The sequence below is a fragment of the Nocardioides sp. genome (assembly GCF_050246775.1).
In the GTDB taxonomy this organism is placed as follows: Bacteria; Actinomycetota; Actinomycetes; order Propionibacteriales; family Nocardioidaceae; genus Nocardioides.
The window spans coordinates 55,249-112,747 of sequence record NZ_JBFWVK010000005.1 but is presented as its reverse complement, the minus strand read 5'-3'; the positions used below and the strand labels follow the sequence as shown (position 1 = coordinate 112,747).

Sequence of the window (57,499 nt, the reverse complement as noted above, 5' to 3'; positions counted from 1 at the left end):
TGGCCTCCTGCGCTACGGCATCCCCGAGTTCAAGATGGAGAAGAAGCATCTCGACCGGCGGATCGACCAGATGCGTCGCGAGGGCACCGTGTTCCGCGCGGGGATCGACGTCGGCAACGAGTTGACCGGCGACCAGCTCCGGGAGCGCTACGACGCCGTCATCCTGGCGATGGGCGCCACCGCGGCCCGGGACCTCCCGGTCCCCGGCCGGGAGCTCGTCGGCATCCACCAGGCCATGGAGTTCCTGCCGCAGTCGAACCGGGCCTCCCTCGGGGAGGAGGTCACCGACCAGATCACCGCGGCCGGCAAGAACGTGGTGATCATCGGTGGCGGCGACACGGGTGCCGACTGCCTGGGCACCTCGATTCGTCAGGGCGCCGCCACGATCACGCAGCTGGAGATCCTGCCGCTGCCCCCCGAGGCGCGTCCCGAGACGCAGCCGTGGCCGACGTACCCGATGACCTACCGGGTCTCCTCGGCCCACGAGGAGGGCGGCGACCGGGTCTACTCGGTGTCGACCAAGGAGTTCCTCGGCGACGAGTCCGGCCACGTCCGGGCGCTCAGCCTGACCGAGGTGGTCTTCGAGGGCGGGAAGTTCGTGGAGGTCGAAGGGTCGACACGCGAGATCCCCGCCGAGCTCGTGCTGTTCGCGATGGGCTTCGTCGGACCGGAGCGGCCCGGACTGATCGAGCAGCTCGCGGTGGAGCTCGATGAGCGCGGCAACGTCAAGCGCGACCTGCACTATGCCTCGTCGGTCGAGGGCGTCTTCGTGGCCGGTGACGCGGGCCGTGGGCAGTCCCTGATCGTGTGGGCGATCGCGGAGGGACGGGCCGCTGCGGCGGCCGTGGACGAGTTCCTCACTGGTTCCACCACGTTGCCCTCGCCGATCCCGCCGACCGCTCGCCCCTTGATGGTGTGACCTCGTGGAACGCATGACACGCGGCGCTTCCGATGAATTCTTTGGATCGATCCAGACCGGCAGGGCCAACCCGCCGGTAGCCCAGTAGGGTCGTCGTTGTGCGAAGAGCAAAGATCGTGTGCACCCTTGGTCCCGCAGTCGGCACGTCCGCGAAGATTCGCGAACTCGTCGAGGCCGGCATGGACGTGGCACGCCTCAACATGAGTCATGGCGGATACGCCGATCACGAGAAGATGTACAGCATGGTCCGGGAGGCGGCTGACGCCACCGGCCACGGGGTGGGTATCTTCGCCGACCTCCAAGGTCCGAAGATCCGGTTGGAGACCTTCGCTGACGGCCCGGTCAAGCTGAAGAAGGGCGCCACCTTCACCATCACGACCCGGACCGTCCCCGGCGACGTCGACATCTGCGGGACGACGTACAAGGGTCTGCCCGGCGACGTCTCACCAGGCGACCCCATCCTGATCGACGATGGAAAGGTCCGGTTGAAGGTCCTCGAGGTCTCCGACACCGAGGTGCTGACCGAGGTCGTCACGGCAGGCAAGATCAGCAACAACAAGGGCATCAACCTGCCCGGGGTCGCGGTCTCGGTCCCGGCCCTGTCGGAGAAGGACATCGAGGACCTGCGCTGGGCCATCAGGATCGGTGTGGACTTCATCGCGCTGTCGTTCGTGCGCTCCGCGACGGATGTCGAGGACGTGCACCGGGTGATGGACGAGGAAGGCTTCAGGCTTCCGGTCATCGCCAAGATCGAGAAGCCCCAGGCCATCGAGAACCTTGACGGCATCGTCGATGCGTTCGACGGGATCATGGTGGCCCGCGGCGACCTCGGCGTGGAATGCCCCCTCGAGGACGTGCCGTTCCTGCAGAAGAGCGTCATCGAGAAGGCCAGGCGCAACGCCAAGCCCGTCATCGTGGCCACCCAGATGCTGGAGTCCATGATCTCGGCGCCGGCTCCCACACGCGCCGAGGCGACCGACGTGGCCAATGCGCTGCTCGATGGCGCCGACGCCGTGATGCTGTCCGGCGAGACGAGCGTGGGGGAGTACGCCATCGAGGCCGTCCAGACGATGGCGAGGATCCTGGAGTCCACCGAGGACCACGGGCTCGCCCGGATGGCGGCCATCGACTGGAACCCCCACACCACCGGTGGGGTGGTGGCCAAGGCCGCCGCCGAGGTGGCTGAGCGGGTCGGGGCGCGCTACCTCGTCGCGTTCACACAGAGTGGTGACTCGGCGCGCCGCCTGTCGCGCTACCGCGGCCAGATCCCGATCCTTGCCTTCACGCCCGAAGCCTCCACGCGCTCGCAGCTGTCCATGACCTGGGGCGTCGAGACCTTCAAGACCGTGGAGGTCGAGCACACCGACGAGATGGTGCGGCAGGTCGACGAGCAGCTGCTCGAGATCGGCCGAGTCGATGAGGGCGATCTGGTCGTGATCATCGCCGGAGCGCCCCCGGGGATCCCGGGATCCACGAATGCCCTGCGCATCCACAAGATGGGTGACGCGATCAACGAGGTCGCACCGGCCTACCGCAGCACTCGCTGACCCGGTCCTGGGGAGGGCTTCACACAGCTGCGTGGGGCACCGGTCCGAGCGACGGGTGCCCCACGCAGTGCTCATCGCTTGAGCCCGATGAGCTGGTCGAGAGTGGCCACGGCTGCACGGGTGGACACGGAGATGGTCTTCCAGTTGGACTGGCGCCAGGCGATGCCCGCTGCGTCCAATGCTGCGCAGCACAGGAGCTGGATGTCGCGGGAGTTGTTCGTGAACTGCCAGCGCGGGTAGTCATAGCGCCTGCGCTGGCCGCCCACCACCCTGGTCGCCCAGTTGCGCACCCGCGACCCGTCGGAGTGGAACAACCCGCGCAGGAGGTCTGCGGGGTGCTCGGCCACGATCTCCTGCTGCCAGTCCTCGAGCACGATCGGCCTCTCGTGCTTGCGACCCGGGCCGTGTTGGGGGAACAGGCAGGGCCAGTGCTTCCAGTTCGAGTGCACGACCGTCACGCCTGGAGCCGGCACCTCGAAGACTTTCCGCCCGGGGTTCACGCCACGAATGAGGCCGACCACGTCAGAGACGACGTTGGGGAAACGGACATCACAGGAGACCCGGAAGGTCACATGCGGGCCGGCGACGGAAACGCAGCCGTCTCCTAGGTAGTAGCCCAACAGTGCCGCGTATTCCTTCGCAGGCAGGTCAGCGTCGTCGCACCGGGCGCATGAACGCAGGATCGGCTGCCCGCACGCCTGCCATGCTCGCAACGTCGACCGGCTGACCTCCAAGGATCTGGCCACGTCGGTGAGACTTCGCCCCTCGTGGAGGAGCATGAGCGCGGTCTCACGGACCTTGGAGCTGTGCACTGCCCGAGTGTCGCGGAAGGCGCCGACACCGGCGCCACCTGTGCCCCGGGTGGGATTCGAACCCACACTAGATGGTGTTTGAGACCATTTCCTCTGCCGTTGGGATACCGGGGCTGAGCAGCGACCAAGGTACCGGATCACACCGCGCGATTCGCCATCACCCACCCCGTGAGGCCGTGACCAACGCCCGGACCTCCGCGGTCGCCTGCAGTCGCGGCAGGGTCGAGCGAGAGGAGGTCGCGGCGTACCTCGCGGACCACGCACATCCCGCGGCGGGCGCGCCGATGAGCGTGAAAGTCTGGATCGCCCACAGCGGCTGACGGGCCGAGGTGATGGGGCACTAGCCTTGTCCGCGTGAACGAAGTCGCCAGCCGCCGAGTGGTCATCGCCGAAGACGAAGCCCTGATCCGGATGGATCTGGCGGAGATGCTGGTCGAGGAGGGGTACGACGTCGTGGGCCAGGCCGGCGACGGCGAGAAGGCCATCGCCCTCGCCGAGTCCGAGCGGCCCGACCTGGTCATCCTGGATGTCAAGATGCCCAAGCTCGACGGCATCTCGGCTGCCGAGCGCATCGCTTCGCAGCGGATCGCCCCCGTGGTCATCCTGACGGCCTTCAGCCAGCGCGACCTGGTGGAGCGCGCCCGGGATGCCGGCGCGATGGCCTACTTGGTCAAGCCCTTCACCAAGGCGGACCTGGTCCCGGCGATCGAGATGGCGGTCAGCCGTTTCGCGGAGATCAGTGCCCTGGAGAAGGAGGTGGCCGATCTGGCCGAGAGCCTGGCGGCTCGCAAGGTCGTGGATCGGGCCAAGGGGATCCTGCAGAAGGAGCTCGAACTCAGCGAGCCCGACTCGTTCCGCTGGATCCAGAAGACGGCGATGGACCTGCGTCTGTCCATGCGCCAGGTGGCCGAAGGCATCGTCGAGCACGGGGTCGACAAGCGCTGAACCGCGTGTAGGACGCAAGAAATCACGTCACAAGTTGGCAACGACGGAAGAACTCCGGCGGCTGTGCGGTCCCAGAGCCTCGTACTGGTGCTACTTTGCACCAACCCTGACCCAGCGGCGTGCCACGCCCGGGCCCATGTACAACGGAGGACAGATGTTCGGTTCCAAGAAGTCCCTGCCTGCTCTCGCTGTGCTCGCCACGGCGAGTCTTGTGCTTTCTGCCTGTGGCAGCACCGACGACAATGACCCCGCGGCAAGCGGCGGCGACGAGTGCGGCAACTACAACGTCGCCTTCCTCGGCGCCCTGACCGGCGATGCCGGTGCGCTCGGTCTCAACATGACCGGCGGCATCAAGCTCGCCCTGGACGAGTACAACAAGGACCACTCGGACTGCGAGGTCGGCCTGAAGGAGTTCGACTCCCAGGGCAGCCCTGACAAGGCCCCCGCGCTCGCCACCCAGATCATCGGCGACGACTCGATCATCGGCCTCGTCGGCCCGGGCTTCTCGGGTGAGTCCCTGGCTACCGGCAAGACGTTCTTCGAGGCTGGCCTGCCCTCGGTCTCCCCGTCGGCCACGAACGTGACCATCACCGAGCAGGGCTGGACCACCTGGCACCGGGTCATCGGCAACGATGCGGCCCAGGGCGCGGCTGGCGCCAAGTACCTGACCGAGACCGCCGGCGCCACGAAGGTCTTCGTGGTCGACGACGCCCAGGACTACAGCAAGGGCCTGGCCGACGTGGTCAAGGGTGCCCTCGGTGACGCGCTCGTCGGTGACGACCAGATCCAGGTCGGCCAGACCGACATGTCGGCCGTGGTGACCAAGGTCAAGAGCTCCGGCGCGGACGCGGTCTACTACGGCGGCTACTACGCCGAGGCGGGTCTGCTGGTCAAGCAGCTGCGCCAGGCCGGCTTCAAGGGCACGTTCATGTCGGGCGACGGATCCCAGGACCCGGCGTTCGTCAAGGCTGCTGGAGCCCAGGCTGCCAACGGCGCGATCCTGACGGCTCCGGCGGGTCCGGCTCCGGCTGACTTCAACGAGAAGTACAGCGCCGTCAACAGTGCCGACGCGGGTCTCTACTCGACCCAGGCCTACGACGCGACCAACATTTTCCTGGCCGCGCTCGAGGACGGCAAGACCAGCCACGAGGACGTCAACACGTTCGTCGGTGCCTACACCGCCGAAGGTGCCAGCGGCCCGGTCGCGTTCGACGACAAGGGTGACATCACCTCGTCGACGATCTACGCCTACCTCGTCTCGGACGGCGTCATGGACGTGGCCAACCCCACGCCCATCAAGTGACGGTTCGTCTCCACCGCTGAACTGATGGACGGCTGCGGCCGGGGCTACTAGCCTCGGCCGCAGCCGACTGGCCTGGGTAGGAGAAGGACGACCGTGGACTTTGCGTTCCTGTTCAACAACATCATCGAGCTGACCATCACCGGTCTGGCTCTCGGTGCCATCTACGCCTTGGTGGCTCTCGGCTACACGATGGTCTATGGCGTCCTGCAGTTGATCAACTTCGCCCATTCAGAAGTCTTCATGTACGGCACGTTCGCCGTCGCGTGGATGGTCTTCTTCCTGCACGGCTCGGACTCTGTCAGCCAGGGTCTCGGCAAAGCCTTCCCGCTGCTGCTCGCGGCGCTGGTGGCCGCGATGGTGATGTCGGCGGCCATCGCACTGTTGTTGGAACGGGTGGCCTACCGCCCCTTGATCAAGCGCGGCGCGCCGAAACTGATCATCCTGATCTCGGCGATCGGTGCCTCCTTCTCCCTGGCCGAGATCATGGGGTTGCGCGACCAGATCAGCGGCTGGATCGGCCTCGAGGACAACCTCGACGTCTACGTCGGCAAGGCCCGCGACGTCTACTCGCTCCCGGTGACCATCCAGCCCCACGACCTCTTCCCGATCGGGAACTACACGGTCCGCGACATCGATGTCCTGGTCATCGGAGCGGCTCTGGCCATGATGCTCGGACTCGACATGTTCGTGCGTCGCACGCGCTTCGGCCGTGGCATCCGCGCCGTCGCTCAGGACTCCGAGTCTGCCGCTCTGATGGGTGTCAACTCCAGTCGGGTCATCCAGCTCACGTTCCTGATCGGCGGCCTGATGGCCGGAGCCGCCGCGACCCTCTACATGATCCGGATCGGCTCCACTCGGCAGAACGCCGGCTTCATCCTTGGTGTCAAGGCCTTCACGGCCGCGGTGCTGGGAGGCATCGGCAACCTGCGAGGGGCGTTGGTGGGCGGTCTGCTCCTCGGGGTCGTGGAGAACTACGGTTCGGCCGTCTTCGGCAGCCAGTGGAAGGACGTGGTGGCCTTCGTGCTGCTGATCCTGATCCTGCTGGTCAAACCATCCGGACTCTTCGGTGAAGCACTCGGAAAGGCCCGCGCATGAGCACCGCAACCGGCGTCGGTCCCCTGCAGCGTCTCGGTCGGTGGTGGGACGGAGTGGTGGACCGCTACAACGCCCTTCCCAGAGCGATGAAGCTGGTCTTCGTCGTCGCCTTCGCCCTCTTCTTCTACGCGCTCCCGCTGCTGCGGCCCCCCATCCTGACCACCAACCAGATCGACTTCGGCGGCGTGCTCTTCGGCGCCGCGGCCTTCGCCCTGGTCGCGGTTGGACTCAACATCGTGATCGGGTACGCCGGCCTGCTCGACCTCGGCTACGTCGGCTTCTACGCCGTCGGTGCCTACACGACCGCCGTCCTCACCTCGTACCACGCCTCCTGGCCCTTCTTCCTGGCCCTGCCGGTCGCCATCGCGGTGACGATGGTCGCCGGCGTCATCCTCGGCGCTCCGACGCTTCGGGTGCGCGGTGACTACCTGGCCATCGTGACCCTGGGCTTCGGCGAGATCATCAGGCTCATCGTCACCAACGTCCAGTGGCTGGGCGCCGCCCGCGGCATCAAGGACATCCCGCACCCCAACAGCATCGGCCCGAACCCCGAGGGCCCGTTCGCCGAGCGGGGGCTCTTCCAGATCCCGCACATCGCCTGGGACGGCATCGTGCCTCTCATCGACAGTGGCCGCGAGACCAGCTTCCTCATCTTCGGTGCCACGGATGCGATTCCCTACTACTGGCTGGTGCTGACATTCCTCATCCTGGTGCTGATCGGTGACCGGCTGGTGCACTCGAGCCGGATCGGCCGCGCCTGGGAGGCCACCCGAGAGGACGAGGACGCCGCTGAGCTGATGGGCGTGCCGACCTTCAAGTACAAGCTGATGGCGTTCGCCCTCGGTGCCGCCATCGGTGGTCTGTCGGGTTCGCTGTTCGCCAGCAGCCAGGGCGGTTACATCAACCCGCAGAGCTTCCCGCTGCTCCTGTCGATGCTGTTCGTTGCCGCGGTGGTCGTCGGTGGCTCGGGCAACCGGTGGGGAGCGGTCTTCGGTGGTGTCCTGGTGGCCTACCTGCCCGAACGGTTCCGCGCTGTGAGCGACTACCGCCTGCTGATGTTCGGGCTCGCGCTGATGGTGCTCGCGATCTGGCGTCCGCAGGGCCTGATTCCGCCTCGGCGAGTGCGGCGCGCCAAACAGGCGGAGGAGCAGATCGAAGCACTCGAGGAAGGCGAACTTGAGGAGACCCCCCATGTCTGACGCCAAAGCAGTGCTCGAGATCGACGATGTCACGCTGCAGTTCGGTGGGCTCACCGCGCTCGACCATGTCAGCTTCGAGATCCGTGAGGGCGAGATCCTCGGCCTGATCGGTCCCAACGGCGCCGGCAAGACCACCTGCTTCAACGTGATGACGGGGGTCTACCAGGCGACGTCGGGTGAGGTCCGCTTCAACGGGACGGTCCTCGGCGGGCTGAAGCGCAACAAGATCACCAAGCTCGGGATCGCCCGCACCTTCCAGAACATCAGGCTCTTCAAGTCGATGACGGTGCTCGAGAACGTCATGGTCGGCTCCGACGCGCACAGCAAGGTCGGCTTCTTCGACGCACTGTTCCGCACCCCGCGGCACCGTCGCACCGAGCAGGCCTCGCTGGAGAAGGCCAAGGAGCTGCTCGACATCGTCGGGATCAAGGCCAGGCACGACGAGGTGGCCTCGAACCTGTCCTATGGAGACCAGCGACGCCTGGAGATCGCCCGGGCCATGGCGACCGGGCCCAAGCTGTTGTGCCTCGACGAGCCGGCTGCCGGGTTCAACCCCGCCGAGAAGCAGAACCTGATGGCGCTGATCCGCAAGGTCCGCGACCAGGGTTTCACCGTGCTGCTCATCGAGCACGACATGAGGCTCGTCATGGGCGTCACCGACCGGATCGTCGTGCTGGAGTTCGGTCGCAAGATCGCCGAGGGTGCACCAGCCGAGATCCGGGACAATCCCGCGGTCATCGCCGCCTACTTGGGAGTGGACGAAGAAGATGCTTCTTGAGGTCGAGGGCCTGTGCGTCAACTACGGCCACATCGAAGCCATCCGTGACATCACCTTCGGGGTGGAGGAAGGCACGATCACCACGCTGATCGGGGCCAACGGTGCGGGCAAGACGACGACCCTGAAGACCATCTCGGGGTTGCGCAAGGTGCGTTCGGGACGGATCGTGCTCGACGGCAAGGACATCACCCACGTCCCGGCGCACGAGCGGGTCACGTTGGGGCTGAGCCAGTCCCCGGAGGGCCGGGGAGTCTTTCCCGGGATGACGGTGCGCGAGAACCTCGACATGGGTGCCTACGCCCGCAAGGACCGCAAGTCGGCGGCGATGGCCGCCGACCTGGAGCGGGTCCTGACCCTCTTCCCACGGCTCCGCGAGCGGATCGGGCAGGTGGCCGGCACGATGTCGGGCGGTGAGCAGCAGATGCTTGCCATCGGACGTGCCTTGATGGCGCGTCCCCGGGTGGTGCTGCTCGATGAGCCGTCGATGGGCCTGGCGCCGAAGCTGATCCAGCAGATCTTCAGCATCATCGGCGAGATCAACGAGCAGGGCACCACCGTGCTGTTGGTCGAGCAGAATGCCGCTCAGGCGCTCAAGCGTGCCGATCATGCCCACATCCTGGAGACCGGCGAGATCATCCGGTCCGGCACCGGGGCCGAGCTTGCCGGCGACGACTCGGTCAAGGCGGCGTACTTGGGTGGGGACGTCTGAGCGCTCCCAGGACGCCTTCTGGCCAGGGTTCTCCCCAGAAGGCGTGAATTTGCCTGGGTGCCGATGACACCGGCCAACCGCAGCGCGTATGGTCCTCCCTGAGCGGCCGTACAGTCGGCGGCTCGCGCTGACGGGGGTCAGGAACGCTCTTCTCAGGACAGGGATGGTCGCATGAACAGATCCCCCGTGCAGCTGCGGTCCGTGGTGGAGGACGACGCCTCGCAACTCGCCGAACTCTGGGCAGACATCCTGCGTCGCGCTGACGCGCTCGACCAGGTCGAGGACATCCGTCGCCTGATCAAGCAGGTGCAGGCGGACCCGGACGAGCGGATCGTGGTCGCCGAGTACGACGGCCAACTCGCCGGTGCCATCTTCCTGCGCCTGGCGACCATCACTCCGATCAACCTCGAGCCGGTGGTCCAGGCCGTGTCGCCACATGTGTTCCCGCAGTTCCGTCGCCATGGCGTCGGCCGGGCGCTGATGGATGCGGCTGTCTGCTACGCGGAGGAACTCGGGATCGGACACGTGGCGTCGGGTTCGGTCAGCACCTCGCGCGACGGCAACCGATTCCTGGCACGACTCGGCCTGGGGCCCCAGGTGATCCTGCGGGTGGCACCCACGCATGCGGTGCGGGCCAAGCTCATGGCGCAACGCCCCTCCGCCCGTGGCAGTCGTCAACTCGACCGGGTGCTGGCCAGCCGGCGGGTCCTGCGTCGCGAGCGCGCCACCGGCTGACCCAGGGCCGTCAGGCGGAGGTCAGGTTCTGCAGTCGAACCTGGCCGCGAGAGACCAATCGACCATCCGCGTCGTGGGTCTCGACGATCCACACCTGCTGGGAACGTCCCCGGTGCAGGGGGGTGGCTGTCGAGGTCAGGGTGCCTTCGGTGACGGCGCGGAAGAAGTCGGTGTTGTTGTTGACGCCGACCACCTGCCCGCGCTCCCCGAACCAGATGGCTCCACCGATGCTCGCCAGGGTCTCGACCACGGAGCAGTGCACCCCTCCGTGCACGATGCCGTAGGGCTGGTGGAGCTTGGGGTCGGCCTCCCAGGTCGCGCTCACCCCGTCCCCGTCGGCCGAGGTGAGTTCGAGGCCGAGGAACTCGGCGAAGGGCCCGGTCATGTTCATGAAGTCACTGATGTCCACCCCCGGATTCTCGCCCATCCATGAACGTCTACAAAACCTTGGCAACATCGCAACAAGAGTGTAGAACGTAAAGGACGACCGAATCAGCCACGTCGACCATCCCGTCGACGACCTGGGAGCCCCGCGATGAGCCTGACCCCTGACGCGACACCGGAGACCCGAACAGGGCGAGCGCCAAGCCCCACGGGCCCGCTGAGCACGATCGACTACTCCGAACGGATCCCGAACAACGTCAACCTCGCCGGAGACCGGCGCCTGCAACGGGCCCTCGAGGGCTGGCAGCCGAAGTTCCTCGACTGGTGGCGCACCCTGGGGCCGTCGATTCCCACGAAGGACGTCTACCTGCGCACGGCCATCGCGGTGGGCCGCGACGGCTGGGCGCACTTCGACCACGTGCCGATGGAGGAGTACCGCTGGGGCATCTTCCTGGCCGAGCAGGACCCCGACCGCACGGTGAGCTTCGGAAAGCACAAGGGGGAGCCGGTGTGGCAGGAGGTGCCGGGGGAGCATCGCGCGGACCTGATGCGCCTGATCGTCATCCAGGGCGACACCGAGCCCGCGTCGGTCGAGCAGCAGCGGGTGCTCGGCAACACCGCACCGAGCATCTACGACATGCGCAACCTCTTCCAGGTCAACGTCGAGGAGGGTCGGCACCTGTGGGCGATGGTCTACCTGCTGCACGCCTACTTCGGCCGCGAAGGGCGCGAGGAGGCCGAGCAGCTGCTCAAGCGCAACTCAGGTGACCTCGACTCGCCCCGCATCCTCGGAGCCTTCAACGAGGAGACGACTGACTGGCTGCAGTTCTTCATGTTCACCTACTTCACCGATCGCGACGGGAAATACCAGCTGGGCACGCTCAAGGAGTCGGCCTTCGACCCGTTGGCTCGCACGTGCGAGTTCATGCTCAAGGAGGAGGCCCACCACATGTTCGTGGGGACCACAGGGGTCCAGCGTGTCGTCGAGCGCACGGCCGAGCTCATGAAGGAGCACGGCACGGCCGACGTGCTCGAGCACGGTGGGATCTCGCTGAGCCTCATCCAGAAGTACCTCAACTTCCAGTTCTCGGTCTCGATGGACCTGTTCGGCTCCGAGCAGTCCACCAACGCCGGCAACTACTACTCCTCCGGGCTCAAGGGTCGTTGGCAGGAGACGCGGCGCAAGGACGACCATGTCCTGCTCGAGGACACCCGCGAGATGACCTTCGTGGAGGACGGAGAGCTGCGCACGCGCACCGTGCCGATGCTCGGCGCGCTCAACCTCGACCTGCGTGACGAGTACGTCGCGGACTGCGCCAACGGAGTACGTCGCTGGAACCAGGCGCTGGAGGACGCCGGGCTCCAGGAGCGACTGATCCTGCCTCACGAGGGATTCAACCGCCGGGTGGGTGTGTATGCCAAGCACCACCTGAGCCCCGAAGGGGTGGTGCTCGACGAGGCGAGCTGGGCTGCGGGCGTCGGCGATTGGTTGCCGTCGCAGGAGGATCGCCGTGCCGTGGCCGCCCTCATGGTGCCCGAGTACGAGTACGGCAAGTTCGCGGGCTGGATCGCGCCCCCGCAGGCTGGGATCAACGAGCAGCCGGTGGAGTTCGACTACGTGCACCTCGCCGAGGAGGGGCTGGGCTGAGGCGTGCGAGGGAGCCTCAGGGCTTGGCGCCTGCGGCGGAGTCCAGTCGTTCCCATTCGGCCTGGGCGTCGCGGTGCCACGCTGAGTGCAACTCGTGGAACAGGTCGGCGGCCCGGATCCCTGGCCAGTTCTGGTCCAACAGCTCACCGGGCAGATCAGGATCCAGGAAGGGGAAGCGCCGCCACTCCTGCACCATCTCGACCTGGTTGACGAAAGGGCTTGCGCCCGCCGTACGCCGCGCACCGAAGTCCTCCAGGAACGCGAGGTAGCGTTCCTCGACATCGGCCAGGTCCCAGGCCTCGGCCAGGAGCCGGTCCTCGTCGCCTGAGCCGCTGGTGGGTCCGACCCACGCGAAGGCATGCTCGGCAAGGCCCAGCTCCTGGAGCACGGCGTCGACGTCGTCGTTCTTCGTGGTGTCGGGCGTGATCCACAGGCCGGAGGTCGGTGAGCCGAGCCCGAGCCAGGTCAACCGGGTGCGCAGTCGGTGGCGCAGTTGCCGCTGGGTCTCGGGGATCGGGACCGACAGCACCAGCCAGCGACCATCCCAGGGATGCCGCTCGCGCAGGAAGCCGTAGATCCGGCTGGTGCCTGCGTCGAGCAGGCTGGCCCCCTGGGGTGTGAGTGCCCACAGGACCCGGCGACCGTGCCGGCTGGAGGTCAAGAGGCCCTCGGTCGCGGTGCGGGTCAGTGCCTGGCGCGCCGACTTCTCCTCGACGCCGAGCGCGCCAAGGGCGTCGAGGAGGGTGGCAGTCCACACTGTCTCGTGTCTCGGGTGCACGAACTCGCCCAGAACCGTCAACAGCAGCGACCGGGCGCTCGCCGAGCCGACCTCGCGGCGGCGGGAGGTGGACGGTGCCAGCGGGCTCACGGGGACTCCTTCGTGGTGGGTGCTCAGTGTCCCAGACGGGTGGCCCGGGGAGGGTGCCGCGACGCGATGGAGATGATCTACGACACTCTCTTGACGTATTTCAAGGCAAGCGTAGAGTGATATGAGCGCAGCAGACCCTGAGGAGTGGCCGGCCGATGACCGTTGTGGACACCTCCGCGCCCGCCTCGGGCGATCCCGGCGCGACCACGCGGGTGGATTTCGACACCGATCCCGAGAACTACCGGCACTGGACGTTGGCGGTTGAGGGTGACATCGCCACGCTGACCCTGACGGTCGACGAGCACGGGGGTCTCGTCGAGGGCTACGACCTCAAGATGAATTCCTACGACCTCGGCGTGGACATCGAGCTGTACGACGCCGTGCAGCGGCTGCGCTTCGAGCACCCGGAGGTGAGGGCCGTCGTGTTGACCGGCGGACTGGAGCGGATGTTCTGCGCCGGTGCCAACATCCGCATGCTCGCCCAGTCCTCACACGCGTGGAAGGTGAACTTCTGCAAGTTCACCAACGAGACCCGAAACGCCATCGAGGACGCCCGGCCGAGCTCAGGCCAGACCTGGATCGCGGCCCTCAACGGCACCGCGGCCGGCGGTGGCTACGAGCTCGCCCTGGCCTGCGACGAGATCGTGCTGATCGACGACGGATCCTCAACTGTGTCGCTGCCCGAGGTGTCGCTGCTCGGCGTCCTGCCGGGAACAGGGGGACTGACCCGGGTCGTCGACAAGCGTCACGTACGCCGAGACCGCGCCGACCTCTTCGCCACGAGACCGGAGGGCTACCGAGGAGCCACTGCACTCGACTGGGGCCTGGTGGATGCGACAGTGCCCCGCAACGCCTTCGCAGACGAGATCGATCGGCGCTGCCGGGCGGCGGTTGCGGACTCGGCCCGGACCGGTGGCCCGGGCATTCGCCTCGACCGTCTCGAGCGCAGCGAGCGCGACGGCGTCGTGGGCTACCAGTTCGTGACTGCCGCCATCGACCGCTCGGCCCGTCGCGTCGACATCACCGTGGCCGGGCCGGATCACCCGCCTCCCGCCGACGCAGCAGGGATTCTCGAGGAGGGTGTCGACTACTGGCCGCTGGCGGTCGCCAGGGCGCTGGACGACCTCGTGCTCAGGCTGCGCACCAACGAGCCCGACCTCGGCACGTGGGTCTTTCGAACCGTCGGTCGGCTCGATCACGTGCTTGCCCATGACCGGCAGTTGGATGAGCTCGGCGCGCACTGGTTCGTGCACGAGACGACGCAGTACCTCAAACGCACCCTCAAGCGGCTCGACGTCACCAGCCGTAGCCTCATCGCGGTCCTCGAGCCGGGCAGCTGCTGGGGCGGTCTGCTCCTGGAACTGGCACTGGCCGCAGACCGCACCTACATGCTGGCCGGGGTCTACGAGGACATCGACCCGGGAGCCGAGCCCGCCGTACTCGTGCTCACCGAGTCCAACCTCGGTCGCTTCCCCATGGGCAACGGGCTGTCCCGGTTGCAGTCACGGTTCTGGGGTCACGAGGACGACCTCGCGGCAGCGACCGCCCAGAGGGACGTCCCCCTGTCGGCGGCACGGGCCGAGGAACTCGGGTTGGTGACGCTCGCTCTCGACGACCTCGACTTCGCCGAGGAGGTGCGCATCGTCCTCGAGGAGCGGGCCTCCCTGTCACCGGACGCGCTCACCGGGATGGAGGCCAATCACCGGTTCGTGGGCCCCGAGACCCTCGAGACGAAGATCTTCGGGCGACTGACGGCCTGGCAGAACTGGATCTTCCTGCGCCCCAACGCCTCCGGCCCGGACGGGGCGCTGAGTCGCTACGGGACCGGACAGCGCGGCAGCTACGACTACGGGCGGGTGTGATGATGGCCGACCTGTTCAACGCCGCCGAGTATCTCGTGAGCCGACACCGCCATGCCGGCTCCGGCAACCGCACCGCGGTCCTCGCCTCCGAGACCCTGACGTACGCCGAGCTGGACGAACGCGTGGCGATCATCGCCAGCGGTCTGCGCAGCCTCGGGCTGCACCGTGACGACCGGGTGCTGATGGTGATGTCCGACGAGATCCCGATGCTCACCGGCATCCTGGGCGCCTTCCGGGCCGGTTTCGTGGCGGTGCCGGTCTCCACGATGCTCACCGGAGCGGAGCTGGGCGCGATCATGGCCGATTCCGGCGCCAGGGTGGTGCTGGCCACGGCGGAGTTCCTCACGACTGTCGGCGAGGCTGTCGCGTTGGCCCCGGAGGTCGACGTGGTCGTGGTCGCCGGCGCAGGCACGATCGAGGTGCCGCCTCGGGTGACGACCTATACCTGGGAGGACCTGGTCAACCGCGGCCATCGTGGGGACGACGTCCTGCTCGGCGTCGCGCCCACCGTGGACGATTCCTGGGCACTGTGGCTCTACACGTCCGGGACCACCGGCACACCCAAGGCGGCCATGCATCGGCACGCCAACATCCGTCACGTCTGTGAGACCTACGGCGCGCAGGTGCTGGGCATCGATGCTGACGACATCACGTTCTCGGTGGCCAAGCTGTTCTTCGCCTACGGCATCGGCAACAGCCTCTTCTTTCCACTCTCGGTCGGGGCGGCCACCGTCCTGGAACCCCGCCGACCCACACCGGAGGTGGTGCGCGAGCAGCTTCTCCGGCACCGCCCCAGCCTGTTCTTCGCGGTTCCGACGTTCTACGCGGCCCTCCTCGGCAGCGAGGTCGCCGACGACACGTTCGCCTCGGTTCGGCTGGCCGCGTCCGCAGGTGAACCGCTGCCGGCTCCGTTGCAGCGCCGGTTCACGGATCGATTCGGCGTGGAGATCCTCGACGGCCTCGGGTCCACCGAGGCGCTGCACATCTTCCTGTCCAACCGACCAGGCGACATCCGCCCCGGCACCACGGGGGTGCCGGTGCCGGGCTACGACATCGAGGTGCGTGATGCCCTGGGGCACCCGGTCGCTGACGGCGAGCCGGGCGCGCTGTACGTCCGGGGAGCCTCCATCGCGCTGGGGTACTGGCATCGCACCGATGCCACCCGGCAGGTCTTCCAGGGGGAGTGGCTGAGCACCGGCGACACCTATGTGCGCGACGCCGAGGGCTACTACGTCTGCCTCGGACGCAACAGCGACATGCTCAAGGCCGGGGGGATCTGGGTGTCACCGGCGGAGGTGGAGAGTCGACTGCTGGAACATCCCTCGGTGCGACAGGCCGCGGTCGTCGGAGTCCCGGATGCCGATGGGATCGAGAAGCCGGTCGCCGTCGTCGTGGCGGAGGCGGGTGTGCTCGAGGAAGACCTGGTCGCATGGTGCCGAGCCGGACTGGCCCATTTCAAGGCGCCGCGACGAGTGCTCTTCATGGCTGATCTGCCCAAGACCGCCACTGGCAAGCTGCAACGGTTCAAGGTCCGCACGTGGGTGGCCGAGGACCCGTTCGGAGAGCCCGCCCCGACGCGCACCGCGCGGGCCTGACAGGAGAGCACCTGATGCCCTACGTCATCGCGAGTCCCTGCATCGACACCATGGACCGGTCCTGTGTCGAGGAGTGTCCGGTGGACTGCATCTACGAGGGGGAGCGCAAGCTCTACATCAACCCCAAGGAGTGCATCGACTGCGGTGCCTGCGAACCCGTCTGCCCGGTGGAGGCCATCAGCCAGGACCGTCGGGTGGCCGAGGGTGACGAGGCTTTCGTGGAGGACAACCTGACCTTCTTCGCCGTCGTACTGCCGGGGCGCGAAGCGCCGCTGGGCGCTCCGGGCGGTGCCGCCAAGACCGGGGGGATCGGCGTGGACACCCCGCTCGTGGCGGCGCGATGAGCAGGGCATGAGAGAGGGAGACTGAGACATGCTCGACGGACATCTCCTCATCGACGCCCACGTGCACGTCCCGGTCCTCGGCTCGCTCAAGCCGGCCTGGCTCGACTGGGCGCGCGACTTCGGCCCCCCTGGAATCCTGCAGGACCTCTGGGATGCCGACGGCGTGCCGCGGCCGGACCGGTTGGATGCGCTGTTCGCGGAGCAGGGCGTCGACCACGCGCTCCTGTTCTGCGAGTACAGCCCGCGCGCCACGGGCTACCAGCGCTTCGAGGACCTGCTGCCGATCGTGGAGCACAACCCGGTGCGGTTCCGTCCCGTCGCGAACGTCAATCCACACCTGCACTTCCCGATCGCAGCGGAAGTACGCCGTCAGCTCGACCTGGGAGCCGCCGCACTGAAGCTGCACCCGGTGCACGGTGGGTTCCGATGCGACGACCGTGCGCTCTACCCGGCCTACCAGGTGCTGGTGGAGCGCCACGTGCCGTTGGTGGTCCATTGCGGCACGAGCAGCTTTCCGGGCTCGATGAACGAGCTGGCCGATCCGGCGAACCTGTTGCCCGTGGTGCGGGACTTCCCGACCTTGGACGTGGTGCTGGCCCACGGGGGGCGCGGGTGGTGGTACGACGCCGCCGCGTTCATGGCGCTGTCCCACGACACCGTGTGGATCGAGCTGTCCGGACTGCCCCCGAAGCGACTGGGGGAGTACTACCGCAACTTCGACCTCGGGCGGCTGGCTCGACGGTGGATCTTCGCCACCGACTGGCCCGGTGTCCCGGGCACTGCGCGCAACGCCCGCGACGTGGTCGGGTTGGGGCTGAGTGACACGGTGGCCGCCGAGGTGTTGGGCGGCAACGCGTTGGGGATCTATGCGGGACTCACTCCCGGAGGGACGCTGTGAACGGATCGGGGGGCCCGCGGGCCCGGCCGGCCGCCGAGCTGACCGACGAGGAGCTCGCCAACCAGGGCAAGCAGCTGCATGACAGTCGCAACTGGATGTTCCTGCACGGCAGTGCGGCCCAGTTCGCGACTCACACCGCGCGGATGCTGGAGCTCGAGGAGGAGTACCTGCGCCGGTTCCCGAAACGGACCTGGCAGGGCTCGGGTGGCGCAGCCGAGGCGGAGCTCGAACCGGTCGCCGATCCCGTGGTCGAGGTGCTGCGGCAGGTCGCGCAGGCGCCCGGTGGTCGCCTCCACAAGCTGGAGGTGCACCAGGCTGCTCGGGTTGCCGGGCTGGAGCGCGGTGAGCTCGCCCGGCTCTACACCGGTGATCCGAAGCTGCTGCGCACCGAGGGTCCCGACCGGGTGATCACGCCGGCCGGGTTGCGACGGCTCGGCGGCTGAGCGGACTGTCCACGCCCCCGGATAGAGTCGTCGGGTGACTGTTCCGACTGCTGCCGATCGACCGCCGCGCCTGCTCCTCCTCGACGGGCACTCACTGGCCTATCGGGCGTTCTTCGCGCTGCCGGTCGAGAACTTCTCGACCAGCACCGGACAGCACACCAATGCCGTCTACGGCTTCACCTCGATGCTCATCAACGTGCTCCGAGACGAGCAACCGACCCATGTCGGGGTCGCCTTCGACAAGTCGCGTCAGACGTTCCGGCTGGCCGAATACTCCGAGTACAAGGCCAAGCGCAACAAGACGCCCGTCGAGTTCAGCAGTCAGCTCCCCCTGATCCAGGAGGTGCTCAACGCACTGCGGATCCGCCACCTGGAGAAGGAGGGCTTCGAGGCAGACGACATCATCGCCACCTTGTCGACGCAGGCCGTGGCGGCCGGTTTCGACGTCCTGATCCTGACGGGTGATCGTGACTCGTTGCAGCTGGTCACCGAACAGTCCACCGTGCTCTACCCGATGCGCGGGGTCTCCGACCTGGCCCGGATGACGCCGAGTGCCGTGGAGACGAAGTACGGCGTCCCCCCGCACCGCTACCCGGAGCTGGCCGCTCTGGTCGGTGAGGACTCCGACAACCTGCCCGGCGTCCCCGGCGTGGGTCCCAAGACCGCAGCCAAGTGGATCGCGACCTACGACGGCCTGGACAACGTGATCGCCCATGCGGACCAGATCGGCGGGAAGGCGGGCGACAACCTGCGCGAGCACCTCGGCGACGTGATCCGCAACCGCCACCTCAACGCGCTGGTCTGTGACCTGCCGCTCGATGCCACTCCGACCGACCTGGTCCTGCAGCCCTGGGACCGTCACGAGGTGCACACCCTGTTCGACGGCCTGGAGTTCCGGGTGCTGCGTGATCGGCTCTTCGAGACGCTCGAGTCGGAGGAGGAGGTGGACGGCTCCGGATTCGACCTCACCGCCACCCAGCTCGGCACCGGCGAGGTGACGGCCTGGCTCGACGAGCACGCGCGCACCGGCCGGGTCGGGGTGGAGGTCCGAGGCACTTGGCGCGCCGGCACCGGCGAGGTGCGCTCGGTGGCCCTGGCTGCCGCCGACGGCAACGCTGCGTGGTTCGACGCTGCCGAGGTGTCACCGCAGGACGACGCCTCCATGGCCGCCTGGTTCGCCGATCCCGACGCGGCCAAGGTCATGCACGACGCGAAGGGGCCGATGCTGGCTCTGGCGGCACGGGGGTGGCAGCTGAAGGGCCTGGTCAGCGACACGGCCCTGGCTGCCTATCTCGTGCGGCCCGACCAGCGTTCCTACGACCTGGCCGACCTCACCGTCCGCTACCTCAAGCGTGAACTCAAGCAGGAGGCCGCGGACGAGGGTCAGTTGGCGTTCGACTCCATCGACGACAACGCCGCAGCCGACACCGCGATGCTCCACGCACGTGCCGTCCTCGACCTCGCCGAGGTGCTCGACGCCCAGGTCGAGGAACACGGTGGCAGTCGACTCCTCGCCGAGGTCGAGCTCCCGCTGGTGCGATGCCTGGCCCGGATGGAGCAGACCGGCATCGCTGTCGACCTCGACCACCTGGAGGGCCTCGAGTCGCACTTCGCCGCCGAGGTGAAGACAGCGGCCGACGAGGCCTTCAGCGTGATCGGCAAGGAGATCAACCTCGGTTCGCCCAAGCAGCTGCAGGTGGTGCTCTTCGACGAGCTCTCCATGCCCAAGACCAAGCGCACCAAGACCGGCTACACCACCGATGCCGATGCCCTGCAGCAGCTCTTCGAGAAGACCGAGCACCCGTTCCTGCTGCACCTGCTCCGCCACCGCGACGTGAGCCGGCTGCGACAGACGGTGGAAGGGCTGCTCAAGACCGTGGCCTCCGACGGTCGCATCCACACCACCTTCAACCAGCTCATCGCTGCCACCGGGCGACTGTCGAGCACCGACCCCAACCTGCAGAACATCCCGGTGCGCACCGAGGAGGGGCGACGGATCCGTGAGGCCTTCGTGGTCGGCCCGGGTTACGACTGCCTGCTGACCGCCGACTACAGCCAGATCGAGATGCGCATCATGGCGCACCTCTCCGAGGACGCCCTGTTGATCGAGGCCTTCCGGTCCGGCCAGGACTTCCACTCGATCACGGCCGCGCGGGTGTTCTCCGTGGACGCCGCCGACGTCACGGTCGAGATGCGCGCCAAGATCAAGGCGATGAACTACGGCCTGGCCTATGGCCTGTCGTCGTTCGGTTTGGGCCAGCAGCTGCGCATCCACCCGTCCGAGGCGCAGGGCCTGATGGACGAGTACTTCGAGACCTTCGGCGGCATCAGGGACTACCTCGCCGGTGTCGTCGACGAGGCGCGCAGATCCGGCTTCACCGAGACCATCATGGGTCGTCGGCGCTATCTCCCCGACCTGACCAGCGACAACCGCCAGCGTCGGGAGATGGCCGAGCGGATGGCTCTCAACGCCCCCATCCAAGGGTCGGCCGCCGACCTGATCAAGGTGGCGATGCTCGATGTCGAGCAGGCGATCCACGACGCGGGGCTGTCCTCCCGGATGCTGTTGCAGGTGCACGACGAGCTGGTCTTCGAGGTGGCACCGGGCGAGCAGGAGGCGCTCACGGCCCTGGTGCGCGAGGGGATGGGCGGCGCAGCAGCCCTCACCGTGCCATTGGATGTCTCGGTCGGCACCGGTCGGAGCTGGCACGAGGCCGCTCACTGACCGAAGCCGGGCACCTCGTCGGGCATCTCGGCGGCGGCCGGCTCGGCGACCAGGTAGAGGCTGATCCCGATGAGCAGGGCGAACAGGGTCAGGTCGACCGCGAGCACCAACGCCAGGAGTCCACTCAACGTGGACACGGTCGTGTAGCCCACCCCCACCAACACCGCCAGCGCCAGCCACACCAGGTAGACCGAACGTTGCCCCTGCCTGGCCAGCACCGCGTAGACCAGCAGCTGAAGCATCGAGAGCAACGTGCCGATCACGGCGAAGATCCAGAGCCGTCCCGAGATCTCGCCGTAGTCGTCGCCGCCGACGAAGACCAGGGCCAGCTCGGGCAGCAACCACGCCCCGAGGGTGCTGACCACCCCGAGCAGGGCGACCAGGGTCAGGCTTCGGGTCAGGGCCCGGCGCCGCTCACTGGCCGTCGACATGGCTGGGAACGCCACGACCACGACGAACTGAGGCAGGAACAGGACGGCCTTGACCAGGATGAGGCCCCCCGCGTAGAGCCCCGCGTCGTGGTCGTCGAGGACGTTGCGGGCCACGATCACGTCGACGTTGGACAGCGCGAAGAACGCGAACAGCGCCTGGGAGTTCTGGATGGTCTCGCGGATCACCGGGCCGGTCGCGTGTCGCTCGTGCAGTCGGCCCTCGGGCCGGATCCCCCGCAGTGCCCAGAATCCCACCGCCAAGGGGGCGAACGCCCCCAGGGCAACAGCCGTCATGGCGCTCGCCTCAGTGGGGGAGAAGAGCATCAGGGCGAGACCGAGGAACAGGCGTGGCACCCCGGCGGCGATGTACATCGCCGACAGCGCACCCCAACGCCGCTCACCCTGCAACACCCCGGCCTGGCCACCCATGACTGTCACCGGCACGGCCGTCAGGGCGATCAGGGCCGCGGTCGGCAGGCTCTCGAGCCGCAGGATCAGGTTGAGCAGCGGACTGAGCGCCAGCAGGATCAGCCCCAGTCCCACAGCCGAGCGGTAGGTGACCCGCAGGATGCTGGACTCGATCTGGTCGACATGCTCCGGGTCGGCGGAGATCCGCCGCGCCGCCGTCGCCTGGAGGCCGAGCTGGAGCACCGAGATCACCAGGAGGGTCGCCATCAGACCGGCCAGGGCGCCGTACGAACGGGGACCGAGGATGCGGGCCGCAAGCATCGTGAAGCCGTAGGTCGCGACGTTCATGACGCCCATGGCGACCGCGATCCCGGCTCCGCTGCGCAGCAGGCCACGCACGTCGGATCGAGGAGTCACAGCGCAGAGCCTAGACTCTCGCCGGTGAGAGTCCTGCTTGCGCTGCTGCGCACCGCGCGCCCCAAGCAGTGGACGAAGAATCTCCTCGTCATGGCGGTCCCGCTCGCCGCTGGCCAACTCTTCGAAGCCGGCGTCCTGGGCCCCACCCTCATCGCGTTCCTGGCGTTCTGCGCCGTCGCGTCGTCGGTCTACGCCGTGAACGACTGCGCGGACCGCGAGTCCGACCGGCTGCACCCGGTCAAGCGCCACCGACCGATCGCCGCAGGGGAGCTCACCGTGCCGTCGGCGCTGGTCGGCGCCGCGACCTTGCTGGTGGTCGGCCTCCTGCTGGGGTGGCTTGCCGACTCGATGCTCGCCGTACTGCTGGCCGCCTACGCCGCCCTGCAGGTCGCGTACGCGCTGTGGCTCAAGCACGAACCAGTCATCGATCTCGCGATCGTGACGGCTGGATTCCTGATGCGAGCCGTGGCCGGTGGACTTGCTGCCGGTCTGCCGATCTCCCAGTGGTTCCTCCTCGTGGCCGGCTTCGGTTCGCTGTTCATCGTCAGCGGCAAGCGCTACTCCGAGCTGCACACGTTGGGCGACGAGGCGGGAACCCGTCGCTCGCTGGTGCGCTACACCGACACCTACCTGCGTTTCGCTTGGAGCATCGCCGCCTCGGCCACCGTCATGTCCTACAGCCTCTGGGCCTTCGAGATGGCCCCCGCCACCGGGGTGCCGTGGCACACGATCTCCATCGCGCCCTTCGTGCTGGGCCTGCTGCGCTACGCCGTCGACATCGACGCGGGAGCGGCTGCCGAACCGGAGGACATCGTGTGGGGAGACCGGTTCCTCCAAGGGATCGGCCTGGTGTGGCTGTTGACCCTGAGCCTGGGGGTGCTCAGTGCCTGAGCGCCAGGACCCGACGTTGCTCACCGGATGGGGTGGCACTGCTCCCACCGCCGCCCATCTGACCCGAGCAACCTCGCACGACGTGGCCGAGGTGGTGCGCAGCGCCGGGTCCAGGGGGCTGATCGCCCGTGGCCTCGGGCGCTCCTACGGCGATGCGGCGCAGAACGCCGGGGGAGCGGTCCTCGCTCCGCTGCCGGAACTCATCGACCTCGATCCCGGCTCCGGGGTGGTGCGGGTCTCGGCCGGGACCAGCTTCCATCACCTGATGGAGCGCCTGATCCCGTGGGGCTTCTTCGTTCCGGTGACCCCGGGCACCCGCTACGTGAGCGTGGGCGGTGCTGTGGCTGCCGACGTGCACGGCAAGAACCACCACCGGGTCGGCAGTCTGGGCAACCACGTCGTCGACCTCGACCTGGTCACCGCAGATGGCCAGGTACAGACCGTCGGACCCGACTCGCAGCCTGACCTGTTCTGGGCCACGGTCGGCGGGATGGGGCTGACCGGGGTGATCACCGAGGTGCGACTCCGCGTGCTGCCGGTCGGTTCGGGTCACATGGTGGTGCGCACCGAGCGGCTGCCGGATCTTGCCGCGGTGATGAGCAGGATGAGGGAGGCGGACCGGGAGTCGACGTACTCGGTGGCCTGGATCGACACGCTGGCCACCGGTCCCCGTCTGGGGCGCTCGGTCCTGACCACCGGGGAGCATGCCGGACCTGAGGATCTCGAGGGCAGAGCCCTGCGCCATCGGTGGACGGTGCCGGGGGAACCTCGCGTCGGCGTACCGTCGTTCGTCCCCGCCGGGCTCATCGCGCGCCCGACGGTGCGCGCGTTCAACGAGCTGTGGTTCCGCAAGGCTCCGCGTGATCGACGCGGCGAGGTCCAGCCGATCTCGGCCTTCTTCCACCCCTTGGACGGCGTGGCCTCGTGGAACCGCCTGTACGGCGACCCGGGCTTCGTCCAGTACCAGTTCGTGATCCCCGACGGCTCACACTCCCTGATGCCCGATCTGCTCGCCCGGATCGCCCGGGCCGGGCACCCCTCGTTCCTCGCGGTGCTGAAGCGCTTCGGACCTGGCAACGCGGGTCTCCTGTCCTTCCCGATCGAGGGCTGGACCCTCGCCCTCGACCTGCCGACCAGCCCTGGGCTGCGGGCGCTGTTGCACGACCTCGACCGCGAGGTCGTCGCGGCCGGCGGCAGGGTCTACCTGGCCAAGGACTCCCGTATGTCGGCCCCCACCCTGGCTGCGATGTATCCACGGCTCGAGGAGTTCCGGCGGATCCGCGCTCGCCTCGACCCCACGGGCGTGTTCCAATCAGACCTGTCGCGTCGGTTGTCGCTGTGATGTTGCGGTCCACTCAAGGAGAAACGTGATCAACTCTCTCGGTCAGCCCCAGACGGTGCTGGTCCTCGGTGGGACCAGCGACATCGCCCTGGCCACTGTCAGGTCATGGGCGGCCACGTGTCGCCCGCAGGTCACCTTGGCGGCTCGTCCGAGCCCACGCCGCGACGCCGCGGTCGCCGAGCTCGAGTCGCTGGGCCTCGACGTCGTGGCTGTGGACTTCGACGCCGAGGACACCGACAGCCATCGCGCGCTCATCGAGCAGGTGGCCGCGCGCGCCGACATCGATGTCGCGCTCGTCGCCTTCGGGGTCCTCGGCGACGAGGAGGAGGCCTGGCAGGAGCATGCCTCGGCAGTGCGTCACGCCCGCGTCAACTATGTGGGTGCGGTGAGTGTCGGCGTCGTCCTCGGCGAGGTGATGAAGCGCCAAGGACACGGCAGCATCGTGGCCATCTCCTCGGTGGCCGGTGAGCGCGTGCGCCGCTCCAACTTCGTCTACGGCAGCGGCAAGGCCGGCATGGACGGCTTCTACCTCGGCCTGGGCGAAGCACTGCGGGGAAGCGGTGTCCACGTGGCTGTCGTGCGCCCGGGTTTCGTGCACACCAAGATGACCGCAGGTCGCGAACCCGCTCCCTTGTCGGTCACCCCCGAGCAGGTGGCCGAGGCGATCATCGACGCCGTCACCGAGCGCCGTGACCTCGTGTGGGTGCCGCGCCCCATGCGCGCCGTGATGTCCGGGCTGCGGCACGTGCCGCGTCCGTTGTTCCGGCGCCTGCCCCTGTGAACCTCGGCAGGGTGTCGCCCCGGCTGCCGGCGCTGCTGCCGGTCCTCTGGGCCGCCGTCCTGCCCCTGCTCCTGCTCGGTCCCGCCCTCGGCATCGGCTACGTCCTTTCCTTCGACATGGTGTGGGTGCCGGACCTGGCACTGCGCTCGGACTTCCTCGGTCTCGGCACGGCCCTTCCGCGCGCGGTGCCCTCAGACGCCGTGATCGCGGTGCTCGACGAGGTGGTGCCGGGCATGGTGCTGCAGAAGCTCGTCCTGTACGGCGCGTTGCTGATCGCTGGTCTCGGCTGTGCGCGGCTCGTCGGGGACTCGACCCTCGCCCGCCTCGTCGCGGTCAGCCTGGCGATCTGGAACCCGTTCGTGGTGGAACGGCTGTGGATCGGGCACTGGCCGGTGCTGCTCGGCTATGCCACGGTGCCGTGGCTGGTCCTGGCCGGACGCCGCATCCGACGCGAGGGCTCCATCCCGCCCTCGGTGTGGCTCCTGCTGCCGCTGGGCAGTCTCAGCGCCAGCGCGGCGCTGGTCTCGGCGCTGACGCTGGCGGTCTCCGCCTCAGGACGCCTGGGACCGGAGGTGGATCACAGCCGCGCGCGCCTGGTGCACCTCCGGCTCGCGGTGGGCTGCGCGGCGGTGAACGCGCCCTGGGTGGTGGCCGGCCTCCTGCACGCCGACGATGCGCTCTCCGCGGGCGGGTTCGACGTGTTCGCGCTGAGTCGCGAGGGCTCGCTACCGGCGCCGCTGGCGGCTCTGGGCCTGGGCGGCATCTGGAACAGTGACGTGGTGCCGTCCTCTCGCGAGGGTGGGCTGGCCTGGGTTGGGCTGGTGATCGTGCTCGTCTTGGCCGTGGTCGGCGCCCGATCCTGGTGGCAGCGCGCCGGTGACCCACGTCTGATCTGGCTGTGGGGTGTCGGCTACCTGCTTGCCCTGGTCACCTGGGCCAGCCCGGAGACCGCGTCGTGGGTCGGTGCCCACGTCCCGGGCGGGGGGTTGCTTCGCGACGGCACCCGGTCGCTTGCGCTGTGCATCCCCTTGCTCGTCTGCCTGACGGCCTCCGGGGCCGACCTGGTGCACCGACGTGCCCGCGCCGGTGCACCGCGCGCAGCGATGGCCCTCGCGTGCGTCCTGCTTCCGGTTGCCACGATGACGGACGCCGCCTGGGGGATCGGTGGCAACCTGCGAGCCAGCCAGTTCCCCGATTCCTACTCCGCCGCCCGTGCCGCGGTGGGCGACCCGGCCGAGGACCTGTTGGTGCTGCCCTTCAGCAGCTATCGCGCGCCGACCTGGAACGGGGGTCGCAAGGTGCTGGATCCCCTGGGGCGCTACCTGCGGCCGAACTACGTCGTCAACGACGAGCTGTCGATCTCGGGGGTCGTGGTGCCTGGCGAGGACCCCCGGGTGCCGCGCGTGCACGCGGCGCTGGCTCAGGACACACCGGCCAGCCGGGCTGCTGCGCTGGGGCAGCTGGGCATCCGGTTCGTCGCGCGAGAGCTCGATGCCCCCGGCGTCGCGGACCCGGCGTACGACGCAGCTGTCGCCGGCACCCCGGTCTATGCCGGCGCTGATCTGGCGGTCGTGGAGATCACGGCAGACGTGCACCCGCGCGAGGTCACCATGGCGACCCGATGGTGGATGTCCGTGGCCTGGGCCGGGTTCATCGGCGGCTTGGCATGGGGCTTGGTAAAGGTTGGGAAACGCGCGGTTCAGCGATGGTTACTGGCGAGGAAACAAGTGCTAGAGTCACCGGCTGAGAGCTAGGGGAGGAATCACATCGTGGGAACCATTCTGGGCACGATCGGCAGTCTGCTGGTCGGTGGCGTCGTTGCCGGCGTCACTGTCGTCGGTCTCGTGTCGTCGTCGGTGAACTCCAGTTCCGACAGCCCCGGTGACATCACCGCCCCGCCCTCGTCCCAGATCGACTACGGCAACTGATCCTCGTCGGTCACCTCGTCCTGACTGGACACCCACTCGCCTCTGATCGCTGAGGTCATGACGTGGGCGAAAGCCGCCTGTGAGTGTTCCCAGGTGAAGCGCCCGCTGTGCTCCCGTGCTCCGGCAGCCAGCTTCGTGCGTACCTCCTCGTCGGTGAGGATCGTGCGCAGGGCCTCCACGAACTCCGGCAGGGTGTCGACGAGCAGACCAGAGCGCTCGTCGTCGATGGACTCCCGGGTCCCGCCTGCCGAGCGATAGGCGACGGTCGGGGTGCCGTGCATGGCTGCCTCGCCGACCACGAGCCCCCATCCCTCCTTGATCGAGGGCAGGGCCATCACCCAGGAGCGCTCGTAGATCTCCTGCTTGCGCAGCTCGTCGACGTGTCCGGTGAATTCGATGACGTCCTGGGCGTCGCGCTCGGCGACGAACTCCTTGAGCTGGGGCTCCCACCAGCCGCTGCCGACCACGGTGAGCCGCAGCTCCCGAAGGTCACGGCGCAGCTCGAGGGTCGCGTCGATCGCGTGCTCCAGCTGCTTGTGGGGCACCAGTCGCCCGACCGCGCAGATGCTGGGATGGGTCGACTTGGTGGTGGCCACGGGCACGAGCTGGTCGGTGCCGTTGTGCACGACCGCGACGTGGGTGGCATCGACCCCGAGCTCGGCCAGCTCGGAGCGGGTGGCCTGGGAGACTGCGACGTACTGGCACCGGCGATACAGCCAGGGCGCCACCGTGCGCTCGATCCACCAGCCCACCGTGCCGGTCAGGCCGGGGTAGACCACCGGCCACTGCTCGCGGTGCACATGGTGGACCAGGACGACGACAGGGCGCCGGGGTGACCAGGCGGGTGAAGAACGGCAGCCCGTTCTGGACGTCGACGACCGCGTCCACGTGACCGAACCGACGGCCCAGCAGCATCAGCATGCCGCGGACGTAGACCGACAGCTTCGATCCACGGCGCACGTAGCGCACCCCGTTGATCGTCTCCTGCGGAGCGGCTCCGGCGTGTGCGGCGCAGAAGATGGTGACGCGACAACCGCGGGCCACGAGTCCGTCGGCCATCTTCTCCAGGTACCTCTCGGCGCCACCGCCCTCAGGGTTCAGGGTGTCGCGCCAGCTGAACAGGGCCACGTGCCGGCCAGCGAGAGCGGAGGTGTCGGGAGAGGTCACGCCGGGAGGGTAGTCGCAACCGCGGCCAACCGCACAGTCGAGGCTACTCTCGGGTAGGGTCGGCGGGTGCCGAGCCAGTCCAGTGTCCCTCCTCGCCGGTGGGCGCCGACCCTGCGACGCTCGATCCGGCTCTTCGGGGACTTCCGTCACGAGCAGGACGACCCCCGGCGCTTCTACTCCGCACTGGCCCACGACTCCATCGGGCAACTGTCCGGCTACCACGACCTCGAGGGATCGCTCGTGCTCGATGTCGGCGGGGGGCCGGGCTACTTCCGCGATGCGTTCCGGGCCGCAGGAGCCGACTACGTGGCGCTGGACGCCGATGTCGGCGAGCTCTCCGGGCTGGGCTCGATCGCGCAGGGCACGGTCATCGGGGACGGGATGAACCTGCCGTTCCGCGACGCCTCGGTGGACGTCTGCTACTCCTCCAACGTGCTCGAGCACGTCCCCGACCCCTGGCGGATGGCCGACGAGATGATGCGCGTGACCCGCCCCGGGGGCATCGCGTTCATCTCCTACACGGTCTGGTACGGCCCCTGGGGCGGCCATGAGACGTCGCCGTGGCACTTCGTCGGGGGGCTTCGGGCCCGCCGCCGCTACCAGCGCACCCACGGCCACGAGCCGAAGAACAAGTTCGGGGAGTCCCTCTTCGCTGTCACCGTGGGCAGTGGGTTGGCCTGGGCACGGCAGCAGGGCCACGGCGAGGTGCTCGCGACGATCCCGCGCTACAACCCACGCTGGAGCTATCTGCTGACCCGCATCCCGGTGCTGCGTGAGCTGGCCACCTGGAACCTCGTGATCGTGGTGCGCAAGCGTTGAGCGTGCCGTCCTCCCCGCCTCCCGCACCGCGCCGTCCACTGGCGACCTCACCCCTGCGCATGTGGGGCTACGTGGCGATCCTCGCGGCCCTATCCTTCGCCCAGTCCCCGGGTCGGGTCGTGCCGGACACCAAGTTCGACCTCGTCTCGGCCCCGGGCCGGTTCCTGGCTGGTGCCACCCACATGTGGGATCCGGGCCAGGCGTTCGGGCAGCTGCAGAACCAGGCCTACGGCTACCTGTGGCCGATGGGTCCCTTCTTCCTCGCCGGCCACTCTGCCCACGTCCCGGACTGGGTGGTGCAGCGGCTGTGGTGGGTGCTGCTGCTGTGCCTGGCCTTCTTCGGGGTCATCGCGCTGTGCCGCGAGCTGAGGCTGGGCAAGCCCTGGACCCAGGTCGTGGCGGCGTTCGCGTTCGTGCTCGCCCCCCGGATGACCTCCCTGCTCGGTGAGACCTCGGTCGAGCTCTGGCCCACAGCCCTCGCCCCCTGGGTGCTGCTGCCCCTGGTACGCGGGTCGCGGGTCGGGTCGGTACGCCGTGCTGCGGCACTGTCTGCGCTGGCGGTGACCTGCTGCGGCGGCGTCAACGCCACCGCCGTCTCCGCGGTCCTCCCGCTGGGAGTGGTGTGGATCCTGACCCGGGCACCCGGCCCCCGCAAGTGGCCGCTCTTCGGCTGGTGGACCCTGTTCACGACGCTGGGGTCGCTGTGGTGGTTGATCCCGCTGGTCCAGCTCGGCCGCTACAGCCCACCGTTCCTTGACTACATCGAGAACTCCTACCTGACCTCCGCCCCCACCGGCCTGCTCAACTCCCTGCTCGGCACCTCCGACTGGGTCGCCTACCTGGCACCTGCCAGCTTCCCTGCCGGCGCCACGCTGGTGTCGACCTCCTTCCTGCTCCTCGACGCCGCGGCACTGGCGGCACTCGGGCTCGTGGGACTGGCGATGCGTGACCATCCCGAGCGACGGTTCCTGGTGCTGGGACTGCTGAGCGGATTGATGCTGGTTGGCCTGGGGTATGCGGGCACGCTGCACGGATGGTTCGGCGGGGAACGCCAAGGTTGGCTCGACGAGCTGCTGTCTCCGCTTCGCAACACGCACAAGTACGACGCGGTGCTGCGCCTGGTGCTGAGCCTCGGACTGGTCCACCTCCTGGCCCGGCCGCCCGTGGCCGACCAGGTGGGCCGGTGGCGACCGGCACTGGTGCTGCGCGGGGCCGCTCTTCTCGCCGTACTGGGACTGGCCAGTCCGTGGCTGCAGGGAGCCGTGGCGGCCCCGGGCGGCTTCGCCGCCGTCCCCGACTACTGGAAGCAGGCGGCCCGCTACCTCGACGACGAGGGACGCGGCACCGCCGTCGAGGTGCCGGCCGCCGCCTTCGGTGACTACACCTGGGGCAGCACGCACGACGATGTACTCCAGGGCTACGCGCGTTCCAACTGGGCTGTGCGCAATGTGATCCCCTTGGCCGAGCCGGGCAACGTGGTGTGGCTCGACGCGCTCACCGAGAGGCTGGAGAGCGGGCGCCCGAGTGATGAGCTGGCACCGATGCTGAGGGCGGCCGGGGTGGACCTGGTGGTGGTGCGCAACGACCTCGAGCGACTCACCACGGGTGCTCCGGACCCGGCCTACCTGCACAGTGCCCTGGTCAGCTCACCCGGGCTCGAGCTGGCAGCGAGCTTCGGGCCGACCGTGGGGGAGGTCCAGGGCGGCGTGGTCGACGACGGCACCCGGTTCGTGATCAACGGGGGACTGAGCCAGCCGGTCGCCTCGGTGGAGATCTACCGGGTCGAGGCAGCCACCGGTGCTGCATCGCTGCTGCCGGAGGCGCCCTCGCGGATCGGCGCTCCGGGGGCGGCCTCGGAGGACTCCGGCCCCTGGGTGCTCACCCCGGACCTGTCACCCGACCAAGTCGGACGGGTGGTGCTCACCGACGAGCTGCGCCGACGTGAGGTGGCCTTCCAAGCCGTGCGTTCGAACGCCTCATCCACCCAACCGGCCGGCAGCCTTCCGCGACGGCCGGGCCCCGAGCAGTTCCACCGCTTCCTCGACGACCAGGAGCGATGGCAGAGCACGGAGGCCTGGACGGGCATCGCGGCGGTGAGCGCCAGCTCGTCCCAGGCGTACGCCGACGCCGAGCCGCCGCTGGAACGGGGCAACCACCCGGGTGCTGCGCTGGACCGTGACCCGCGGACCGAGTGGAGCACCGCCCGCAACACCCTGCCCGACTCGCAGTGGTGGCAGGTCGACCTGCTTCAGCCCACCGCACTGACCCGGGTCAGCGTGACGATGGGTCGCGACTCCATCGCCGTCCCGTCGCTGAGGCTCTCATCAGGCGACCAGGCGCAGGTGGTCGCCGCTCCCGCGCCGGGACAGCGGCGCACCTATCGCCTCGACTTCTCCTCCGTCAGCGCCCTGCGGATCACCGCGGTGGACGCCGGACGTTCCGCGGACACCTCGTGGTCGCTCGCTGAGGTTCACCTGGACGGGGTGGCGGCCCAACGCTGGGTCGACCTCCCCGCACCACCGGCCACGTCGGTGGTCCAGCGCATCGAACTGCGGCGGGATCCGGAGAAGTCGGCGTGTCCCAGCGTGGAGGGCACCGTCGTGTGCCGTCCGTTCCTGGGCAGCCACGGCGACGATGGCGACGTGGTGGCGCGACGCTTCGCAGTGACCGCCGGCGGGGACTACCGCGTCGCTGCGACCGTGTCGCTGCGCCGGGGGGCTCGGCTCGCGGCGGCACTCGCCGAGAACCGCGGGGTGCGGGTGCTGGCCTCGACGGCACGCCCGGCCGATGTCGCGGTCCGGCCCCAGGCCATGACTGACGGTGATCTGGGCACGACGTGGATCGCCGCCGGTGAGGATCCGCCGACGATCGATCTGCGCTGGCGCCAGGCACAGCGGCTCGACAGTCTCGACTTCCGGCTGGGCGTGCATGCGGCTGCCAGCGCACCGTCCCGGGTCACGGTGTCGGCCGGCGACCGCGAGGTCACCCGCACCGTCGACGACACCGGGCGCGTCGAACTTCCCGGCTGGCGCACCCGCGAGGCGAGGATCGTGATCGACGACGTGGACGAGGCGGTGACCCAGGATGGCGGCACCGTGACGGGACTTCCGGCCGGGGTCTCGGAGTTGCGCATCAACGGAGCCACGCTTGACGACTCCTGGAACCCTCAGCGGTTCCCGTGTGGGACGGGCCCCCAGGTCACCATCGGCGACGAGTCGTTCCAGACCCGGGTGTCCGCGTCGGTGTCGACACTGATCCGGGGGAGCGAGGTGCCACTGGAGCTGTGCGCGCCTGTCGACGACGTGATGCTCGCCGAAGGCGGGAGCTCCGTCCTGGCGCTGCCGTCCCCGTTGTTCCGGGTGGAGCGAGTGACGCTGGAGCTCACCGGGGGCTCGCCGGCTGCTGTGGCACCGGTCGGCAGCTCCCTCGACCTCGAGGTGGACAGGTCCGGGTCCCCGCGGGGGCTCGACCTCCCGGCCACGGAGGGCGACTCCACCCTGGTTCTGGCCCAGAACTTCAACGCCGGCTGGCAGGCGACCCTCGACGGGACACCGCTCGTGGCCCAGCGGGTGGACGGTTGGCAACAGGGCTGGCAGGTCCCCGGCGGCAGTGCCGGCCGGGTCGAGTTCCGCTATGCCCCCGAGCGCGGCTACGTCACGGGACTGGGGATCGGTGGGGCCGGGGTCCTGCTGGTCCTGGCGCTGGGCCTGCTGGTCCGGCGACGTACTCCCGACCCGCGCCCGAGTCTGAGGGCAGCCTGGGCCGGCTGGGGCGACGTGGCGATCGCGGTCGTGGGGGCGGGTCTGCTGACCGGGTGGTTCGGCGCCGGGGCGGTGATCGTGGTGACCCTCGCCCTGCGCCGGCTGCGCAGCGTCGATCTGGACTCCCTGGCGCTCGCCGCCGGCGGACTGGTGATGCTGGCCGCCGTGCCCCGGGTGGTGCCGTCGGTGCTGAACTCGGTGGACTCCGATGCCACCGGGTACGCCGTTCAGATGTTGTGTGCGCTGGCCCTCGCACTGGTGCTGTTCGTGCCTGAGCCGAACGGGCCGCGATCCTTCAGTCTGAGGAAGCGTCGCTCGAAGCCGTAGAACGACGCGGTGGCCAGGATCCCGGTCACCGCCGCCACCAGGACCAGCACGAAGCCGAACTGCCCGGTGAAGATCTCGATGTCGAGCACCCGCATGCCGTTGATCAGCACGAACATGTGGATGGCGAAGACTCCGAAGGAGATCTCGCCCAGCCCGAACGGGATCGGGCTGGCCAGGAAGCCGCGCACCCGGCCTTCGAGCGCGGGACCGAAGACCAGGGGGAGAACGAAGAACGTCCCGGCGACGGCGTACAGCACGCACTTGAGACCGCTCTCCAGTGCGGTCGAGGCGATGAGGGTGCGCGGGCCGGCGACCGGGGTGCAGGCGACTGCGAACACGGCGGCCGCCAGGATCCAACACCCGGTGAGGTCCGCGCCCCAGCGATCGAGTCGGCTCTGTCGCGGCCGGACCACGTGGTCGGCGCTGACGGCCGCGAACAGCATTCCGATGCAGAACCAGGGCAGGAAGCCGAACAGCCACTGCGACTGGTGGTGCGTCACGTCCGAGACGGTGGCGGCCCACGACTGCCAGGCGACGCCAGCGACTGCGAGAGCGGCGAGCCAGGCCATGATCCGGCGCAGGCGGAACTCTCGTCCGGTGGCTGCGACGAGGAGGGGCAGGACCACGTAGAAGGCGACCTCCACGCACAGGCTCCACATCTGCGTGAGGCTGCTCGAGGGAAGGCTGGGGCGATAGACCTGGGTCAGGGTGAGGTCGGTGATCCAGCGGCCGGGGCCCGCGCCGTCGTTCGCCGGATCGAGGAGCAGCGCCGCGCTCACCACGACCCAGTAGAGGGGCAGGATCCTGAGGGCGCGCTTCCAGTAGTAGGTACGCACCGGTGGGAACCGCAGGCCCTGAGCGCGGGCCAGGTAGAGGGGGCGGCTGAGGAGGAAGCCGCTCAGGATGAAGAACAGGGTGACGCCGAAGTCGAGTCTCGACAACACCGCCCCCGTCCAGCCCTGGGCGACCTGGCCGGTGTTGAAGGCGACGTGCGTCATCAACACCATGATGGCCCCCGCCGCACGGACCGCGTTGAGGGTGGGGAAGGTGCGGTGGCTGGTCATCGCCGACTGCCCGCTCACGAGGTCGCCGCCGGGAGCGGGCTCGGCAGGCCCAGTTCGAGCTCGCTCACGCACATGGTCGTGCCCTCGGCCACGCCGGAGAACTGGATCGAGTCGAAGTCTCCATCGGCGCGGAAGAACAGGCTGTGCAGGCCCTGCCGCACCTCCGTCTCATGGTGACTGTCACCGGCTGTCACCTCGAGCGGCGAGGTCGTGTCCGCGACGTACGCCGCCCGCACCCACCACCCGCCGCCGATCACGGGGCCGTCGAGCGGGATGTCGACCTGGCCGTTCCTGACCGGCCAGGGACAGCCACGGGCGCGTGGGTCGTCTGCTCGACGTACGGGGTTGATGACCATGGGCCGGATCTCGCCGTTGTCGGCGATCATGTAGATCGTGTCGGTGGTGATCTTCGGGTAGTAGGTGTCGTCCTCGAACATCCGCAGCACGTGGCTGTTGGAGTTCTCCGGGTAGGCGAAGGCCCACATCAGGAAGCCCGGTACCCCCACGTCCACGAGCGGCACGGGCTCGTCGCGTTCGGCGAGCTGCTTGGCCAGCGTGGTGAAGTATGTCTTCGACTCGAGCGCGGACTGCCAGTGGTTGATGTAGACGCTCGAGGAGTAGACGGCCAGCACGCACACCGCCACCACGGCGCCCGCGGTGCGCTTCCAGTGGTCCAGGAAGTTGCTCGGCGCGGCCACCTCGACGAGCTCCTCGGCGTCGCGCAGCGGCAGGATCGCCAGGCCGAGAGCGATGGCGGTGATCGCCGCCAGCTCGGTCTGGTAGCGATAGTCGAGGGCGATGACCGGGCCGACGAAGGAGGCCCGGGCACCGGTGACCAGGACGATGTCGGCGGTCAGGAACGCCGCGACGAGGATCCAGGCACGCTTCGAACGCAGCCGCGTCTTGCTCAGCTCATAGGCCAGGACCCCCAGGATCCCGACGGCCACCAGCGTGACGATCTGCGTGGGCGAAGGGACCGCGAAGAGGTCGGTCGTGTACTCCCAGCTCAGCGGACCGCCCAGGATGCCGGTCGAGAAGGCATAGCCCGCCATGTTGGTGAGCACCGGCATGAGGGACTGCTCGTTGGTCCGGTTGGGGTCGTAGTTCAGGCCGAACTTCACGTAGAGGGCCAGGTAGCCGACCGCCACCGTCGAGTACAGGATGACCCCGGTGCGGTAGCGCGCGAGGATGGTCGTGAGGCGTTGGACGATGTCCCCGGTGGCGAAGTAGGCCAGGGCGAGGAAGGCGAAGAGGATGAAGATGAGGAGCGTCTTCTCGTAGAACGCCAGTGATGCCACGGTGACGGTCATGCTCGCCACGGCCCAGCCCAGGCGCCTGCTGCGCAAGTAGTTCAGGTGTGCCCATCCTCCCCAGAAGATGGCCGCGAGGAAGGGCAACTGGTTGATGCCTGCGGCCCACCAGATGAAGGCTGGCAGGGAGATCACGCTGGCCAGGAAGATGGCCAGAGGCGCGAGGATCGCGGGACGACGTCCGAACGCCGACACCAAGAAGACCAGCGCACCGACGCTGGCCAGTGCCTGGAGCAGCAACAGTTCCGTGGCCGGCAGGGTGAAGTTGAGCGGATCGACCTGCGTGTTCAACCAGGTGAGGAAGAAGCCGGCCGGCATGAGGTGCCCGGCGTAGTCGGTGCTCATCGACTCCGACAGCGGTTGGTTCATCACCCGTGACATGAAGGAGAAGTCGTCGAACTGGAACCAGGAGCCGTAGATCGCCCAGGCGCGGAAGCCGAGCTGCGCCACGATCATGGCGACTCCAGCAACGATCACCCTGACCCCGGGGTCGCGAAGCCGCTGGGTGGTGTTCGCGAGCCGTGTCTGCACGCCCGGACTATATGTCACCGCGCGTCGTTCCCCACTGCTCCCCGAAGCCGTCGGGTCACAGGACACGCCCGAGTCCTACTGGTAAGTAGGAAACGAGACTACTGGTGCGTAACTATTGGGTGTGACGGACTGCACAGGGGCGTCAGATCCTGTTAGTCTTCGGCGACTCATCTACTTCTGGAGGGCTTCATCGTGCGCAAATGGGCTGGCTTGGTCCTGGTTTTTCTCGGCGCATTTCTGCTCATCGCCGGCATCGTCGCGAAGGTCTGGGGCCCCGGCCTGGCTGAGCGCACCCCGCTCAACGTCAACACCTTCACCTACCTGACCGGCACCGCCGACAAGCTCAACTCCGGCACCGGCGAGGTGGAGACCGACCTTCCGGTGAAGTACCTCAGCGTCACCCGCGCCGACCCGAACATCTCCGACGGGGACTACGTCGCGTTCGTGAACACCAAGTGCGTCAACATCGACCAGGACGACCCTCCGGCCTGTCTGGATGAGAACGACGACCGTCTCATCACCAACACCGTCGACACCTTCGCCACCGATCGCCACACGGCGATGGCGACCGACAAGTCCCAGTACCTCGCCAAGGACGCCGTTCCTCATGAGGGCCTGGTCAACAAGTGGCCCTTCAACACCGAGAAGAAGACCTACCCCTACTGGAACGGCATTCTCGGCACCACGGTCGACGCAGAGTACGTCGGCACCAAGGACTACGACGGTCTGGAGACCTACGAGTTCTCCACCGAGGTCGCGGAGACCCCGGCCGAGGTGCTCGACGGCGTGCAGGGCATCTACAGCACCAACGAGACCATCTGGGTCGACCCGCGCACGGGCTCGATCATCGACCAGGAGGGTGGCCAGGTGCTCAAGCTGGAGACCGGGGACCTGATCCTCGACATCAACGTCGCCTACACCGATGACACGGTGGCCACCAACGTCGAGGACGCCAAGGCCAACCGCAAGACGCTGACGATCCTGCTCGACGTGCTGCCGCCGGTGGGCGTCATCCTCGGACTCCTCATGCTGGTCGCCGGTGGGCTGATGATCCGTCGCTCGCACCGCTCCGGAGACCACGCCGCCGACGACACCGTCAGCCTCGCAAAGGTCTGATCAACGCGGCTCAGGCCAGGTCGGCGACATAGATCGCCGTGCCTGGCGTGAGCACGCCGCGGATGTGTGACCACCCGCCCCAGATGCGTTCGTGGCCGGCCGGCCACTGAGGTTCGGCGATGTCCTTCAGCACGAAGCCGCAGGCGGCCAGGATCCGGACCCAGTCGCCGATCGTGCGGTGGTGCTCCACGTAGGCGACCCGGTTGCTGGCGTCATCGATCTCGACGTACGGCGTGCGGTCCCAGTAGGACTGGCTGGCCAGGAGGCCGGCCTCGCTCGGGTCGTCGGGGAACATCCACCGAGTCGGGTGCGTGATCGAGAAGGCGAAGCGCCCGCCGCTGACCAGCACGCGGGCGACCTCGGCGACCGCGACCTCGATGTCACTGACGAACTGCAGGGCTCCGAAGGAGGAGAAGACGACGTCGAAGGAATCCTCGGCGAAGGGCAGGTCGGTGGCGGTGCCGTTGACGGACGGGACGCGCAGGCCGCTCTCCTCGTCGATGCGACGGGCGTGCTGCAGCTGGCGGAACGAGAGGTCGAGGCCGACGGCCCAGGCTCCTTGGGACATGAGCCACCGTGAGCACTGGTTCGCCCCCGAGCCGACCTCGAGCACCCGCTTGCCGGACACGTCGCCCAGCAGACCGAGCTGTTCCTCGCCGAGACCCTCAGGACCCCAGACGAAGCCCACGTCCCCGAGGAAGTTGCCGTGGGTGGACTGGTACTCGTCGGCGTAGGCATCCCAGTCACGCTGATTGGCCACCCGCGACTCGCGTTCGTCGACGGGCCGGCGCTCGACCCGGACGGGAGGGTGCGGTTCCACGCACCGACCCTACTGGCCAGACAGCCCCACGGGCACAATGGCGCCGTGGAGCTGCCGATGGACCTGATCCCGCTCGAGGGGGGTTTCAGTGGCGAGACCTTCGTGACCGGGGCACCCGGAGAGCAGGTGGTGGTCCGGATCCACGCTGGACGTTCTCGGGCCCGCGGGCCGGCCGCGGTCGACATCGACGCAGCAGTGCTGCGGTTGATGCGCGGGATCGTTCCGGTGCCTCAGGTCCTGGAGGTACGGCGCCCGACCGGTGAGCTACCCGGACTTCTTGTCACAGAGTTCCTGGCCGGAGAGCGTGCCGACCACCTGCTCCCCATGCTGGACCGCGAGTCGCTCGCTCAGGTCGGGGCCAACCTCGGCGCCTTGGTCGATCGGCTGACCCATGTCCCCACGCTGAGGGCCGGTCCGTTCGTCGACGAGACGCTGCGCATCGGCGATGACCTGGGTCCCGATGGCCTCCCCGGGTGGGTGGAGGCGCAGCTTCCGGCTCTGAGCACCTGGAACGCCTCGCTACGCACGCGGCTGATCCGGCTGGCCGAGAGCGCGCAGGACCTGCTCGACACCGTCGACCGGACCTGCCTGGTGCACGGTGACCTCAACCTGAAGAATCTGCTGATCGATCCGGCCACCCTCCAGGTGACGGGCGTTCTCGACTGGGAGTTCGCACGCAGCGGCTCGCCGTACTCCGATCTCGGCAACCTGCTGCGCTTCGAACGCGACGAGGACTTCGTGGCCGGAGTCCTGCGCGGTCTCGGCTCGGCGGAGAGCCGCTCCGACCTCCTCGACCTGGGCCGGGCGGCGGACCTGGTGGCCTTGGTCGACCTCGCGGTCCGCGACCACGACCCCGAGGGGCGCAACCCGGTGACCTCCGCGGCCCAGGCGCTGTTGCTGGACCTGGCGAGCCACGGGTTGCCGACGGGCTGCCTCGATTGATCAGTCGAGGCGTGCCGCCACGGTGAACAGCGTGGCAGCGGCCGCGCAGGCCACGGTGCGGGCGTGGTTCCAGGTCGTCCAGTCGCGCAGGTAGTCACGCCACAGGACGCCGGCTTGTGCAGCGGCGGGATCGAGCGCCGCAAGCGCATCGTTGTGCGGCACGTGGTAGGTGACGGTGAGGGCGATCGCCACCAGGTAGCAGGCCGAGCCGGCGAGCTGCCACGGCGCCGTGGGTTCGTCGAGGTGGCGGATCGCCGACACCCCGAGCACGACGCACGCTCCCGCGGTGCCGAAGAGCACGGTCATGAACACCGGGTTGGGTGCGCCGCGGTTGATCTGCTGCATGGCTGTCAGGCCCTGTCGGTCGGGCAGCCGTCCCAGGCTGCTCATGACGAAGGTCGAGAAGGCGAGGAAGACACCACCGGCCAGGCCGGACCCGACGGCGCAGACGAGGGTGAGATGGCGGCGCAGGACGTCGAGCATGAGGTCTCCTGATCAGTGGGGACCTTCAGTACAACCTGCCGCAGCGAGACGCTCCATGGTCTGAACGCTCCTATACATGTGTGATCGTCTAGCATGCCGGCATGGATGCCGTGAGCAGCTTCCTCGACGGCCCCCGCGCCCAGGGCGCGTTCGTGCTGCGCGCCGTGCTCGAACCGCCGTTCTCGCTGATCATCGAGGACGAAGCTCCGTTGACCGTGATCGTGGTGCTCACGGGCAGCGCGTTCATCGGTGCCCCGTCGGAGGGCCATCAGCTGGAGATCGGTGACGTGGCCATCGCCCGAGGGCCGGATCACTACCTGTTCGCCGACCGTCCAGGCACACCTCCCCAGTTGCGTATCCTCCCGGGTCAGGCGTGCGTCTCCCTGACCGGGGAGAGCATGGCGGAGGTGATGGGGCTCGGGGTCCGCACCTGGGGCAACCGGGCGGACGCCTCGACGGTGGTCCTGATCGGGACCTATGCAGGGCGCAGTGAGGTCGGGCGGCGACTCACCGCTGCGCTGCCTGCCCTGGCGGTGCTCAGGGCAGGGGAGTGGGACAGCCCCGTCCTCGGTCTGCTGGCCGCCGAGGCGACCCGGGACCAACCGGGCCAGCAGACGGTGCTCGACCGCCTCCTGGACCTGGTGGTCGTCGACGCCGTGCGGGCATGGTTCGACAGCGCCACGACTACCGCGCCCGGGTGGTACGCCGCAGCCGCGGATCCGGTGGTCGGCGCGGCGCTGCGACTGCTCCACGATGACCCGGCACACGCCTGGACGGTCGAGGAGCTGGCCAGGGAGGTGGGCGTCTCCCGAGCGTCGTTCGCACGGAGGTTCAGCGACGCGTTGGGTGAGCCCCCGATGACCTACCTCACCGCGTGGCGTCTCGCGCTGGCCGCTGATCTGCTGCTCGACGCCGAGGCCACGGTGGGCCGAGTGGCACGCCAGGTGGGCTACGGCAGCAGCTTCGCCCTCAGCGTCGCGTTCAAGCGGGCGTATGGTCGAAGTCCGCGCGAGCACCGCGCCGCCCGCCGTACCGCCTGACCCCGGTTGGACGGCGAGAAGTCCCGCGGCGTAGTCTTACGGTTGCGCCAGAAGTCTGCCTGCGTCCCGGACGGAGCGGATTCTCGCTCGCTATCACTGTGACTTCCACAGATCCACTGTCATCGGTAGTGAAAACGGCTTTTGCCGCGCGCCCGCACGACGACTCACCATCCAAGGAATTCTTTCCCCTATGACGAGCACCATCTCTACTCTTCCCGATTACGACGCGCCCCAGGTTGCAGTCAACGACATCGGTTCCGAAGAGGACTTCCTCGCCGCGATTGACGCGACCATCAAGTACTTCAACGACGGCGACATCGTCGAAGGCACCATCGTGAAGGTCGACCGTGACGAGGTCCTCCTCGACATCGGTTACAAGACCGAAGGTGTCATCCCCTCCCGTGAGCTCTCGATCAAGCACGACGTCGACCCCTCCGAGGTCGTTTCCGTGGGTGACAAGGTCGAGGCCCTGGTTCTCCAGAAGGAGGACAAGGAAGGCCGGCTGATCCTGTCCAAGAAGCGCGCCCAGTACGAGCGCGCCTGGGGCACCATCGAGCAGGTCAAGGAAGAGGACGGCGTCGTCGAGGGCACCGTCATCGAGGTCGTCAAGGGCGGTCTCATCATCGACATCGGTCTGTGCGGCTTCCTGCCTGCCTCGCTGGTGGAGATGCGTCGCGTCCGCGACCTGCAGCCCTACGTCGGCCAGGTCCTCGAGGCGAAGATCATCGAGCTCGACAAGAACCGGAACAACGTGGTCCTCTCGCGCCGTGCCTGGCTCGAGCAGACCCAGTCCGAGGTTCGCCACGGCTTCCTGACCCAGCTCCAGAAGGGCCAGATCCGCAAGGGTGTCGTGTCCTCGATCGTCAACTTCGGTGCATTCGTCGACCTCGGTGGGGTCGACGGCCTGGTGCACGTCTCGGAGCTGTCCTGGAAGCACATCGACCACCCCTCCGAGGTCGTCACGGTCGGCGACGAGGTCACTGTTGAGGTGCTCGACGTCGACATGGAGCGCGAGCGCGTGTCGCTGTCGCTCAAGGCGACGCAGGAGGACCCGTGGCAGCACTTCGCCCGGACCCACCAGATCGGTCAGATCGTGCCGGGCAAGGTCACCAAGCTGGTGCCCTTCGGCTCGTTCGTCCGGGTCGAGGAGGGCATCGAGGGCCTGGTGCACATCTCCGAGCTCGCCGAGCGTCACGTCGAGATCCCGGAGCAGGTCGTCCAGGTCAACGACGACGTCATGGTCAAGATCATCGACATCGACCTCGAGCGTCGTCGGATCTCGCTGTCGCTCAAGCAGGCCAACGAGACCGCCGCGGCTTCGGACTCCGAGGAGTTCGACCCCACGCTCTACGGCATGACGGCGTCCTACGACGAGCAGGGCAACTACATCTACCCCGAGGGCTTCGACCCGGAGACCGGTGAGTGGCTCGAAGGCTACGACGACCAGCGCGCCGTGTGGGAGGACCAGTACGCCAAGGCCCACACCCGCTGGGAGGCCCACGTCAAGCAGCAGGCCGAGGCCGCCAAGGCAGAGGTCGAGGCCAGCGAGGCCACGTCCTACTCCAGTGGTGCAGGCGCGAGCACGGACGGCGACGAGGCGGTGGCCGACGAGACGACCAGCGGCTCGCTGGCCTCCGACGAGGCGCTGCAGGCGCTGCGTGAGAAGCTCACCGGCGGCGGTGCCTGACCGCCACGTTCCACGTTCGACGGCCCGGCAGGGGAACCTGCCGGGCCGTCGGCATTTGGCTGTCGACGGGATCAGATGCTTGTAGAGTCGAAGCATGTCCTTCTCGGGAAGGCGACGACCTTCGGTCGCGCTGCTGGGGCGCGCTCTCGCCCTGATGTTGCTGACCACGGCCCTCGTGACGTGTGATCGCCCGGATGCCTCAGCGGAGGATCCGGCCAGGATCCTGATCGTCGGTGACTCCGTTACCCAGGGATCGGCCGGGGACTGGACCTGGCGCTACCGGCTGTGGCAGCACCTCCGGCGCCAGGGCGTGGCGGTGGATCTCGTGGGGCCGCGCCAGGATCTCTGGGACAATCTTGGGAACGTGCCGGGTTCCATTGACTACCTCGACCCGGAGTTCGACACCGACCACGCCGCTCGGTGGGGGATGTCCTTCGCGGATCAGGACGATGCCATCGGCGAGCTCATCCAGCGCTATCAGCCGGACGTCGTGGTCGAACTGCTCGGCCTCAATGACCTGGTCTGGCAGGGAGTGGGCGCGGAGGGTCTGCACGATCGCGTCGAGACCTTCGTCGCCCAGGCCAGGGCAGCGGACCCGGGGGTCGACCTGGTCGTCAGCCGGATCCCGCAGACTTGGCTAAAGGACGTGCCGGCTTCCAACGAGCGGCTCTCCGATCTGCCCCGAGAGCTCAGCACGGCCGAGTCGCGTGTGGTGGTCTCCTATGCGGATGAGGGTTTCGCCGAGAGTGCCGACACGTGGGACGCGGCTCATCCAGCTGCTCCGGGGGAGATCAAGATCGCTGCCTCGGTCGCCGATGCGCTGGCGTCGTTGGGGATCGGAGCGCCGTACCCCCGCCCGCTGCCGCTGGTGCCCCGCGGGCCGCGGTGGGCCCCCGCGTTGACCGCGAGGCCCGGCGACGGGCAGGTGCAGTTGTCGTGGGTCGGGTCGCCCGGCTCCGACCATGAGTACGTGTGGTTGCGTGATGTGAGCGCTGGAGCCCAGTGGCGGCGCCTGCCCTTCCCGGTGCCGGGTCGCACCTGGGTGGTCACGGCACTGCGCAACGGCCACGACTATGCCTTCAGACTTCAGCCGGTGAAGGGCTATCACGCGGCCGCAGCAGACATTCGCTCGAACGTGGTGCGGACGTCGCCACGGGCGCCGCGTCCCGGCCCGGTTCGGGGACTGGTGGTCCGGCCTGCCCGCACCTCGCTGACACTGACGTGGCGGGCGCCCCGGCTGGCCACTCGGAACCAGGTGCGGTGGTGGCCGCGAGGGCACCCTGCGCAAGCTAGACGGCGACTGGTCAGGGGTCCTGCCCTCAGGATCGGTTCGTTGATCGAAGGGCGTCGATACGTGATTGCCGTGGCGGGGCTCAACGACACGACACCCGGCCCGGTCCGTCGGGTCGTGGCGACCCCGCGCAGGCGTTAGCCGCGGGGGGTGAGCCGGTAGGGGAGGCGCACGCCCAGCTCGTCACGGCACTGGTTCCGCCGGGCGGTGAACTGGTCGTGTCGCGCGAAGGAGACGAGCGCGGCGAACGCGACGGCGAGTAGGAGGAGGGCGAGGAAAGTAGTCATGGCAGTAATTCTCCGCTCGCTGCTTTCCTGCCACGAGTGGCAGGAAAGTCAGGGTGCATCGATTTTCTGCCAAGACTGTGGCAGGCTGGGCACATGTTGACCAACGTCGCCGCTCTCGTGTGGGACGGCGTGGCACCCTTCGAGCTCGGCGTGGTGTGCGAGGCCTTCGGGATCGACCGCTCCGACGAGGACCTGCCGGTGATGGACTTCGCCGTGGCCGGAGTGGCGCCGGGTCCGGTCGAGACCTCGGTCGGGTTCACGATCGACGTCCACCACGGACTGGACCGGGTGGCGCAGGCCGACCTGGTCGCCGTACCAGCCATGAAGCGTGGGGAACCGGCGCCACCGGCCGCCCTCGAGGCCTTGAACGCTGCCGTCGAGCGCGGGGCCCGCGTGTTGTCGGTCTGCTCGGGTGCGTTCGCACTGGGGGAGGCCGGCCTGTTGGACGGGCGCGAGTGCACGACCCATTGGCGCTACACCGACGAGCTGGCCCGGCGTTTCCCCCTGGCCCGGGTCGTTCCCGAGGTGCTCTACGTCGACACCGGCCTGGTGATCACGAGCGCGGGGTCGGCTGCGGGCCTCGACGCCGCCCTGCACCTGTGGCGCCTGGAGTACGGCGCTGCCGCCGCCAGCAAGGTGGCCCGGCGGATGGTGGTGCCTCCCCAGCGATCCGGGGGGCAGGCGCAATACATCGCCCGGCCTGTCACCGACTGCTCGGCCGAGACACTGGGGCCGTTGCTGACGTGGATCACCGAGCACCTGTCCGAGGACCTGTCCGTGGAGACGCTCGCGAAGCGCTCCCACATGTCGGCGCGCACGTTCGCCCGGCGCTTCCGTGCTGAGACCGGCGTGACCCCGCATTCGTGGGTGACCAGCCAGCGGGTCCTGGTGGCCGAGGAGCTCTTGGAGCGCACTCAGCACTCCGTGGACTGGATCGCGGCCGAGGTCGGCTTCGGCAACGCAGCCGGGCTGCGGCATCACTTCGCCCGTTCTCGGGGAGTCAGCCCGCAGGAGTACCGCCGGGCGTTCTCGGCCTAGGAGTGGCTCAGCTGGCCTGAGCCAGGCCGTGGCCGACCTTCGCGATCTCGGCTGCGGCATCGCGCAACGCCGCCGCCGCGCGGGGGCCGTGCACCTGGCCGGCGATCTCCTCCAGGCTCGAGGCGAGAAGGTCGTGCAGCCGCTGCCCGTGGTGGGACGTGCGGTGCAGCAAGGGCAGTCTGCCGTGGCACCACGCGCGGACAAGGGGAGCGATGGAGCGCGCCGGATCTGCTCCGCGCACCTCCGCCGCGACCGCGATCCGCACGATGCGGTGGGCGGCGCTCACCACGCCGACGTCACGGGGCTCCCGGGCGAAGTCGAACGGTGCGATCAGGGCAGTTGCGGTCATAACGGACAGGAGGGCCCGCCAACCCCCCTGATACCTCGCGATAGTCCCGAACGTTCTGATCCTCGACACGCGTCACATCGGTGCCAAACGTTCGGGACTATCGCGGTCAGGCGGCGAGTGGTTCGCGCAGGCCGCCGCGGACCAGGTCGGCATAGCGGCCACCGCGAAGCAACAACTCCTCATGGGTGCCCAGCTCGACGACGCGGCCACGATCGAGCACCGCGATCTGGTCTGCGTTGCGCACCGTCGAGAGCCGGTGCGCGATGGTGATGGTGGTGCGCCCCTCAGCCAACGCGTCCAGCGCTTCCTGGATCGCCCTCTCGGTCTCGTTGTCCAGTGCGCTGGTGGCCTCGTCGAGCACCAGGATGCGCGGGTCGCGCAGCAGCGTCCTGGCGATCGCCAGACGCTGCTTCTCGCCCCCGGAGAAGCGATGACCACGCGAGCCCACGACCGTCTCGTACCCGTCCGGCAGCGTCACGATCAGGTCGTGGATGCGGGCGGCCCGACACGCTGCCTCGAGCTGGGCGTCAGTGGCCCCCGGGCGGGCATGGCGCAGGTTCTCGCGCACCGTGGTGTGCAGCAGATAGGTCTCCTGCGTGACCACGCCCACGGCGTCGGCCAGCTCGCTCAGGCTCAGCTGACGCACGTCGATGCCGTCGATCCGCACGGCACCACCGGTGGTGTCGTGCAGTCTGGCGACCAGGGAGGCCAACGTGCTCTTGCCGCTCCCGGTCTCCCCGACCAGCGCCAGGGAGGTGCCCGCAGGCACCTGCAGATCGATCCCGTGCAGGACGTCGACGTGCTCGTCGTACCCGAAGCGGACGTCCTCGAAGCGGACCTCACCGCGTACGGCGCCCAGGGTGAGGGGTGTCGCGGGGTCGTCGATCTCCACCGGGAGGTCCTGGTACTCGAAGATGCGGCTGAACAGCGCCAGCGACGACGTGACCTCGACACCGACGTTGAGCAGGCTCATGAGGGGCCGGAACAGGGTGCCCTGCAGCGCGATGAAGGCGACCAGGGTGCCGATCGTCATCCCGCCCGACGTGGCCGGGAGGCCGGCCGCCAGGTAGATGGCGGCCGGGATGACCGCGAAGACCACCGTCATGGTGGCCATCCGCCAGCGTCCGGCCAGCTGGGACCGGATGGCGAGTCCGACCAGGTCGGTCGAGGTCTCCTCGAAACGGCGGCTCAGGGTCGGTCCGGCGCCGAGCGTCTTGGTGAGCACGACCCCCGAGATCGACAGGCCCTCCTCGATCTGGACGTGCAGGTCTGCCATCCTGGCCTGTCGCTGTGCGGTGATGGCGTGTCGCATCCGCGCGACCTGGCGGGTGAGCAGCACGGCGGGGGGCAGTACGACGAGGGACAGCAGCGCCAGGCGCCAGCTGAGCAGCGTCATCGCCAGTGCCGTTCCGATCACCACGGTCACGTTGGAGGCCAGAGAGGTGGCGGTGGAGGTCACGACGGTCTGCATGCTGCCGATGTCGTTGACCAGCCGGGACTGGACCTCGCCACCGCGGGTGCGGGTGAAGAACCCGACCGACTGGCGCTGGAGATGACGGAACAGGTCGGTGCGCAGCCTGTGCATGACCTGTTGCCCGACCGTGGTGGACAGCCAGGTCTGGACGACGCCGATGGCGGCCGAGGCCACAGCGACCGCGAGCATGCCGCCGACCAGGAGCACGAGAAGGTGCACGTCCTGTGCCGGGAGGGCGTCATCGATGATGTGGCGCACCAGGAACGGCTGGGCCAGTCCGATCACCGAGCTCGCCACGATGAGGGCCATGACGATGACGAGTTGGCTGCGGTGGGGGGAGAAGAGGCGGCCGATGCGGGCCAGCGAGACCGGCGAGGTCTCCAACTGGTGCCTGTCGGCCTGGCGAGCTGCCGGATCGGCGGGGAAGCCGGATCGTGGGCCGCCGCGGCGGGGGGAGTCGGTGGGGTCATCCATGTGACCACCTCGTTTCTACAGTCGATACATATACGGAGGTTACCTCACTATGAGGTTCAACGCCGAATCGGCTAGGCTTGTTCCCATGGCGGAGAACACCGGCGACCTACTCATGAGCGCGGCACGGTCGCTGCGCCGCCAGTACGGCGCTGCGCTGGCTGCCTGGGACATCACGCCTGCCCAGTCCCGCGCGCTGCGCATCGTCTGCGAGCTCGAGTCCGCACGTCTCTCGGTGTTGGCCGAGCGACTGCACATCGCGCCCCGATCGGCGACGGAGGTCGTGGATGCCCTGGAGACCCGCGGATGGGTGTCCCGGGTCGATGACGCCTCCGACCGCCGCGCTGTGTGCGTGGTCCCCACCGAGGAAGGAAGACGGTTGCGCACCGTGATGGACCGGACCCGGCAGGAGCAGACCGAGGAGTTCCTGGCCGCATTGCCGCAGAGCGACCGATCCGAGCTGAACCGGATCCTCAGCCGACTGCAGGCGCAGTGATGCGGGTAGGGCTGACCGGGGGAGTCGCCTCGGGCAAGAGCACGGTGTCGGCGATCCTGGCTGACCTGGGGGCGGTGGTCATCGACGCTGATCTTCTCGCCCGCGAGGTCGTCGCACCTGGCACCGAGGGGCTGAGCGCGATCGTCGACGCGTTCGGTGCCCAGGTGCTGAGCGCTGACGGGGCGCTGGACCGGCCCGCCATGGGGGCCATCGTGTTCGGCGACGAGCAACAGCGCCGCGTCCTCGAGGGCATCATCCACCCGCGGGTCCGGGCCCGGGCCGCGGAGCTCGAGCGCGAAGCGCCTCCCGGCGCAGTGGTCGTGCACGACATCCCGTTGCTGACCGAGACCGGCCAGGCAGGCAGCTTCGATGCGGTGCTGGTCGTCGACGTACCCGAGGAGACCCAGCTGCAACGGATGGTCTCGCTGCGCGGGCTGACGCGCGAGGAGGCGCTCGGGCGGCTGGCCGCGCAGGCCAGTCGCGAGGACCGGTTGGCTATCGCCACCCATGTGATCGACAACACCGGCAGCCTCGAGGACCTCCGCCGGCGGGTCTCGACGGTGTACGACGACCTGGTTGGCGGGCGCAGCACACTCTGACGGCCTGGGTCCGACCGGGCGGCATCCACGGCGTTCGCGACACCTGGAGGGAACCGCCCTCGATGCTCCTGTGTCCACGCCGGGATCGGGGTGTCCTGGCCCACCAATGCCGAAGACCTCCGCAGCGGGCACGGAGGTCTTCGGTGATCCACCGTCAGGTGGATCCAAGGGCGCTGATCAGGCGCCGCGTGGGCTGGCTGCCGAGGCGGAGGGGCCCCTACGCAGCCAGGTCGGGGTCCGCGAACTTGCGGAGCTTCTGGAGTGCTTCCCGCTCGAGCTGGCGGACCCGCTCGGCGGAGATGCCGTGCTTGGCACCGATGTCGGCCAGCTTGTGCTGGCGTCCGTCGGACAGCCCGTAGCGCGAGCGGATGATGTCTGCGGCCCGGTCGTCCAGCAGACCGACCAGCGAGTTCAGCCGGTCGCGGGACTCGGTGTCGAGCACCGTCAGGTCAGGGCCCGGAGCGGTCTCCTGAGCCATCAGGTCACCGAGCGAGGTGTCGCCGTCCTCGTCCACGGGGGTGTCGAGGCTGACGTGTTCGCGACCCCAGTTCAGCAGGTCGAGGACCCGCTCGACCGGCATCCCGAGCTCGTCGGCGATCTCGGTCGGGTCGGGGTCACGGCCGAGCTGACGCTCCAGGGTGCGGCGAGCGCTGCCCACCTGGTTGAGCTCTTCGACCACGTGCACGGGCAGCCGGACCACGCGGGCCTGCTGGGCGATGCCGCGGGTGATGGCCTGGCGCACCCACCAGGTCGCGTAGGTGGAGAACTTGTAGCCCTTGGCGTAGTCGAACTTCTCGACCGCGCGGATCAGGCCGGTGTTGCCCTCCTGGATCAGGTCCAGCATGGGCATCTGCGAGCGCCCGTACTTGCGGGCGATCGACACGACGAGCCGCAGGTTGGCCTGGACGAAGGTCTGGACCGCGGCCCGGCCCTCCGCGGCGATCCATTCGAGCTCGGCCTCGGTCGCACTCTTCGGCGCGCCGCCCTTGCGGCGGCCGATGCGTCCTTCGGCGAGCAGGTGCTCAGCCATCAGACCGGCTTCGATCGTCTTGGAGAGTTCGACTTCGGTGACCGCGTCGAGGAGCGGGTTGCGGGCAATCTCATCGAGGTAGAGGCCCACACTGTCGCGGCCTTCGATCTCTCGGCTTACGCCCCTCGTAGCTGTTCTGGTAGCCATCTCAGGAGCCTCCTCTCGCCTCGTGGACAGCGTCGCTGTCTCACCTCTGGTGCAACGGATCCGGGAGGCCGAAGATTCCCTGATGTTGTTGCCTACACAGGGAAATACGTGTCGGAGCCGCAAAGAGTTGCACGTCGTTGTAGTTATCAGGGACTTCTCAGGGTTGGGTACCCAGAACAGCAGTCCCTGACACGGCCTCACGGGCCGCGGGCTCCGCTCACAGAGCCTGACGGGCCGCCTTCTTGGCGGCTGCCTCATCGCGGCGCTCCACGAAGCGGGTGGCCTCGGCATCCAGCGCCGCCACGGCCGCGGCGAGCTCGTTGCGCGCCTGCTCACCCTCGGCGTCGAGGCCTTCGAGCTCCCAGACGCCCCACTGGCGCAACAGCGGCGCCACGATGTCGTCGTGGTGGATGCGCAGGTCGTAGATGCCGGCCTTGGCCATCTGCACGGCCTTGCGGGAGAAGCCGGGGATGATGCTGCCGGGCATCTGGAAGTCGACGACCTCGTCGGTGATCGCGCGCATCGTCTGGCTCGGGGTGAGCTCGAGCGCCGCCGAGACCAGGTTGCGGTAGAAGATCATGTGCAGGTTCTCATCCATGGCCACGCGCGTCAGCAGCTTCTCCGCGATCGGCTCGGCGGTGTAGCGGCCGGTGTTGCGGTGCGAGACCCGGGTGGCCAACTCCTGGAAGGAGACGTAGGCGCACACGTTGAGCAGGGGCTTGTCCGCCGAGTCGTAGCCGACCTCCATGGTCTCCATCCGGGCCCGCTCGAGCTCGTCGGGGTCCACGCCCCGGGTCACCAGCAGGTAGTCGCGGATGCAGAACGCGTGGCGCCCCTCCTCAGCCGTCCATCTGTTCACCCAGGTGCCCCAGGCGCTGTCACGGCCGAAGGCTCGCTCGACCTCGCGGTGGTAGCTGGGCAGGTTGTCCTCGGTGAGCAGGTTCACCTCGAGAGCTGTCCGGGCGATGGGCGAGAGCTGGGACTGGGCCACCTCCCACGGTTCGCCACCGAGGTCCTTGAAGTCGCGCCCGAGGCTCCACGGGACGTACTCGTGCGGCATCCACTCCTTGGCGATGGACAGATGCCGGTTGAGGTTCTCCTCGACGACAGGTTCGAGTTCGGCGAGGAGCTGGGAACTTTCAAGGTCGGCCATGCTTCTTTGTACTCCTCGACACCACGCGTGTCGACGGACCACGTCGCAGGAGACAATGTAGAGTTGATGACTCTAGATTCGGGGGGATGCGATGACACGGTTCCCATGGCGGGCCACGACAGCTGTCGTCGTCCTCGCCCTGGTCGCAGGCGCGCTCGCGGCCACGGGGCGCTCGGGCCCACCCGCTCGTGCCGACAGGGCCACCCAGTCGGGTGCGCAGCCCAACATCGTGCTGGTCCTCACCGACGACCTCTCACGGGACCTGGTGGTCCACATGCCCGCCGTACGTCGGCTGAAGCAGGCGGGACTGTCCGCGGAGCGCTACATCATCAGCAACTCGCTCTGCTGCCCCTCGCGGGCCTCGCTGCTGACCGGTCGCTACTCCCACAACACCGGGATCTTCACCAACGAACCCCCTGATGGTGGGTTCGAGACCTTCCATGACAACGGCGGCGAGGAGTCGACGCTGGCCACGGACCTGCAGGCGGCGGGCTACCGGACGGGCTTCCTGGGCAAGTATCTCAACGGCTACCCCGTCGCCGGCGGCTATGTGCCGCCCGGGTGGTCGACCTGGGTCAGCACCGATCGCGGCTATCGCGGCTTCAACTACACCCTCAACGTCGACGGCGAGCTGCGGCGGCGCGGGGACCGGCCGGTGGATTACCTCACCGACGTCCTGGGCAGGTACGCCGACCGCTTCGTCAGCGAGAGCGCGAAGTCCGGGCAGCCGTTCTTCCTCGAGATCTCGACCTTCGCCCCGCACACCCCCTTCGTCCCGGCGCCTCGTCACGCCCGGCTGTTCCCGCGCCTGAAGGCCCCGCGCGGGCCGGCCTTCGATGTCAAGGTGTCCGGCTCGCCCGCGTGGCTCGACGTCCCGAGGTTGACCCGGCGCGACAAGCAGATGATCGACCGGCGGTTCCGCAACCGGGTCCGCTCGGTCCAGGCCATCGACGAGATGCTGGCGAAGGTCCGCACCACGTTGCGTGAGCAGGGTGTGGCCGGGGACACCTACGTGATCTTCACCTCCGACAACGGCTACCACCTGGGGCAGCACCGGCTGCGCGGGGGCAAGATGACGGCGTTCGACACCGACGTGCGGGTGCCGCTGATCGTGTCCGGACCTGGGGTTCCGCGCGGCGCCAGCACGTCCGCCGTGGTCCAGAACATCGACCTGAGGCCGACCTTCGACGAGATCGCGGGTGCCGCCATCGCCTCGGAGGTCGACGGTTTGTCGTTGCTGGGGCTGTGGCAGGGCGCCGCCGTGGCGACGCGTGACTACGCACTGATCGAGCACGACGGGCCGGTGGCACCCGGCGATCCCGACGCGCAGCCGCAGCTGGCAGGCTCCCTCACGGCCTACGCCGCGCTGCGAGGCCCGTGGACCACCTATGTCGAGTACCAGAGCGGCGAGCGGGAGTTCTACGACCTGCGCACCGACCCGGCCCAGAACGTCAACGCCTACGCCTCGCTCAGCAGCGAGGAGGTGGCACGCCTGCACCGGCGGCTCGCAGAGCTGGCCGCCTGCGCCGGGGTGCAGTGCCACAGCTGACCCGGGCTTGGCTCAGTCCGCCAGACCCATCTTGTCCAGGATCCAGGCCAACGAGAAGGCCCGGTCCGTCCAGGCCTTGTAGCGGCCAGACACCCCGCCGTGGCCGGCGGACAGTTCGGTCTTGAGCAGGAAATCGCGGCGACCCGTCGCGGTCGCCCTGAGACGTGCCACCCACTTGGCGGGCTCGACGTAGAGCACCCGGGTGTCGTTCAGCGAGGTCTCGGCCAGGATCGGCGGATAGTCCAGCGCGGCGACGTTGTCGTAGGGCGCATAGGCGGCGATCGTGTCGTAGGCGGCGAGGTCGGCCTCCGGGTTGCCCCACTCGTCGTACTCGGCCACCGTCAACGGCAGGCTCGAGTCCAGCATCGAGGTGAGGGGGTCGACGAAGGGGACCTGCGCCACCGCCCCGGCGAAGAGCTCCGGCGCCTGCGTGAGGACGGCGCCGATCAGCAGACCGCCGGCTGAGCCGCCCTCGATGACCAGGCGGTCGCTGGTGGTCCAGCCGGTGTCGATGAGGTGCCGGGCGCAGGCGATGAAATCCCCGAAGGTGTTCTGCTTGTGGTCCAGCTTGCCGTCGTCGTACCAGTGCCGCCCCATCTCGCCGCCGCCCCGCACGTGCGCGATGGCGAAACCCGCGCCACGGTCCAGCATCGACAGCCGGGCCACGGAGAAGTACGGGTCGATCGAGGCCTCGTAGGCGCCGTAGCCGTAGAGCAGGAACGGGATCGGGCCGGCGTCGCGGGCACCGCGCCGGTGGACCAACGAGATCGGCACCTGGGTGCCGTCCTCGGCCGTGGCCCATACGCGGTGTTCCTCGTAGTCGGCCGGGTCGTAGCCGCCCAGGACGGGAGCCTGCTTGAGCAGGGTGAGCTCGCGGGTGCGGACGTCGTAGTTGAACACCGACGGCGGCTTGGCCATCGTGGTGTAGCCCAAGCGGACCACCGGCTGCTCGAAGGCCGAGTTGGCGCCCGAGCCGATGGTGTAGACGGCGTCCTCGAACTCGACGAGGTAGTCGTCGCCCAACCCATCGTCCGGCCCCACAGCGTCGTGACGGAGCTCCAGGATCCGCAGCTGGGTCAGCCCGGCGCTGCGCTGGTGCACCACGAGGTGGCCGGCGAAGGCGTCGATGTCCTCGAGTCGGGTGCCGGCGCGGTGCGCGATGAGGGGTGTCCAGCCCTCCGGACCGGTCGGGACGATCGGTGCCCGTCCGATCTCGAAGTCGGCACCCGTGGAGTTGTGCAGCACCAGGAACTGGTCCTCGCCACCGATCACCGCGTGCTCGAGGGAGTACTCGACGCCCTCGGTGCGCGGATGGAACAGCACGAAGCCGGCTTCAGGGTTCTCCGCGTCGAGCACCCTGTATTCGCTGGTCGTCTTCGAGCCGCTGGCGATGACCAGGAAACGGTCGCTGCGCATCCGCCCGGCGCCGACGCCGAAGCGGGCATCGGTCTCGTGGAACACCAGCGTGTCCTCGGCCTGGTCGGTGCCCAGGGTGTGGCGCCAGATCTTGTCGGGACGCCAGGACTCGTCGATGGTCGTGTAGTAGACATGCTCACCGGCGCGGTCCCAGGTGACGCCGCCCAGCACGCCGGTGATGACGTCCGGCTCGAGCTCGCCGGTGGCGAGGTCCTTGATCCGCACGGTGTAGCGCTCGTCGCCGACCACGTCGGTGGAGTAGGCCAGCAGGCGGTCGTCGGAACTGATCGAGGAGCCGCCCATCGAGAAGAACTCGTGGCCCTCGGCCAGCACGTTGAGGTCGACGAGCAGCTCCTCGCCGGGCAGGGCAGGCTGGTCCGGCGCGCAGTCCTCGGCCGGCTGCGGGGGAGTCCAGTCGTCAGGGTCGCTGACCCGAATGCGGCAGCTCGCGCCGTACTCCTTGCCCTCGAAGGAGCGCGAGTAGTACCAGTAGCCGCGCACCCGGGACGGGACGGACAGGTCGGTCTCCTGGGTGCGTGACCTGATCTCCTCGAAGAGCTGGGTGCGCAGTCCGGCCAGGTGCGCGGTCTGCTCCTCGGCGAACGCGTTCTCGGCCTCCAGATAGGCCGTCACCTCTGCGGAGTCCTTGTCGCGCAGCCAGTCGTAGTCGTCGACCCGGGTCCGGGTCTCGACGCCGAACTGGTGGACGGTCTCGACGGGAAGGCGTGCCGCAACGGGTGGTTCCATGCGGCGAGGCTATCGGGCGCTCCTCATCCACAGGTGACCCCCTGAACCTGTGCAGTGACAGGCCGTTTCTGTGGAGAGACTTGTCGCATCTGTGGAGGACACGCCGTGACTCGAATACTGGGGTCGAAATGTCGGCCCGACCTCTTGCGCAGCGTGGCCTCGGTCACATAGAACTCTCCTACGCCCTCTCGCAAGGGAAGGCGGGATCAGCAGAACGAGAAGGTCCAGATCGCGGAGCAATCTGCGGCGCTTGCCGGTGACGAAGGCGGGCGGGGCCAGAGAGTTCAGTTGGTCGACCTGAGGCGTCACACGACGGTCAAACCGAGGGGCCCTGTGGAACTCATACTTTCGCAGGGCCTCTCACCTATTTCTGGCACCCTGTGAGGGTGATGGCCGCACTCGACCTCAACGCCGATCTCGGCGAGGAGGTCACCGACGACGAGGGTCTGTTGGCGTTGGTGACCAGCGCCAACGTCGCCTGCGGCTATCACGCGGGCAACGCCGAGATCATGCGGCGGGTGTGCGCCGAGGCGGTCCGACGAGGCGTCACGATCGGTGCCCAGGTGTCCTACGCGGACCGGGAGAACTTCGGGCGCATTCCCCGCGAGGTGCCGCTGGCGGTGCTGCGTGAGCAGGTGGCCGATCAGGTGGGAGTCCTGAGTGAGATCGCAGCCTCCGAGGGTGGTGCGGTCGGCTATGTCAAACCGCACGGTGCGCTCTACCACCGGGTCATCGACGACGCCGAGCAGGCCGGCGCCGTACTCTCCGGATCGGCGGCGCTCCCGCTGCTGGGGATGGGCGGCGCGGTGATCCTGTCGATGGCGGCCCAGGCCGGCCGTCGTACGTTCCTGGAGGGCTTCCCGGACCGGGCCTACACCTCAGCGGGCCGGCTCGTACCTCGTGGTGAGCCGCATGCGCTCGTCGAGGACAGCTCGGCGATCGCCGCCAACGCGGTGCGGCTCGCAGCCCGCGTGGACTCGGTGTGCGTGCACGGTGACAGCCCCGATGCCGTCGCCCACGCCCGGGCGGTACGCCGTGCGCTGCTTGCGGCCGACTACGTGTTGCGGCCGTTCGCCTGAGCGGCGTCTGACACGCTGGTCTCGTGCACCTGATCCCGGTCGGCCGTGACGCCGTCCTCGTCGAGGTTGCTGACGCTGCCCAGGCGGTGTCCCTGGCGACCTGGGCGCGGGATCGGGTCACCGCGATCGAGATCGTGCCGGCTGCCCGCACGGTGCTGTTCGACGGGGTCGAGGATGACCTGGAAGTGGCCCTGAAGGGTTGGCATCCCGGCCTGGCGGTCATCGGCGCGAACGTCTCGCTGGAGGTCGAGTGGGACGGTGCCGACCTCGACTTCGTCTCCGAGCTCTGGGGTCGCCCCGCACCTGAGGTGCTCCTGGCCACCGAGTTCACCGTCGCCTTCTGTGGCTTCGCGCCGGGCTTCTCCTACCTGACCGGGCTGCCGGAGACGCTGGCCGTGCCGAGGCTGGACAGCCCCCGCAGCCGAGTCCCGGCAGGCTCGCTGGCCCTGGCCGGCGACTTTGCGGGCATCTACCCGAGCGCCTCGCCCGGGGGCTGGCGGCTCGTCGGCACCGTCGACGCGCCGTTGTGGGACCCCGCCCGGACCTCCCCGGCCCTGCTGCCGCCCGGCACGCGGGTGCGGTTGCGATGAGCAGCACCTCGATCATCACGGTGCTCGATCCGGGGGTGCTCACCACGGTCCAGGACGAGGGCCGCCCCGGGTTCGCACATCTCGGCGTACCCCGGGCAGGTGCTCTCGATGTCCCGGCTGCCGCCCTCGCCAACCGGATCGTGGGCAACGGCCCCTCGGCCGCGGTGCTGGAGACGGTGCTGGGCGGGCTGCGCCTGCGCTCCGACACCGGTGTCTGGATCGCGGTGACGGGAGCGCCGGTGCCACTGAGCATCGACGGGCGTCCGCGGGGTGTGCAGGTCCCCGAATGGGTGCCCGCGGGAGCCGAGGTCTCGCTGGGAACGCCCGACCGGGGGGTGCGCAGCTACGTCGCCGTGGCCGGTGGGTTCGCAGTGCCTGAGGTGTTGGGCTCACGCAGCACCGACACCCTGTCCGGGGTGGGCCCGCCGCCCCTGGTCACCGGGCAGGAGCTGCCCGTTGGTGCCTCCGTCGGCGAGATCCGTGCACACGACACCCCTCGTGGTCCCGCGGTCGGCCCGCTGCGGCTGCTGCCCGGCCCGCGTCGGGACTGGTTCGCAGACAGTGCGCTCGATGTCCTCTGCGCGGGTCCCTACTCGGTCCTGGCGGAGTCCAACCGGGTGGGCCTGCGACTGACCGGCGAACGGCTGCCCCGCGTCAGGGACGGCGAGCTGGCCAGCGAGGGCATGGTCTTCGGCGCGATCCAGGTGCCGCCCGACGGGATGCCGGTCGTCCTGCTCAACGACCACCCGGTGACCGGGGGCTATCCCGTCATCGCGGTGGTGGAGCCGGGGGACCTGTGGCAGTGCGCCCAGCTGCGGCCCGGTGAAGCGGTCCGCTTCACGCACCGTCGATGAGCGGTTGCAGGGCTGGATCGTCGGCGGAGTAGCTGCGCACCGGGCCGGGTGGGGTCTCAGCGGTCTCGAAGCGCACGGTCACCACGCCCTTGCCGGCCCCCCAGACCCAGCCCTGACCCAGTTCGTCATGCACCACGTCCATGCCGGGGCGCCAGTGTCGCGGGTCTACAGCGGGCAGCTCGACCTCCTCGACCAGCTCGCCCTCCGCCTCGGTCTCACCGAAGAGATCCTCCTGGATCCAGTCGGCCAGGCCCGAGACACCCACCCCCAGCAGTCGGACCCCACCGGAGGTGTCGAGATCCTCGAGCAGCGCACGCGCGAGGCGGGCGATCGTGCTCGCCTGGTCGGTCGGTGCCGGCAGGGTCGAGGACCGGTTGAGGGTGGTGAAGTCGTGGAGGCGCACCTTGATGGTCACCGTGCGCCCCGACAGTCCGTGCTTGCGCAGCCGTTCCGCGACCTGGCCGGCCTGACGAGTCAGCAACCCGGTCATCAGGCTGCGGTCGGTCAGGTCGGTCTCGTAGGTGCCCTCGACACTGACTGACTTGGTCTCGCGCTCTGCGACCACGGCACGGTCGTCCTGCGCACGAGCCAGGTGGTGCAGGGACTGGCCGTGAGACTTGCCGACCTGTCGGACGAGCTCCTCGAGGCTGAGCGCCTCGAGGTCGGCAACGGTGTGGACGCCGGCTCTTCGCAGCCTTTCGGCGGTGGCCGGCCCGACTCCGGGGATGACGGTCACCTTCATCGGGCGCAGCAGCTCCTGCTCGGTCCCCGGTGCCACCACGGTGAGCCCATCCGGCTTGTCCAGCTCACTGGCCACCTTGGCGATGAACTTGGAGGTGCCGATCCCGACACTCG

General features: G+C 68.7%; 52 protein-coding genes and 1 tRNA gene (2 of these 53 running past the window's edge). 36 read left to right on the top strand and 17 right to left on the bottom strand.

Annotated elements, in window-relative coordinates:
* Positions 1–919: the 3' portion of a glutamate synthase subunit beta gene (locus AB7I40_RS19135; protein ID WP_428346848.1), read on the top strand. The gene continues 548 nt to the left of window position 1, outside the view; only the last 919 of its 1,467 coding nucleotides appear in the window; its start codon lies off the left edge, out of view; its stop codon occupies positions 917–919.
* Between the two features lie 98 nt (positions 920–1,017).
* Positions 1,018–2,466: a pyruvate kinase gene (gene pyk / locus AB7I40_RS19130; protein ID WP_428346847.1), complete on the top strand. Its 1,449-nt coding sequence runs from the start codon at positions 1,018–1,020 to the stop codon at positions 2,464–2,466.
* Between the two features lie 71 nt (positions 2,467–2,537).
* On the opposite strand, the gene AB7I40_RS19125 is transcribed toward pyk, so the two are convergent.
* Together AB7I40_RS19125 and AB7I40_RS19120 are read right to left on the bottom strand one after the other, a co-directional pair.
* Complete coding sequence (locus AB7I40_RS19125) at positions 2,538–3,278, bottom strand: transcriptional regulator (RefSeq protein WP_428346846.1); 741 nt, start codon at positions 3,276–3,278, stop codon at positions 2,538–2,540.
* A 41-nt stretch (positions 3,279–3,319) separates the two neighbouring features.
* Positions 3,320–3,392 (bottom strand) — tRNA-Leu (locus AB7I40_RS19120).
* A 62-nt stretch (positions 3,393–3,454) separates the two neighbouring features.
* Here AB7I40_RS19120 and AB7I40_RS19115 point away from each other — a divergent pair.
* The 8 genes from AB7I40_RS19115 to AB7I40_RS19080 all read left to right on the top strand — a co-directional run bounded on the left by AB7I40_RS19115 (position 3,455) and on the right by AB7I40_RS19080 (position 10,042).
* A complete protein-coding gene (locus tag AB7I40_RS19115; RefSeq protein WP_428348121.1) occupies positions 3,455–3,598 on the top strand; it encodes a hypothetical protein in 144 nt (47 codons plus the stop codon).
* Between the two features lie 34 nt (positions 3,599–3,632).
* The gene (locus AB7I40_RS19110) at positions 3,633–4,223 is read left to right on the top strand and encodes an ANTAR domain-containing response regulator (RefSeq protein ID WP_428346845.1); all 591 of its coding nucleotides are present in this window, start codon (positions 3,633–3,635) and stop codon (positions 4,221–4,223) included.
* A gap of 154 nt (positions 4,224–4,377) precedes the next feature.
* A complete protein-coding gene (locus AB7I40_RS19105) occupies positions 4,378–5,526 on the top strand; it encodes a branched-chain amino acid ABC transporter substrate-binding protein (RefSeq protein WP_428346844.1) in 1,149 nt (382 codons plus the stop codon).
* Between the two features lie 93 nt (positions 5,527–5,619).
* Entirely contained in the window at positions 5,620–6,621 is a 1,002-nt protein-coding gene (locus AB7I40_RS19100) for a branched-chain amino acid ABC transporter permease (protein ID WP_428346843.1), read from the top strand.
* A complete protein-coding gene (locus AB7I40_RS19095; RefSeq protein WP_428346842.1) occupies positions 6,618–7,820 on the top strand; it encodes a branched-chain amino acid ABC transporter permease in 1,203 nt (400 codons plus the stop codon). Before AB7I40_RS19100 ends, AB7I40_RS19095 begins: the two co-directional genes overlap by 4 nt.
* A complete protein-coding gene (locus AB7I40_RS19090) occupies positions 7,813–8,598 on the top strand; it encodes an ABC transporter ATP-binding protein (protein WP_428346841.1) in 786 nt (261 codons plus the stop codon). Before AB7I40_RS19095 ends, AB7I40_RS19090 begins: the two co-directional genes overlap by 8 nt.
* Entirely contained in the window at positions 8,588–9,307 is a 720-nt protein-coding gene (locus AB7I40_RS19085) for an ABC transporter ATP-binding protein (RefSeq protein ID WP_428346840.1), read from the top strand. Before AB7I40_RS19090 ends, AB7I40_RS19085 begins: the two co-directional genes overlap by 11 nt.
* A 171-nt stretch (positions 9,308–9,478) precedes the next feature.
* A complete protein-coding gene (locus AB7I40_RS19080) occupies positions 9,479–10,042 on the top strand; it encodes an N-acetyltransferase family protein (RefSeq protein ID WP_428346839.1) in 564 nt (187 codons plus the stop codon).
* Between the two features lie 10 nt (positions 10,043–10,052).
* Here the strand turns inward: AB7I40_RS19080 and AB7I40_RS19075 are convergent, their stop codons facing one another.
* The gene (locus AB7I40_RS19075) at positions 10,053–10,469 is read right to left on the bottom strand and encodes a PaaI family thioesterase (protein ID WP_428346838.1); all 417 of its coding nucleotides are present in this window, start codon (positions 10,467–10,469) and stop codon (positions 10,053–10,055) included.
* A gap of 108 nt (positions 10,470–10,577) precedes the next feature.
* On the opposite strand from AB7I40_RS19075, the gene boxB reads away from it, so the two are divergent.
* The gene (gene boxB, locus AB7I40_RS19070; protein WP_428346837.1) at positions 10,578–12,074 is read left to right on the top strand and encodes a benzoyl-CoA 2,3-epoxidase subunit BoxB; all 1,497 of its coding nucleotides are present in this window, start codon (positions 10,578–10,580) and stop codon (positions 12,072–12,074) included.
* Between the two features lie 16 nt (positions 12,075–12,090).
* Here boxB and AB7I40_RS19065 read toward each other — a convergent pair whose 3' ends face one another.
* Positions 12,091–12,942 (bottom strand): PaaX family transcriptional regulator, encoded by an 852-nt coding sequence (locus AB7I40_RS19065; RefSeq protein ID WP_428346836.1) that lies wholly within the window; start codon positions 12,940–12,942, stop codon positions 12,091–12,093.
* Between the two features lie 155 nt (positions 12,943–13,097).
* Between AB7I40_RS19065 and boxC the strand changes: the two genes are divergently transcribed.
* From boxC to polA, 6 genes are read left to right on the top strand one after another with little or no spacing between them, the layout of a single operon-like run.
* A complete protein-coding gene (gene boxC, locus AB7I40_RS19060) occupies positions 13,098–14,804 on the top strand; it encodes a 2,3-epoxybenzoyl-CoA dihydrolase (RefSeq protein ID WP_428346835.1) in 1,707 nt (568 codons plus the stop codon).
* A 2-nt stretch (positions 14,805–14,806) separates the two neighbouring features.
* Positions 14,807–16,399, top strand: a complete 1,593-nt coding sequence (locus AB7I40_RS19055; RefSeq protein WP_428346834.1) for a benzoate-CoA ligase family protein — start codon at positions 14,807–14,809, stop codon at positions 16,397–16,399.
* A 14-nt stretch (positions 16,400–16,413) separates the two neighbouring features.
* The gene (fdxA, locus tag AB7I40_RS19050) at positions 16,414–16,743 is read left to right on the top strand and encodes a ferredoxin (protein ID WP_428346833.1); all 330 of its coding nucleotides are present in this window, start codon (positions 16,414–16,416) and stop codon (positions 16,741–16,743) included.
* Positions 16,744–16,771: 28 nt separating this feature from the next.
* The gene (locus tag AB7I40_RS19045; RefSeq protein WP_428346832.1) at positions 16,772–17,641 is read left to right on the top strand and encodes an amidohydrolase family protein; all 870 of its coding nucleotides are present in this window, start codon (positions 16,772–16,774) and stop codon (positions 17,639–17,641) included.
* Positions 17,638–18,084 (top strand): DUF6158 family protein, encoded by a 447-nt coding sequence (locus AB7I40_RS19040; RefSeq protein WP_428346831.1) that lies wholly within the window; start codon positions 17,638–17,640, stop codon positions 18,082–18,084. Before AB7I40_RS19045 ends, AB7I40_RS19040 begins: the two co-directional genes overlap by 4 nt.
* Positions 18,085–18,118: 34 nt before the next feature.
* Entirely contained in the window at positions 18,119–20,809 is a 2,691-nt protein-coding gene (gene polA, locus AB7I40_RS19035; protein WP_428346830.1) for a DNA polymerase I, read from the top strand.
* Here polA and AB7I40_RS19030 read toward each other — a convergent pair.
* On the bottom strand, positions 20,803–22,065 hold the full coding sequence (locus tag AB7I40_RS19030) for a lipopolysaccharide biosynthesis protein (RefSeq protein WP_428346829.1): 1,263 nt from the start codon (positions 22,063–22,065) through the stop codon (positions 20,803–20,805). The two genes, polA and AB7I40_RS19030, sit on opposite strands and share 7 nt — an antisense overlap.
* Before the next feature lie 24 nt (positions 22,066–22,089).
* Here AB7I40_RS19030 and AB7I40_RS19025 point away from each other — a divergent pair, with 24 nt between their 5' ends.
* From AB7I40_RS19025 to AB7I40_RS19005, 5 genes are read left to right on the top strand one after another with little or no spacing between them, the layout of a single operon-like run.
* A complete protein-coding gene (locus AB7I40_RS19025) occupies positions 22,090–22,956 on the top strand; it encodes a decaprenyl-phosphate phosphoribosyltransferase (protein ID WP_428346828.1) in 867 nt (288 codons plus the stop codon).
* A complete protein-coding gene (locus tag AB7I40_RS19020) occupies positions 22,949–24,298 on the top strand; it encodes an FAD-binding oxidoreductase (RefSeq protein WP_428346827.1) in 1,350 nt (449 codons plus the stop codon). Before AB7I40_RS19025 ends, AB7I40_RS19020 begins: the two co-directional genes overlap by 8 nt.
* Before the next feature lie 25 nt (positions 24,299–24,323).
* Positions 24,324–25,079, top strand: coding sequence for a decaprenylphospho-beta-D-erythro-pentofuranosid-2-ulose 2-reductase (locus AB7I40_RS19015; RefSeq protein ID WP_428346826.1), 756 nt, complete (start codon positions 24,324–24,326; stop codon positions 25,077–25,079).
* Positions 25,076–26,833 (top strand): hypothetical protein, encoded by a 1,758-nt coding sequence (locus AB7I40_RS19010; RefSeq protein WP_428346825.1) that lies wholly within the window; start codon positions 25,076–25,078, stop codon positions 26,831–26,833. Before AB7I40_RS19015 ends, AB7I40_RS19010 begins: the two co-directional genes overlap by 4 nt.
* A gap of 15 nt (positions 26,834–26,848) precedes the next feature.
* Positions 26,849–27,007, top strand: coding sequence for a hypothetical protein (locus tag AB7I40_RS19005; RefSeq protein WP_428346824.1), 159 nt, complete (start codon positions 26,849–26,851; stop codon positions 27,005–27,007).
* Here the strand turns inward: AB7I40_RS19005 and AB7I40_RS19000 are convergent.
* The gene (locus AB7I40_RS19000; protein WP_428346823.1) at positions 26,995–27,807 is read right to left on the bottom strand and encodes a glycosyltransferase family 4 protein; all 813 of its coding nucleotides are present in this window, start codon (positions 27,805–27,807) and stop codon (positions 26,995–26,997) included. The two genes, AB7I40_RS19005 and AB7I40_RS19000, sit on opposite strands and share 13 nt — an antisense overlap.
* A 433-nt stretch (positions 27,808–28,240) precedes the next feature.
* On the opposite strand from AB7I40_RS19000, the gene AB7I40_RS18995 reads away from it, so the two are divergent.
* A complete protein-coding gene (locus tag AB7I40_RS18995) occupies positions 28,241–28,993 on the top strand; it encodes a class I SAM-dependent methyltransferase (RefSeq protein ID WP_428346822.1) in 753 nt (250 codons plus the stop codon).
* Positions 28,994–28,995: 2 nt separating this feature from the next.
* Positions 28,996–33,081, top strand: a complete 4,086-nt coding sequence (locus AB7I40_RS18990) for an alpha-(1->3)-arabinofuranosyltransferase domain-containing protein (RefSeq protein ID WP_428346821.1) — start codon at positions 28,996–28,998, stop codon at positions 33,079–33,081.
* On the opposite strand, the gene AB7I40_RS18985 is transcribed toward AB7I40_RS18990, so the two are convergent.
* Both AB7I40_RS18985 and AB7I40_RS18980 read right to left on the bottom strand, forming a co-directional pair.
* Positions 32,982–34,145, bottom strand: coding sequence for an acyltransferase family protein (locus AB7I40_RS18985; RefSeq protein WP_428346820.1), 1,164 nt, complete (start codon positions 34,143–34,145; stop codon positions 32,982–32,984). The two genes, AB7I40_RS18990 and AB7I40_RS18985, sit on opposite strands and share 100 nt — an antisense overlap.
* A 14-nt stretch (positions 34,146–34,159) precedes the next feature.
* Positions 34,160–35,986, bottom strand: a complete 1,827-nt coding sequence (locus AB7I40_RS18980) for a hypothetical protein (RefSeq protein ID WP_428346819.1) — start codon at positions 35,984–35,986, stop codon at positions 34,160–34,162.
* 192 nt (positions 35,987–36,178) lie between these two features.
* Between AB7I40_RS18980 and AB7I40_RS18975 the strand changes: the two genes are divergently transcribed.
* A complete protein-coding gene (locus tag AB7I40_RS18975; protein ID WP_428346818.1) occupies positions 36,179–37,102 on the top strand; it encodes a DUF3068 domain-containing protein in 924 nt (307 codons plus the stop codon).
* A 10-nt stretch (positions 37,103–37,112) separates the two neighbouring features.
* On the opposite strand, the gene AB7I40_RS18970 is transcribed toward AB7I40_RS18975, so the two are convergent.
* A complete protein-coding gene (locus AB7I40_RS18970) occupies positions 37,113–37,922 on the bottom strand; it encodes a class I SAM-dependent methyltransferase (protein ID WP_428346817.1) in 810 nt (269 codons plus the stop codon).
* Positions 37,923–37,967: 45 nt separating this feature from the next.
* Between AB7I40_RS18970 and AB7I40_RS18965 the strand changes: the two genes are divergently transcribed.
* A complete protein-coding gene (locus tag AB7I40_RS18965; protein WP_428346816.1) occupies positions 37,968–38,864 on the top strand; it encodes a phosphotransferase family protein in 897 nt (298 codons plus the stop codon).
* Here AB7I40_RS18965 and AB7I40_RS18960 read toward each other — a convergent pair whose 3' ends face one another.
* Positions 38,865–39,347, bottom strand: a complete 483-nt coding sequence (locus tag AB7I40_RS18960; protein WP_428346815.1) for a DUF1772 domain-containing protein — start codon at positions 39,345–39,347, stop codon at positions 38,865–38,867. It lies immediately after the preceding gene.
* A 101-nt stretch (positions 39,348–39,448) separates the two neighbouring features.
* On the opposite strand from AB7I40_RS18960, the gene AB7I40_RS18955 reads away from it, so the two are divergent.
* The 3 genes from AB7I40_RS18955 to AB7I40_RS18945 all read left to right on the top strand — a co-directional run bounded on the left by AB7I40_RS18955 (position 39,449) and on the right by AB7I40_RS18945 (position 43,506).
* Positions 39,449–40,387 carry an AraC family transcriptional regulator gene (locus tag AB7I40_RS18955; RefSeq protein WP_428346814.1) on the top strand — a complete coding sequence of 313 codons (939 nt, stop codon included), beginning with the start codon at positions 39,449–39,451 and terminating at the stop codon, positions 40,385–40,387.
* Positions 40,388–40,577: 190 nt separating this feature from the next.
* Positions 40,578–42,074 carry a 30S ribosomal protein S1 gene (gene rpsA, locus AB7I40_RS18950; RefSeq protein ID WP_428346813.1) on the top strand — a complete coding sequence of 499 codons (1,497 nt, stop codon included), beginning with the start codon at positions 40,578–40,580 and terminating at the stop codon, positions 42,072–42,074.
* Between the two features lie 94 nt (positions 42,075–42,168).
* Positions 42,169–43,506: a GDSL-type esterase/lipase family protein gene (locus AB7I40_RS18945; RefSeq protein ID WP_428346812.1), complete on the top strand. Its 1,338-nt coding sequence runs from the start codon at positions 42,169–42,171 to the stop codon at positions 43,504–43,506.
* Here the strand turns inward: AB7I40_RS18945 and AB7I40_RS18940 are convergent.
* On the bottom strand, positions 43,503–43,652 hold the full coding sequence (locus tag AB7I40_RS18940; protein WP_428346811.1) for a hypothetical protein: 150 nt from the start codon (positions 43,650–43,652) through the stop codon (positions 43,503–43,505). The two genes, AB7I40_RS18945 and AB7I40_RS18940, sit on opposite strands and share 4 nt — an antisense overlap.
* Before the next feature lie 93 nt (positions 43,653–43,745).
* On the opposite strand from AB7I40_RS18940, the gene AB7I40_RS18935 reads away from it, so the two are divergent.
* Positions 43,746–44,690, top strand: coding sequence for a helix-turn-helix domain-containing protein (locus AB7I40_RS18935; protein WP_428346810.1), 945 nt, complete (start codon positions 43,746–43,748; stop codon positions 44,688–44,690).
* 7 nt (positions 44,691–44,697) lie between these two features.
* Here AB7I40_RS18935 and AB7I40_RS18930 read toward each other — a convergent pair whose 3' ends face one another.
* On the bottom strand, positions 44,698–45,039 hold the full coding sequence (locus AB7I40_RS18930) for a hypothetical protein (protein ID WP_428346809.1): 342 nt from the start codon (positions 45,037–45,039) through the stop codon (positions 44,698–44,700).
* A gap of 106 nt (positions 45,040–45,145) precedes the next feature.
* Complete coding sequence (locus tag AB7I40_RS18925; protein WP_428346808.1) at positions 45,146–46,987, bottom strand: ABC transporter ATP-binding protein; 1,842 nt, start codon at positions 46,985–46,987, stop codon at positions 45,146–45,148.
* An 85-nt stretch (positions 46,988–47,072) separates the two neighbouring features.
* Here AB7I40_RS18925 and AB7I40_RS18920 point away from each other — a divergent pair, with 85 nt between their 5' ends.
* Together AB7I40_RS18920 and coaE are read left to right on the top strand one after the other, a co-directional pair.
* The gene (locus tag AB7I40_RS18920) at positions 47,073–47,480 is read left to right on the top strand and encodes a MarR family winged helix-turn-helix transcriptional regulator (protein ID WP_428346807.1); all 408 of its coding nucleotides are present in this window, start codon (positions 47,073–47,075) and stop codon (positions 47,478–47,480) included.
* Positions 47,480–48,079, top strand: a complete 600-nt coding sequence (gene coaE / locus AB7I40_RS18915) for a dephospho-CoA kinase (RefSeq protein ID WP_428346806.1) — start codon at positions 47,480–47,482, stop codon at positions 48,077–48,079. The genes AB7I40_RS18920 and coaE overlap by 1 nt, the downstream gene beginning before the upstream one ends.
* Positions 48,080–48,296: 217 nt before the next feature.
* Here the strand turns inward: coaE and AB7I40_RS18910 are convergent, their stop codons facing one another.
* A complete protein-coding gene (locus tag AB7I40_RS18910) occupies positions 48,297–49,256 on the bottom strand; it encodes a sigma-70 family RNA polymerase sigma factor (RefSeq protein ID WP_428346805.1) in 960 nt (319 codons plus the stop codon).
* Between the two features lie 217 nt (positions 49,257–49,473).
* A complete protein-coding gene (locus AB7I40_RS18905) occupies positions 49,474–50,409 on the bottom strand; it encodes an acyl-ACP desaturase (protein ID WP_428346804.1) in 936 nt (311 codons plus the stop codon).
* Between the two features lie 91 nt (positions 50,410–50,500).
* On the opposite strand from AB7I40_RS18905, the gene AB7I40_RS18900 reads away from it, so the two are divergent.
* A complete protein-coding gene (locus AB7I40_RS18900; protein ID WP_428346803.1) occupies positions 50,501–51,958 on the top strand; it encodes a sulfatase family protein in 1,458 nt (485 codons plus the stop codon).
* 12 nt (positions 51,959–51,970) lie between these two features.
* Here the strand turns inward: AB7I40_RS18900 and AB7I40_RS18895 are convergent, their stop codons facing one another.
* Complete coding sequence (locus AB7I40_RS18895; protein WP_428346802.1) at positions 51,971–54,121, bottom strand: S9 family peptidase; 2,151 nt, start codon at positions 54,119–54,121, stop codon at positions 51,971–51,973.
* A gap of 389 nt (positions 54,122–54,510) precedes the next feature.
* Between AB7I40_RS18895 and AB7I40_RS18890 the strand changes: the two genes are divergently transcribed.
* Genes AB7I40_RS18890 through AB7I40_RS18880 form a run of 3 tightly spaced genes read left to right on the top strand, consistent with a single transcriptional unit; the run spans position 54,511 to position 56,644 of the window.
* The gene (locus AB7I40_RS18890) at positions 54,511–55,200 is read left to right on the top strand and encodes a 5-oxoprolinase subunit PxpA (RefSeq protein ID WP_428346895.1); all 690 of its coding nucleotides are present in this window, start codon (positions 54,511–54,513) and stop codon (positions 55,198–55,200) included.
* Between the two features lie 23 nt (positions 55,201–55,223).
* Positions 55,224–55,790 carry a 5-oxoprolinase subunit B family protein gene (locus tag AB7I40_RS18885; protein ID WP_428346801.1) on the top strand — a complete coding sequence of 189 codons (567 nt, stop codon included), beginning with the start codon at positions 55,224–55,226 and terminating at the stop codon, positions 55,788–55,790.
* Positions 55,787–56,644 (top strand): biotin-dependent carboxyltransferase family protein, encoded by an 858-nt coding sequence (locus AB7I40_RS18880; RefSeq protein WP_428346800.1) that lies wholly within the window; start codon positions 55,787–55,789, stop codon positions 56,642–56,644. Before AB7I40_RS18885 ends, AB7I40_RS18880 begins: the two co-directional genes overlap by 4 nt.
* On the opposite strand, the gene AB7I40_RS18875 is transcribed toward AB7I40_RS18880, so the two are convergent.
* A protein-coding gene (locus tag AB7I40_RS18875; RefSeq protein WP_428346799.1) for a DNA polymerase IV crosses the window boundary here: on the bottom strand, positions 56,628–57,499 show its 3' portion. The gene runs 430 nt beyond the window's last position; the window shows 872 of its 1,302 coding nt (coding positions 431–1,302); the start codon falls outside the window, past its right edge — the gene reads right to left on this strand; its stop codon occupies positions 56,628–56,630. The genes AB7I40_RS18880 and AB7I40_RS18875 overlap by 17 nt on opposite strands.

Coding starts and splice junctions, on each gene's coding strand:
- AB7I40_RS19105 (WP_428346844.1), top strand. CDS start 4,378: ATGTTCGGTTCCAAGAAGTCCCTGCCTGCTCTCGCTGTGCTCGCCACG.
- AB7I40_RS19095 (WP_428346842.1), top strand. CDS start 6,618: ATGAGCACCGCAACCGGCGTCGGTCCCCTGCAGCGTCTCGGTCGGTGG.
- AB7I40_RS19090 (WP_428346841.1), top strand. CDS start 7,813: ATGTCTGACGCCAAAGCAGTGCTCGAGATCGACGATGTCACGCTGCAG.
- AB7I40_RS19085 (WP_428346840.1), top strand. CDS start 8,588: ATGCTTCTTGAGGTCGAGGGCCTGTGCGTCAACTACGGCCACATCGAA.
- AB7I40_RS19080 (WP_428346839.1), top strand. CDS start 9,479: ATGAACAGATCCCCCGTGCAGCTGCGGTCCGTGGTGGAGGACGACGCC.
- AB7I40_RS19075 (WP_428346838.1), bottom strand. CDS start 10,469: ATGGGCGAGAATCCGGGGGTGGACATCAGTGACTTCATGAACATGACC.
- boxB (WP_428346837.1), top strand. CDS start 10,578: ATGAGCCTGACCCCTGACGCGACACCGGAGACCCGAACAGGGCGAGCG.
- boxC (WP_428346835.1), top strand. CDS start 13,098: ATGACCGTTGTGGACACCTCCGCGCCCGCCTCGGGCGATCCCGGCGCG.
- AB7I40_RS19055 (WP_428346834.1), top strand. CDS start 14,807: ATGGCCGACCTGTTCAACGCCGCCGAGTATCTCGTGAGCCGACACCGC.
- fdxA (WP_428346833.1), top strand. CDS start 16,414: ATGCCCTACGTCATCGCGAGTCCCTGCATCGACACCATGGACCGGTCC.
- AB7I40_RS19045 (WP_428346832.1), top strand. CDS start 16,772: ATGCTCGACGGACATCTCCTCATCGACGCCCACGTGCACGTCCCGGTC.
- AB7I40_RS18985 (WP_428346820.1), bottom strand. CDS start 34,145: ATGACCAGCCACCGCACCTTCCCCACCCTCAACGCGGTCCGTGCGGCG.
- AB7I40_RS18960 (WP_428346815.1), bottom strand. CDS start 39,347: ATGCTCGACGTCCTGCGCCGCCATCTCACCCTCGTCTGCGCCGTCGGG.
- AB7I40_RS18955 (WP_428346814.1), top strand. CDS start 39,449: ATGGATGCCGTGAGCAGCTTCCTCGACGGCCCCCGCGCCCAGGGCGCG.
- rpsA (WP_428346813.1), top strand. CDS start 40,578: ATGACGAGCACCATCTCTACTCTTCCCGATTACGACGCGCCCCAGGTT.
- AB7I40_RS18945 (WP_428346812.1), top strand. CDS start 42,169: ATGTCCTTCTCGGGAAGGCGACGACCTTCGGTCGCGCTGCTGGGGCGC.
- AB7I40_RS18940 (WP_428346811.1), bottom strand. CDS start 43,652: ATGACTACTTTCCTCGCCCTCCTCCTACTCGCCGTCGCGTTCGCCGCG.
- AB7I40_RS18935 (WP_428346810.1), top strand. CDS start 43,746: ATGTTGACCAACGTCGCCGCTCTCGTGTGGGACGGCGTGGCACCCTTC.
- AB7I40_RS18930 (WP_428346809.1), bottom strand. CDS start 45,039: ATGACCGCAACTGCCCTGATCGCACCGTTCGACTTCGCCCGGGAGCCC.
- AB7I40_RS18925 (WP_428346808.1), bottom strand. CDS start 46,987: ATGGATGACCCCACCGACTCCCCCCGCCGCGGCGGCCCACGATCCGGC.
- AB7I40_RS18920 (WP_428346807.1), top strand. CDS start 47,073: ATGGCGGAGAACACCGGCGACCTACTCATGAGCGCGGCACGGTCGCTG.
- coaE (WP_428346806.1), top strand. CDS start 47,480: ATGCGGGTAGGGCTGACCGGGGGAGTCGCCTCGGGCAAGAGCACGGTG.
- AB7I40_RS18910 (WP_428346805.1), bottom strand. CDS start 49,256: ATGGCTACCAGAACAGCTACGAGGGGCGTAAGCCGAGAGATCGAAGGC.
- AB7I40_RS18905 (WP_428346804.1), bottom strand. CDS start 50,409: ATGGCCGACCTTGAAAGTTCCCAGCTCCTCGCCGAACTCGAACCTGTC.
- AB7I40_RS18900 (WP_428346803.1), top strand. CDS start 50,501: ATGACACGGTTCCCATGGCGGGCCACGACAGCTGTCGTCGTCCTCGCC.
- AB7I40_RS18895 (WP_428346802.1), bottom strand. CDS start 54,121: ATGGAACCACCCGTTGCGGCACGCCTTCCCGTCGAGACCGTCCACCAG.
- AB7I40_RS18890 (WP_428346895.1), top strand. CDS start 54,511: ATGGCCGCACTCGACCTCAACGCCGATCTCGGCGAGGAGGTCACCGAC.
- AB7I40_RS18880 (WP_428346800.1), top strand. CDS start 55,787: ATGAGCAGCACCTCGATCATCACGGTGCTCGATCCGGGGGTGCTCACC.